The 57,671-nt window shown below is 49.1% G+C and carries 45 protein-coding genes (2 of these 45 running past the window's edge); 18 read left to right on the top strand and 27 right to left on the bottom strand.

Annotated elements, in window-relative coordinates:
- The 4 genes from R3B84_21410 to R3B84_21395 form a co-directional block, all read left to right on the top strand.
- A protein-coding gene (locus R3B84_21410) for a DUF1501 domain-containing protein (GenBank protein ID MEZ6143130.1) crosses the window boundary here: on the top strand, window positions 1–1,371 show its 3' portion. The gene continues 51 nt to the left of window position 1, outside the view; 1,371 of the gene's 1,422 nt are visible here — the last part of the coding sequence; its start codon lies beyond the left edge, outside the window; it ends in the stop codon at window positions 1,369–1,371.
- A gap of 39 nt (window positions 1,372–1,410) precedes the next feature.
- The gene (locus R3B84_21405; protein MEZ6143129.1) at window positions 1,411–2,490 is read left to right on the top strand and encodes an aromatic ring-hydroxylating dioxygenase subunit alpha; all 1,080 of its coding nucleotides are present in this window, start codon (window positions 1,411–1,413) and stop codon (window positions 2,488–2,490) included.
- Between the two features lie 63 nt (window positions 2,491–2,553).
- On the top strand, window positions 2,554–3,066 hold the full coding sequence (locus R3B84_21400) for a hypothetical protein (GenBank protein MEZ6143128.1): 513 nt from the start codon (window positions 2,554–2,556) through the stop codon (window positions 3,064–3,066).
- Between the two features lie 190 nt (window positions 3,067–3,256).
- A complete protein-coding gene (locus tag R3B84_21395; GenBank protein MEZ6143127.1) occupies window positions 3,257–4,804 on the top strand; it encodes a hypothetical protein in 1,548 nt (515 codons plus the stop codon).
- Between the two features lie 25 nt (window positions 4,805–4,829).
- Here the strand turns inward: R3B84_21395 and fhcD are convergent, their stop codons facing one another.
- The 11 genes from fhcD to R3B84_21340 form a co-directional block, all read right to left on the bottom strand.
- Window positions 4,830–5,729, bottom strand: coding sequence for a formylmethanofuran--tetrahydromethanopterin N-formyltransferase (fhcD, locus tag R3B84_21390; protein ID MEZ6143126.1), 900 nt, complete (start codon window positions 5,727–5,729; stop codon window positions 4,830–4,832).
- Between the two features lie 34 nt (window positions 5,730–5,763).
- Window positions 5,764–7,314, bottom strand: coding sequence for an arylsulfatase (locus tag R3B84_21385; protein MEZ6143125.1), 1,551 nt, complete (start codon window positions 7,312–7,314; stop codon window positions 5,764–5,766).
- A gap of 40 nt (window positions 7,315–7,354) precedes the next feature.
- Complete coding sequence (locus R3B84_21380) at window positions 7,355–8,416, bottom strand: serine hydrolase domain-containing protein (GenBank protein ID MEZ6143124.1); 1,062 nt, start codon at window positions 8,414–8,416, stop codon at window positions 7,355–7,357.
- A 122-nt stretch (window positions 8,417–8,538) separates the two neighbouring features.
- Window positions 8,539–9,654 carry a trypsin-like peptidase domain-containing protein gene (locus R3B84_21375; protein MEZ6143123.1) on the bottom strand — a complete coding sequence of 372 codons (1,116 nt, stop codon included), beginning with the start codon at window positions 9,652–9,654 and terminating at the stop codon, window positions 8,539–8,541.
- A gap of 35 nt (window positions 9,655–9,689) precedes the next feature.
- Window positions 9,690–10,883, bottom strand: coding sequence for a hypothetical protein (locus R3B84_21370; protein ID MEZ6143122.1), 1,194 nt, complete (start codon window positions 10,881–10,883; stop codon window positions 9,690–9,692).
- A 33-nt stretch (window positions 10,884–10,916) separates the two neighbouring features.
- The gene (locus R3B84_21365) at window positions 10,917–13,103 is read right to left on the bottom strand and encodes a hypothetical protein (GenBank protein ID MEZ6143121.1); all 2,187 of its coding nucleotides are present in this window, start codon (window positions 13,101–13,103) and stop codon (window positions 10,917–10,919) included.
- Between the two features lie 10 nt (window positions 13,104–13,113).
- Window positions 13,114–14,379: a hypothetical protein gene (locus tag R3B84_21360; GenBank protein MEZ6143120.1), complete on the bottom strand. Its 1,266-nt coding sequence runs from the start codon at window positions 14,377–14,379 to the stop codon at window positions 13,114–13,116.
- Between the two features lie 535 nt (window positions 14,380–14,914).
- On the bottom strand, window positions 14,915–15,844 hold the full coding sequence (locus R3B84_21355; protein MEZ6143119.1) for a hypothetical protein: 930 nt from the start codon (window positions 15,842–15,844) through the stop codon (window positions 14,915–14,917).
- Window positions 15,845–16,359: 515 nt separating this feature from the next.
- Window positions 16,360–16,632 carry a transposase gene (locus R3B84_21350; protein MEZ6143118.1) on the bottom strand — a complete coding sequence of 91 codons (273 nt, stop codon included), beginning with the start codon at window positions 16,630–16,632 and terminating at the stop codon, window positions 16,360–16,362.
- A gap of 34 nt (window positions 16,633–16,666) precedes the next feature.
- Window positions 16,667–17,803 (bottom strand): transposase, encoded by a 1,137-nt coding sequence (locus R3B84_21345; GenBank protein ID MEZ6143117.1) that lies wholly within the window; start codon window positions 17,801–17,803, stop codon window positions 16,667–16,669.
- 134 nt (window positions 17,804–17,937) lie between these two features.
- Window positions 17,938–18,849 (bottom strand): hypothetical protein, encoded by a 912-nt coding sequence (locus R3B84_21340; protein MEZ6143116.1) that lies wholly within the window; start codon window positions 18,847–18,849, stop codon window positions 17,938–17,940.
- A gap of 246 nt (window positions 18,850–19,095) precedes the next feature.
- On the opposite strand from R3B84_21340, the gene R3B84_21335 reads away from it, so the two are divergent.
- The gene (locus R3B84_21335; GenBank protein MEZ6143115.1) at window positions 19,096–21,102 is read left to right on the top strand and encodes a protein kinase; all 2,007 of its coding nucleotides are present in this window, start codon (window positions 19,096–19,098) and stop codon (window positions 21,100–21,102) included.
- A 38-nt stretch (window positions 21,103–21,140) separates the two neighbouring features.
- Window positions 21,141–22,691 carry an NYN domain-containing protein gene (locus tag R3B84_21330; GenBank protein MEZ6143114.1) on the top strand — a complete coding sequence of 517 codons (1,551 nt, stop codon included), beginning with the start codon at window positions 21,141–21,143 and terminating at the stop codon, window positions 22,689–22,691.
- Between the two features lie 33 nt (window positions 22,692–22,724).
- Here R3B84_21330 and R3B84_21325 read toward each other — a convergent pair whose 3' ends face one another.
- The 7 genes from R3B84_21325 to R3B84_21295 all read right to left on the bottom strand — a co-directional run bounded on the left by R3B84_21325 (window position 22,725) and on the right by R3B84_21295 (window position 32,229).
- A complete protein-coding gene (locus tag R3B84_21325; GenBank protein MEZ6143113.1) occupies window positions 22,725–23,045 on the bottom strand; it encodes a hypothetical protein in 321 nt (106 codons plus the stop codon).
- 18 nt (window positions 23,046–23,063) lie between these two features.
- Window positions 23,064–24,323: a Gfo/Idh/MocA family oxidoreductase gene (locus R3B84_21320; protein ID MEZ6143112.1), complete on the bottom strand. Its 1,260-nt coding sequence runs from the start codon at window positions 24,321–24,323 to the stop codon at window positions 23,064–23,066.
- 172 nt (window positions 24,324–24,495) lie between these two features.
- A complete protein-coding gene (locus R3B84_21315) occupies window positions 24,496–24,888 on the bottom strand; it encodes a hypothetical protein (protein MEZ6143111.1) in 393 nt (130 codons plus the stop codon).
- A gap of 235 nt (window positions 24,889–25,123) precedes the next feature.
- Window positions 25,124–26,446: a serine/threonine-protein kinase gene (locus R3B84_21310; GenBank protein MEZ6143110.1), complete on the bottom strand. Its 1,323-nt coding sequence runs from the start codon at window positions 26,444–26,446 to the stop codon at window positions 25,124–25,126.
- A gap of 30 nt (window positions 26,447–26,476) precedes the next feature.
- Window positions 26,477–29,038 (bottom strand): S41 family peptidase, encoded by a 2,562-nt coding sequence (locus R3B84_21305; protein ID MEZ6143109.1) that lies wholly within the window; start codon window positions 29,036–29,038, stop codon window positions 26,477–26,479.
- Between the two features lie 332 nt (window positions 29,039–29,370).
- Entirely contained in the window at window positions 29,371–31,080 is a 1,710-nt protein-coding gene (locus R3B84_21300) for an amidohydrolase (GenBank protein ID MEZ6143108.1), read from the bottom strand.
- 39 nt (window positions 31,081–31,119) lie between these two features.
- Window positions 31,120–32,229 carry an aminotransferase class I/II-fold pyridoxal phosphate-dependent enzyme gene (locus R3B84_21295; GenBank protein ID MEZ6143107.1) on the bottom strand — a complete coding sequence of 370 codons (1,110 nt, stop codon included), beginning with the start codon at window positions 32,227–32,229 and terminating at the stop codon, window positions 31,120–31,122.
- 458 nt (window positions 32,230–32,687) lie between these two features.
- Between R3B84_21295 and R3B84_21290 the strand changes: the two genes are divergently transcribed.
- Window positions 32,688–33,782 carry a tRNA pseudouridine(13) synthase TruD gene (locus R3B84_21290; protein MEZ6143106.1) on the top strand — a complete coding sequence of 365 codons (1,095 nt, stop codon included), beginning with the start codon at window positions 32,688–32,690 and terminating at the stop codon, window positions 33,780–33,782.
- Between the two features lie 9 nt (window positions 33,783–33,791).
- Here R3B84_21290 and R3B84_21285 read toward each other — a convergent pair whose 3' ends face one another.
- Both R3B84_21285 and R3B84_21280 read right to left on the bottom strand, forming a co-directional pair.
- Window positions 33,792–35,276, bottom strand: a complete 1,485-nt coding sequence (locus tag R3B84_21285) for a hypothetical protein (GenBank protein ID MEZ6143105.1) — start codon at window positions 35,274–35,276, stop codon at window positions 33,792–33,794.
- 33 nt (window positions 35,277–35,309) lie between these two features.
- A complete protein-coding gene (locus R3B84_21280; GenBank protein MEZ6143104.1) occupies window positions 35,310–36,095 on the bottom strand; it encodes an MBL fold metallo-hydrolase in 786 nt (261 codons plus the stop codon).
- A 166-nt stretch (window positions 36,096–36,261) separates the two neighbouring features.
- Between R3B84_21280 and R3B84_21275 the strand changes: the two genes are divergently transcribed.
- A complete protein-coding gene (locus R3B84_21275) occupies window positions 36,262–36,534 on the top strand; it encodes a DUF1778 domain-containing protein (GenBank protein MEZ6143103.1) in 273 nt (90 codons plus the stop codon).
- On the top strand, window positions 36,531–37,058 hold the full coding sequence (locus tag R3B84_21270; protein ID MEZ6143102.1) for a hypothetical protein: 528 nt from the start codon (window positions 36,531–36,533) through the stop codon (window positions 37,056–37,058). The genes R3B84_21275 and R3B84_21270 overlap by 4 nt, the downstream gene beginning before the upstream one ends.
- Before the next feature lie 29 nt (window positions 37,059–37,087).
- Here R3B84_21270 and R3B84_21265 read toward each other — a convergent pair whose 3' ends face one another.
- Entirely contained in the window at window positions 37,088–38,293 is a 1,206-nt protein-coding gene (locus tag R3B84_21265; GenBank protein ID MEZ6143101.1) for a 2,3-bisphosphoglycerate-independent phosphoglycerate mutase, read from the bottom strand.
- A gap of 109 nt (window positions 38,294–38,402) precedes the next feature.
- Here R3B84_21265 and R3B84_21260 point away from each other — a divergent pair, with 109 nt between their 5' ends.
- Together R3B84_21260 and R3B84_21255 are read left to right on the top strand one after the other, a co-directional pair.
- Entirely contained in the window at window positions 38,403–39,896 is a 1,494-nt protein-coding gene (locus R3B84_21260) for a glucose-6-phosphate isomerase (GenBank protein MEZ6143100.1), read from the top strand.
- A gap of 257 nt (window positions 39,897–40,153) precedes the next feature.
- Entirely contained in the window at window positions 40,154–40,807 is a 654-nt protein-coding gene (locus R3B84_21255) for a GDSL-type esterase/lipase family protein (GenBank protein ID MEZ6143099.1), read from the top strand.
- Between the two features lie 41 nt (window positions 40,808–40,848).
- Here R3B84_21255 and R3B84_21250 read toward each other — a convergent pair whose 3' ends face one another.
- Window positions 40,849–42,291: an arylsulfatase gene (locus R3B84_21250; GenBank protein MEZ6143098.1), complete on the bottom strand. Its 1,443-nt coding sequence runs from the start codon at window positions 42,289–42,291 to the stop codon at window positions 40,849–40,851.
- 96 nt (window positions 42,292–42,387) lie between these two features.
- Window positions 42,388–43,992 (bottom strand): DUF6798 domain-containing protein, encoded by a 1,605-nt coding sequence (locus tag R3B84_21245; GenBank protein MEZ6143097.1) that lies wholly within the window; start codon window positions 43,990–43,992, stop codon window positions 42,388–42,390.
- Window positions 43,993–44,231: 239 nt separating this feature from the next.
- On the opposite strand from R3B84_21245, the gene R3B84_21240 reads away from it, so the two are divergent.
- The 6 genes from R3B84_21240 (at window position 44,232) to R3B84_21215 (ending at window position 51,041) form a co-directional block, all read left to right on the top strand.
- A complete protein-coding gene (locus tag R3B84_21240; protein ID MEZ6143096.1) occupies window positions 44,232–45,524 on the top strand; it encodes a DUF1015 domain-containing protein in 1,293 nt (430 codons plus the stop codon).
- A 47-nt stretch (window positions 45,525–45,571) separates the two neighbouring features.
- Entirely contained in the window at window positions 45,572–46,531 is a 960-nt protein-coding gene (locus R3B84_21235) for a polysaccharide deacetylase family protein (protein ID MEZ6143095.1), read from the top strand.
- 97 nt (window positions 46,532–46,628) lie between these two features.
- On the top strand, window positions 46,629–47,183 hold the full coding sequence (locus tag R3B84_21230) for a hypothetical protein (GenBank protein MEZ6143094.1): 555 nt from the start codon (window positions 46,629–46,631) through the stop codon (window positions 47,181–47,183).
- A gap of 272 nt (window positions 47,184–47,455) precedes the next feature.
- Window positions 47,456–49,315 carry a WD40 repeat domain-containing protein gene (locus R3B84_21225; GenBank protein ID MEZ6143093.1) on the top strand — a complete coding sequence of 620 codons (1,860 nt, stop codon included), beginning with the start codon at window positions 47,456–47,458 and terminating at the stop codon, window positions 49,313–49,315.
- A 35-nt stretch (window positions 49,316–49,350) separates the two neighbouring features.
- The gene (locus R3B84_21220; protein ID MEZ6143092.1) at window positions 49,351–49,959 is read left to right on the top strand and encodes a MarC family protein; all 609 of its coding nucleotides are present in this window, start codon (window positions 49,351–49,353) and stop codon (window positions 49,957–49,959) included.
- A 128-nt stretch (window positions 49,960–50,087) separates the two neighbouring features.
- Window positions 50,088–51,041 (top strand): alpha/beta hydrolase, encoded by a 954-nt coding sequence (locus tag R3B84_21215; GenBank protein MEZ6143091.1) that lies wholly within the window; start codon window positions 50,088–50,090, stop codon window positions 51,039–51,041.
- A gap of 130 nt (window positions 51,042–51,171) precedes the next feature.
- Here R3B84_21215 and R3B84_21210 read toward each other — a convergent pair whose 3' ends face one another.
- Window positions 51,172–53,889, bottom strand: coding sequence for a protein kinase (locus R3B84_21210; GenBank protein MEZ6143090.1), 2,718 nt, complete (start codon window positions 53,887–53,889; stop codon window positions 51,172–51,174).
- Window positions 53,890–53,911: 22 nt separating this feature from the next.
- Window positions 53,912–54,877 carry a DUF1559 domain-containing protein gene (locus R3B84_21205; GenBank protein ID MEZ6143089.1) on the bottom strand — a complete coding sequence of 322 codons (966 nt, stop codon included), beginning with the start codon at window positions 54,875–54,877 and terminating at the stop codon, window positions 53,912–53,914.
- Between the two features lie 116 nt (window positions 54,878–54,993).
- On the opposite strand from R3B84_21205, the gene R3B84_21200 reads away from it, so the two are divergent.
- A complete protein-coding gene (locus R3B84_21200) occupies window positions 54,994–55,572 on the top strand; it encodes a sigma-70 family RNA polymerase sigma factor (protein ID MEZ6143088.1) in 579 nt (192 codons plus the stop codon).
- Window positions 55,573–55,880: 308 nt separating this feature from the next.
- On the opposite strand, the gene R3B84_21195 is transcribed toward R3B84_21200, so the two are convergent.
- Entirely contained in the window at window positions 55,881–56,801 is a 921-nt protein-coding gene (locus R3B84_21195; protein ID MEZ6143087.1) for a peptidylprolyl isomerase, read from the bottom strand.
- A gap of 91 nt (window positions 56,802–56,892) precedes the next feature.
- A protein-coding gene (locus R3B84_21190; GenBank protein ID MEZ6143086.1) for an endonuclease/exonuclease/phosphatase family protein crosses the window boundary here: on the bottom strand, window positions 56,893–57,671 show its 3' end. Its footprint extends 829 nt past the window's final position; only the last 779 of its 1,608 coding nucleotides appear in the window; its start codon lies beyond the right edge, outside the window; the stop codon is at window positions 56,893–56,895.

Here is a 57,671-nt window from a genome sequence, read left to right as displayed (position 1 = left end):
GGGTTGCTGGGCCTGTCTCTGGAACATTTGTTGGCACTTCGCAGCGAAGCAGCAGCCAAACGGGAAAAATCGGTCATATTTGTCTTCCTTTCCGGTGGACTGGCTCAGCATGATAGCTTCGACATGAAACCAGATGCCCCCGATACAATCCGTGGGGAGTTTCGCCCGATTGCCACCGCCACACCGGGCACTCAAATCTGTGAACATTTGCCGAAATTGGCCTCACTCAGCAATCACTGGTCGTTGGTGCGTTCGCTGACACATTCGAGCAATGAGCATTCCGCCGGACACCACATCGTTCTTACCGGACGCAGTAAATTACCCCCGGGTTTTAATCCCAACAAGCCACTCGAAAGCGATTGGCCATCGATGGCATCGATCATCACGGGAATCTGCAAGCCCAAAAACAACCTCCCACCTGCCGTGGTGCTGCCAGAACGTCTGATCCACCGCACCGGGCGGGTGATTCCTGGCCAGACTGCGGGGATTATGGGAAAGCAGCACGATCCGTGGTTTCTGAATGCATCAGCGTTCGATTCTGCAGCGTATGGTGCATTTCCCACCTATGAGTTCAGCCACCAGGATAAAAAATATGCAGCGAAACGCCAACAATTCGAATTGCCAAACCTGTCGCTGCCTGAACAGGTGCCCGGGGCTCGATTTCAGGATCGATTAAGCCTGTTGAAAGGACTCGATGCACAGCGGGCTTCATTGGATTCCGAAGCCAGCGGGGGCAGGCTCGATCCCCACCGCGACCGTGCGTTAAGCATGATTCTGGATCCTGATGTGCGGCGGGCGTTTGATATCACCCTGCAGCCACAGGCGGTGCGAGAAAAATATGGCGATCATTCCTTTGGCTGGTCGTTATTGATGGCGGCACGGCTTGTCGAAGCGGGGGTGCGTCTGGTGCAGGTGAACCTGGGCAATAATGAAACCTGGGACACCCACGGTAATGCGTTCCCGCATTTGAAGGACAAATTATTCCCACCCACGGATCAGGCACTTGCCGCACTGCTGACTGATTTACAGGAGCGTGGACTATTGCAGGACACATTGGTGGTGGTTGCAGGGGAATTTGGCCGCACACCGAAAGTGTTTGGCCTGCCACAACATTATAAATTGCCCGGCCGCGACCACTGGGGTGCGGCACAGTCAATCCTGCTGGCAGGTGGGGGCATTCATGCAGGTCGTGTGGTGGGTTCCACCGATAAATCGGGTGCCTATCCTAAGACCAGCCCACAAACTCCGGAAAATCTGGCGGCAACTATATACCATGTGTTGGGTATTCCCAGCACGGATATGTGGCTGGATCCGTTGGATCGCCCGCACCACATTTATCATGGCGAACCCATTCAGGAATTATTGTCGTAAAATCCTAAGTAACTTTGAAATAAGTAGTTCGGAAAACAAATGCCTGTAGCGACAACGGATTTCGACCAGAATTTGCCTTTAGAGCGTGCGTCTGCACTGCCCGCACCGTGGTATACGTCGCCAGAAATCTATCAGCAGGAAATTTCACGAATTTTTCATGATTCCTGGCTGATGGTGGGCACACAGCACCAATTCGCAAATGTGGGCAGTTACCAAAGCCTGGAAATTGCTGGGGAACCGATTGCACTGATTCAGCAGGATACAGGCGAGATTACCGCACAGAGTAATGTTTGTCGCCACCGCGCTGCCGTGCTGCTTCCCAGTTCGCATGGAGAATGCAGTCGTATCCGATGTCCTTATCACGGCTGGACTTACGACTTACAAGGCAATCTCCGTGGCACGCCGGAATTCGAAGGAGTGCAGGATTTTTCCAAAGAAAGCTGTCGCCTGCCACAATTTCAGTTAACAACCACCCCGCCTTGGTTGTGGCTGCACCTGGGAACACCGCAAGTATCTGCAGACGAAGTACTTGCGCCGTTTTTGCAGTGGTGGAATGAACTACCGATCCAGCATCTTCAACACCACCGCCAGGTGGAGTATATCATTGAGTGTAACTGGAAGATTTTCATCGATAATTACCTGGATGGTGGCTACCACGTCCATGCGGTGCACCCCGCACTTGCCGATGTGCTGGATTACAGCCAGTATCGCACCGATCTCCATCCATGGTGCAACGTGCAGTCCAGCCCACTGAAACCTGGCGATGCGGCAAACCCTGCCAGCACCACACGTGCAGGTGGAACGGCCTATTACTGGTGGCTGTGGCCCAACGTAATGGTGAATTATTACCCAGGGATACTCGATACCAATACCGTTTACCCACTGGGGGTGGATCGCTGTCGGGTGGTGTTCGATTATTATTTTTCGCCAGAACATTCTGACGATTTTCGGGAACAAAGTATCGGGGTTGCGCACCAAATACAGTTAGAAGACCTGGAAATCTGCGAATCGGTGCAGCGTGGCCTGCAAAGCAGGCACTACCACGCGGGGCGATACTCGGCAAAACGGGAAGCAGGTGCCCACCACTTCCACAGATTGATGGCACAGGCCTTACAATAATATAGCAATATCACAATATTGCATCATGGAAACTATTCGCCTAACTTCTTACGGAGCAGGAACATGTGGCAAAAACTTTCTCTCTTCGCAGTGCTGTGCAGCACCATCCTGGTTGTGGGTGCAACCCGCGAAGAGGATGCGAAGAAATTTGCAGGTCAGTTGAAGCATAAAGATGCCAAAATGCGATTGGGTGCGTTGGATGAACTGAAAAAACTGGGTGCCGCACAGCGTCGATTGACGGAACCATACACCAGTGACATCGCCAATTGCCTGAAGGACAGCGATGCCCGCGTGCGGGGTGCTGCCGCAGAGACCCTGTCCCACATTGATCCGAAAGATCAAAAAGAGGCAATGACCCAACTGGTAACCGCACTGAAAGCAGAAAAAGAAGAAGCCGCCCGCATTGGCATGGTCAACGCCATTGGCGAACTGGGTGCGTTAACTTCAGATGCCGATTTGAAGAAAACCGCCCGCACCACATTGATGGAACTGCGGCAGAAATCGGAAAGCAAGCGGGAACAACGCGCCATCCAAACCGCGATGCAGATGATCATGCCCAAAAAGAAGAAAAATTAAGAGACACTCATTAGTTTGTGCTAGATGTTGTTGGCCCGTTTCAAGTTTCAACCCAGGTCTGAGAAGCACGAAGGCGAATTCCTGAATAAATTGTTGGCCAATGGTCAAATTCATATTCATTTTCCTGCACAACACCAATTCATTGCTGCTATGATGTGCACAATACAAAAATATCACAAAATTGCCTGAGATGAAGAAAATCTATCGTTACAAATGGCGGATACTGGGAATTCTGGTGATCGGTTTCCTGGTATGGATGTTCTGGCCAGCACAATTCACCCGCACTATCAGCTATGAGACCACCCGCATCACCACGCCGGTTGATGACCAGGGATTTCTGGACTACGAAACACCATTGAATGAAATGGTGAAGGGCGATATCAAACCAGAAGAAAATGCGATGGTGTTGCTGGTGCAGGCGATTGGACCAAAGCCAGAAGGCACGAAGATGCCACCAGAATACTATTCATGGCTGGAAATTGAAGAGCCAAAAGAGAATGGTAACATTCTGGCACAATTCAGTATGCCCAATCTGGAAAATCCAAATCAAAATCTGAACAGTTTGCCCGACGAATGTGGGCAACCGTGGGCTGCAGAAGTTTATCCCGAAGTTGCAGAGTATCTGAAAGCAAATCAGGCACCACTTCGAATTGTCGAAGAAGGGATCCGTCGCCCGCGATACTTTGGTCCTTTGGTGGCCAGGAAAGTACCTGGAAAGCGATCATTGCTGTTTAGCACTTTACTGCCATTCACACAGCGATTACGTAGTGTTGCATTTATATTGAAAGTTCGAGCAATGAATGCAATCTTTGAATCGCGATTTGAAGATGCCTGGAAAGATATATATTCTATTCATCGGCTTGGCAGGTTGCTTCAAAGCAATCCCAGTTGTCTTATCGAACAATTAGTGGGCATCGCTATTGAACACATTGCATTTGAAAGTTATCAAATCCTCTTGACATACACAACCTGGAATAGTGATGAAATCCGCGCGAAACTGCAACTGTTCAAACAACTACCCGTTGCAGTTTCACTAGCTGTGCCTGTAGATCGCTTTGAGAGAATGGCCGCACTCGATTCAGTGCAGGATTTCTATCTGACTGGTGAATTTAATAGTGCAATGTGGCGATCTCATGTTCTCACAATGTTTCACCGTATACTTAGTCGATCTATTGATTTTGATGTAATGCTTCGCCGAATCAATACAACGTATGACAGAATCATTGATGCAATGCAGATAACCAACTACGCATCTCGACAGAAGATACTTGCTGACATCAGTCTTGAGTTGACTTTCAGACAATATGATTCAGTTGAGTCATTCTTTTTTGGAAAAAAGAAACGAGCTGAAATCATTTCTGATATTTTACTCAATTTAATGTTGCCTGCTTGTGAAAAAGTTGATAACGCATGTCATCGCTGTAGGATGCAGTCAGGCAATATTGAAATCGCTTTTTCACTGGCTGAATATCGTGCACGAGCAGGGAATTACCCCGACAAACTAGAAGCATTGAAATTGCCTGCAGCGATGCTTGTAGATGGATATAATGGCAAGCAACTCCATTACGAACGGTGGCGAGAAGGCTACATTCTTTGTTCCCTGGGTGTCAATGAAGAGTTTCGGCGGATGCTGGAACTGGAATTAGAGGAGCCGAATCAGAATGTGCTCAATACCGAAATGAAGACTTTTCGTTCGACCTTGATCAGGCTTCCATGGCAGGCACCACGCTTTGAATAAGTGTACATCCTATCGATTCGTTTCATCAAATATCAGTTCTTGAAAGTATGTCCCACAATTTCAGGTGGATGGGGCCTAAGTTACCCCCATAATTTCCGGCGGAGATTTGCACAATACCTGGTTGACAGGCGGCATGAATCCCCGCTTGCATTGCCTGTTCCATACATTGCTGATCGATGGCATCCAACACAATTTCATACACCGCATGCACATTCGGTGGGAGAGCAGTTTTTCCGGGCGTCCTTAATATCGGGCAATATTCTTCGTTCACACTTGCCTTGAGACGGGGATATTTGCTGCCCACTTTACTGCCACTGCGAACGATGCCTCCTGGGAATGGCGTGATGACACCCTCGATCTGCTGGATCGCTGTCACGGCAGACTGGGCGGCTGAGAGGGCAGCCGACTGAGATTCACCAAGAATCAGAAAATTGCCACCTGCCACGCCACGTTGGGTGGTGAAGAAGTCTTCCACTACAAATTCCCCATCCATCGTGGGGATTCGCCAGTACCGCCGATCATCAAAAAACTTACTCTGCTGAAAACCATCACCAAAATACCGCAGGTTACCACCGACACGTATCTGCTTTTCGCCTTTGGGCAGGCCATCATAACAGGCAGTGGTGGGGCAGGTGAGAATACACTGTCCCACCCGATTAACAACTGCCTGTTCCAGTTTTTCCCTGCTGAAGGCAAAGAATAATAGTGCCACCCCCGGTCGGCCATCGGGGGTCTCGGTGGCGGGCAACAGGGATTCGATCCCAGCTTCACTGTCGCACCCGATGACACTGGTTGCATAGCCCGTGACCACCTGGGCAGCGACATTCACCCAATGAGTATCCACTGCTGTTACAATCAGCCGACACCCCACCATGGGGAACGCTTCGGCAAAAGTATCCACAATCTCTACGTGATTGATTTTCATCGGCTTCCGGTATTCTCATGTACCAGTATTGAAACTATTTCTTTTTGGGACTGAACTTGAAGATATCTACTGGCACAGTGTTTGTTGTGGGTTTCCCTGGTGTTGATCGTCCTTTGATGACTTGCATTTCCAACAGTGCAGCCATTTCAGCGACACGTTCCGTATGCTCTTCGACCAGGTTTGTACGTTCTGCCAGATCTCGGGAGAGATCGAAAAGCTGCATATCTGGCAGAATGGTCGCTTTTTTCCCAGGCCGTGGAGCACTCCAACCACCTGAATCGGGGCATAATGCCAACTTCCACTTGCCATCTCGGATCGCAAATGAACCATTGATGCTGTGCACAATCGTGGTGGTGCGTGGTTTGCCATCGGAAGTTATTCCCAATGCTGGTAGCAGTGAGACACTATCCACTGCGGCCGTTGCTGGGAGTGGTTGATCGATTATTTCTGCGCATGTGGCAAAGAGGTCAACCAGATTGACCAGTTCACTTGAAGTGGTGCCAGCCTTCAACTTCTCCGGCCACCGAACCAGAAACGGGACACGGTGCCCACCTTCGAAAATATCTGCTTTGTGCCCACGCAGTGGCCCGCTGGGGTGGTGACCTTTCGCCTCCAGTGCTGCAAAATCTGCCTGTGGGGAGCAGCCATTGTCGCTGGTGCAGATCACCAGTGTGTTCTTCGCAATTCCCGATTCATCCAGTTGCTTCAGAAGCTGGCCAATACAATCATCGGTCTGCATTACAAAGTCGGCATAGGGGTTTAATTTGCTTTTCCCCTGCCACTCTTTTGTGGGGGCAATCGGTGTGTGCGGAGATGCATAAGGCAGATAGAGAAAGAAGGGCTTTTTCTCTTTCGCGCGATCCTGTACATAAGTGATTGCCTTGGAAGTCAACGTTGGAAGTACATCTTCTACCTCAAAGCCAGGTGCAGTGGGGCCTTTGCGGCACCTTCCCTGTGCTTTGCCGAACATCATCGCGAAATCTCGATCTTCCGTGGGTGATTTGACCACCTTGTTATTTTCGATGAATGTGTATGGCACCATATCCAGCGAAGCGGAAATCCCAAAATAATAGTCGAATCCGACAGCATTCGGTCCATTGCTGATTGGCTGATCGTAATCGACGTTAAAAACTTGCTCGCGGCTTTCAATTGATAGTGGATTGACACTTTTTCCAGGTTTGACAACCCAATCCATGCCCAGGTGCCACTTACCGATACAGGCGGTGTGATACCCATGGTTCTTTAAGAAACCGGCAACTGTCTGGCGATCTTTTTCTATTAGGCGTGGGCTCAATCCGCCCAGCACCCCACGCTGCAATTTACTGCGCCAGGCATATCGGCCAGTCATGATGCCATATCGCGTAGGGGAACAGACCGCACTGGGGGAGTGGGCATCGGTAAACCGCATCCCTTCTTTTGCCAAACGGTCCATATTTGGTGTGGGTATCTTTCCTTCCGGGTTGTAGCATTTGACATCGCCATAGCCAAGATCATCGCACAGGATGAAAATAATGTTTGGCTTGTCTGCCGCACGCAGGGCTGTTGATCCAAGAATCAGGACGATCGAGGAGAGGAGTATTTTCATGGTTTCATCCAAATAATATTGGTGATTTCTTCTGCTTACGTTATGGAATCGGAATGGCATCAATTGCCTGAGAAACAGTTTTTCTCAGATTCAATGTGTCTTTTTCGATGTTGGAATTCCGGCGACCATTCAACAGCACTGCAACATTCCAGCCATCGGTGCGTTGCAACACCATCGCTGTGGTTCCCGGCAGACTACCGAAAAAGGTATAGCCTGCTTTCTGCCCAGGCTTGCGAATATCGCCACTGATCCAGTATTTGTCCAGAAACTGGCATAATGCTGGGGCAGATGCAATCAGCCCACCGTGGGCATCCATCACATCCAGTGAAAACAGCGTATCTGATACGGGGTACCACACTTCTTTGGGATCTCGTTTGGAACTGCTTCCCTGGCCCAGGCGAATGCCATCTATTTTGTGCGGCTTCAGAACCAATTCCTGCACACATGCGATATAGGGTTTCTTGAACTGTTGTTCCAGCACACGCCCCAGCACACAGTACCCAAAATTGGAATAGGCAGTCTTTTCACCAGGCGCAAACTGCAGCTTTTGGGTTAACATGTATTCGACCACATTGCGTGGGGTAACCGCACCACTTAACATAAGTTCTTTCTGAATTGTCGGCATGCGAAACATGGGATCGAACGCTGTCGAACGATCCCAACCACCTTTGTGGGTCAGTAAGTGCTCTATTGTGATATCATGAATCCGTTCATCAGTAATTTTGCCCCCAGGCGGGGTAATATCCAGCAACGAAAACGCTTTATCAGACAATTGAAATTTCTTCTGTTCAATCGCATGCTTCACAGTAGCAGCGGTAATTGGCTTGCTGACACTGGCGATTCGCATGAACGTGTCAGGCTGGGTGGGAATTTTCTTGTCGGCATCGCTCCAGCCATACCCACGCGAAAAATAAAGTTTCCCTTCACGTGAAAGTGCCACAGTGGCTGCGCTGGCGTTCAACAATTTCATATTGTTCAGAATTTCTTCATTAACTTTTTCGTAGCCAGCAACCTTGGGTCCTGTTTGTGGCACTTCCTGCCCGCAAATCACCTCGGGAAGGTTAAAGTACAGCGAAAGCATCACGAGAAAATAAGGTTTCATTGATTACTCCTTTTTGAATGCGAGAAGATTGCCCAATTGTTCATGGTCTATTCTTTGAATTTCCGCATAATCGCACGAAGCAACAGGGCGGATGAGTGCAATTTGTAAAATGGTGTTTATGGCTATTCGCTTAGTATAATCCCGTGCAATCTAAGAAAAGCATGCACCTCTTTGGAATCTATGAACCAATGGACAGAGCTCGTTCCGACTTTACTTGACTTTCCTTGAGTAACACCAACAAGAACACCTTTAGAATCAATCAGAGGGCCCCCAGAATCACCTTGATTGATGGGATTTGTCGCAGTGATAATGCTACAGCTGACAACTTGGTCGCCGAAGTCATGTTCTTCATCGCCAACTGATCGAATGATGCCTTGACTGATGTTAAACATTTGCCCAACTGCATCGCCATTGCCTAATGTGTAGACAGTTTTTCCTTGTTGCACAGGCTTGTCAAATGGATGGAGACGCAGTGCACCCGCGTTTTCAGGAACTCTCTCAAGTTCGATCAGTGCCAGATCTCTTCTCTTGTCTCTGTGTAAAACATGTGCTTTAATGCCCTGCTGATACATAAATTTACTGTCGTATTGCATTTTGTCAGTAATGATTTTGTTGTCGCTGGTATACTTGGGAAAACTGACAAAAACATGTGAATTTTCTTGTACAACATGATAATTTGTTATTACTAACTTCTTCTTATAATCAATTAGAGAACCACTACCAATAAACCATGTGTTGTATTGCTTGCCATTTTCGACCTTTGTTTTCGATGGGGTCTGAATAAACACACAAGATTTGACGGCATTCTCATAGACAGTTTCAGAGTTAATATCGTTAGGAGAGTTGGTGTCAGCATTCTTACGATCGGCAACTTTATCATCCTTGTTGCGAGCAATCAGAATCACAGCCGTTGTGGCACCAGCCAGAATCAACGTCAGCACCGATCCTACAAGGATGCGGAAGCCCAGCTTACTGCTGCCTTTCTTTGGTTTCGCACTTCCACGTGGGGCGGGAGAGCTTTCATAATTATCGTCATTTCGCAGCAACTTTCTCCGTCGAACGGGTGCCGCTTCTTCTTCAACAAACTCATCAACAAATTCAATCGATTGCCACGATACTTTATCTTCAGAAATTTCGTGGTACTTCTGCACCTGGCCAGTTGCCAGCATCTGCTGCACTTCTGCCGTGGGAAATGGGCCCATTGTTTTGCCACGGATGCGGATATACCAGTTCGACATAGGAATCTCTCGTAACGCTTTCTCACAGAACTGTATTACAACACCACAAAATACACAATTGCCCCAGCGATGGCTGCAACGCCCAGGCCAATACTGCCCAAAAGCACCAACTTACGACGTTTTGCCCGGCGCTGAATACTGTAAAGCAGTTTCTTGGGCAAATCCCAGCCAAACTGGATTACCACACGGTAAAGCTCCTGCACGTAATACCATTCCATGCCGCCATCCATGGCTTCCTGCAACTGCTCTACCTGGCGGTCAAACTCTTTCCAGTGTTTCAGTACTTTCTTGGCACGCACAATCCAGTCGCTGGCATTTTCAAAATTCCGCAGCAATTCATCGCCTTCCTTCAATTCATATTTCTTGGCGATGGGAGCCGATTTAGCAATTAGCTGTGCAATCAGTGGCATCGGTTCCGGGATTAACGCAGCAATCTCAGCCGCCTCTTCGTATACTTTTACTCGCTCCAGATCTTCCACATCTGCAATAAAGTTACTCATCACATCCAGTAACTTATTGTCGTACGGTTGCAGTTCCTGTTCTGCATCGCGGTGCTGCATCCTTTTCCGGGCTGATTTAATCTGCTCTGATATTTCCAGTGGGAATGGTTCTTCCCACTTCGTTGCAGTAATTTCACGAAACAACCGATTGATGGTATCCCAGTCGTTCAAGACCCCAGGCTTATTCAATAACTGCTGCAGTTCGTTGCAGTATTGCTTTTCATAACTGATCACATCATCCTGCCAGAACCATTCGCGTGCTTCTGTTTTGCGAATCATCCGCAGCACTTCCAAACGACGTGCCAGCGGGGCTCGCTCTAAAGCCAACATGCGGTGTTGTTCCAGAAGGTCCTTATTGTCCAACTCTGTATTGAACGCTTTCTCTAATATCTTAGCAGATTCCATGTCCAGCTTTGGTGGCACTTTCAAGCGTTCTTCTTCACAGATTTCCTGCAGCCATTCTGATTTGCGGAAACGCAGATCGTTGAACATCTTTAGCGCATCTGGCTCCATTGCCACTTGCCGCAATGCTTCAGATCGCTGACCAATTTTGATCAGTCGGCAGCATTCCCGCAGCCGATCATTCACCTGGTGGGCTGCACTGGCATAAATTGCGAGTGCATTTACGATTGATTTATCCACGCGAGCTCGATCGTTGGCCACAAAGTCCGCCAGGGTATGGATGGCCTGTCGCAAGTCCTGGTGATCGAAAAGTACAAACTCATTCATCTTCAATACCACTGTTGGGTGAGCGTTTAGAACTTACTGCACGACAAACACTGCAGGCGGGTGGGATAATTCCGTGGGCCGTTTGCTACCCACGACTTCTGCCCAGGCGATACGCATTTTAGAAATCTTCTTCGATTTATCTTTCAAAGTAACAAGGATATTCTGGCCAACAATTGTCATTTCAATTTCATTCCCACCTTCGGCTGCCAGAATCAAACTACCTGCAGCGGGCTGATCTTTGTCTGGTTTCAGAATAAATGTTTGATCATCAATAATGAGGACACCTTGTCCTGCGAAGGCAAGTTGTTTTGGAAAATTATCCTTGGGATTCAGTTTTAAAGCGGAACCAATTTTACAAATATAAGCACCTGGCTCATTAGCTTTCAAACAAGTACCATCGATATACGCAGGAGATGCCAACTGAAAATACGATTTTCGTTTCTTACCTGATTGCTCATACTCCAGGGTGGCAACCATTTCGCCCAGCAATAAAAGTTGTGGTTGTTTCCATTCATTGTCAAATAAGATGCTGCCAGTTTCTGCTTCATAACGCAATTTTGCTGCTGCGATTTCGCTTTCATTAATGCTGATTGAGAACTCGTTTTCATTTTTCGTGACAGTCACCCCAGGTGGGTGGGTCAGTGTCAGCGTTGCTTTGGTGCCTGCTGGCAGCACTGGTGCCTGGCTCTTTCCTGCACGTGCCAGTGAAATTGTGCGTGCAATCAGTACTGGAGGAGGACTGCTGGATTTATCAGTTACTTGTTTCTGCAGTACTTCAATCTGTCCCTGGGCATTTTCCAGCATCGTTTGCTTATCCTTGATGTCACCTTGCAATTTCTTCCGATCTTTTTCCCACTGTTCTTTTTCTTTCTGATGGTCGCCTTTCAACGTGGCAATTGCACTTTCAATGGTGCTGAGATTTCTATTTTCTGATTTCAATTGATCGCGTAATACTTTTTCATCCTGCAACCAGGCTGCTTGCTTCTCTTCCAACTCTTTTTCCAGATCTGCTTTCGCTGTCTGAAGTTGTTTTTCATCTTTACCAACAACGCCCATCATGCGCAGCATCGATTTCCCAGCAGCCACTTCAATCAGCACGAAGACAACGGCAGTCAACAGTACTCCCAGTATCATTCCAATCAATAGCTGCTTCATTGAAATTCCTCCACTGGTGCCGGTTTCCACTTGCCTGGTCAATTCATCGACAGAATCTTCACCAGCATCCGAATCAACCTGTACACTGCGACGTGGGGTGCGTTCTGGTCGACTACGCCCAGAATCGCGTTCTTCCCGTTCTCGCAATTGTCGACGGACGCTGCCACCTGTTTTGGGCTCGTCGTCCTCTACAGCACTGCGACGTCGACGTGGGGTAATTTCCTCATCTGGTGCCACAATGTCATCTTCAACCACCACCACTTCCCGAGCAACATCTCCTGTTCGTGCTGCCTGGACCATGCTGCCACCTGGTTCCTGACGCATCGGCTGATCCAGGCGAACCACCGTGCTGCGTTTCGCAGAAAGTGCCGCAGTGGCTTCGATGGAATCGGACGTGACGCACCGAACGGTGCACTGCTCATTCCACGATTCAGTGAAGTACGTGTTGAAGGTGGCTTTCCAGCGTTGCGATGCTGGCATCAAAGCGATTGCTTCTGCCAGTAATTCCAGCACAGGCTGGCCTGGCTCGTACACCACATAGATAGGTTGCTGGCTGGCAAATGCTTCCGCAACGACACCACCCCAGCCTGCATCGCCCGTTACTTTTTCCCACAGTTTGCATCGTTTCGCTTCTGCACTGCCATCGGGAATATCTCGGTGGGTAGAAAGCCGTTTTGGTGCATCATCATAATCCCAACTGGAAGTAAAAAATCGTCGCTGAAGGCAGAGCCAGGCGGGGCCTGCTTCAGGAAGTTCGTTTGCCTGTAATGCCACATGGTGGGCGAGATAGTTCGTTCGATTTGAACGATCAAACCCATGGTCGGCGACGCGGGACACCACATGAAAACGAGAGCCACCTGCACTGAGAATGGTATGGGAGAATGCAATCGGGTTTTCATCGTGGTTGGGCACCTTCGATTTCACTCGATGACGATAGCCACACATCATTTCCAGTTTTGTGACCAGCGATTTGGGAATGCCCTGGGATTCTGCGACTGTGGTGTATCCTCCACCATCGTTGTGGAGCCCCTGGCCTGCCGAAGTATTGATGAGTTCGTGCGACATGACATCCTCTTCACATGGGAGTGGTTTTCAATCTGCCAGATGGAAACAGCCCACGCATATGCTGGTTCAAACCATACAGCAGTGGTGCTTCCAAACCTGTAGGCTTAATATCGTTGGGTCGAATGGCCCATTGACCGTCTTCATTGGTTTCGGGTTTGCTGCCAAGGGCACTGGCACCGACGTAAATGACGGTGCTGGAAAATGCCTCTGCAGCGTTCACCACTGCGGGGCATAAATCCTTCAACATGCTTTTAATTAAGTCCGATGTCTGGGAGATATAATCCAGATTGACACACGCAATTCCTGTGGGGCCGTTGAGCAGCAACTGTTGCGATTGCAGTTTGCCAAGCACCAGATGCCCCCACACATCCTGCTTAGTGACCACCACAAACAGTGGCTGATCGTGCTTCTGATCCGATGGAATGTTGTTGAACTGCCGTACGCGGTTGGCAGCTTCCGTCAGAATTGTTTGCTGTGGACGCACCTCAATGCGGGAATCAAATGGCAGTTTTCCGTGGCGTTCCACGTAATTCACACGAAAATCGTGATCCTGCGTGGGATCAAACAGAAACAGCAGCAGGCTGGCTTTTGCCAGGTGGCGTGTCACTGGTCGGACAAAGGTGTCTTTTGCTGGGAGGTAAGATTCACCCGCGTTATCGTACAGGCATAGCAGCCGTGCGGAAGACCCCACATCAGTAACGTGGGGGTGGGAAGGTTCCGGCCGCATGATAAAGGTAAACGGCTTGGGAAAAATTACTGAATCATTCCCACTGTAAACTGTGTTGTAAAGATCGCCCTGTTCCTGGGTTTTGGGGATCAGTTCCCCTAATGGAATCAGTTGATCGAACCGTTTGTTGGCAAACATTGCCTGTTCGTAAGAATTCACCAGGCGATTCAGGCTGGTATCACCATCGGTAAACGACACCTGAAAGCGGTTGGGCAGTACACGTCGCATCATGTGAATCAGCCCACCCAGGAAGAATGACTTTCCGGCTGCGGGGGCACCAATAATGGAAACGATCCACGATTCCAGTTCGGTCGCCGCACGTGGCAGTTCCAGGTGGCACGCCGGGCAGGCAATACGGTGGCATGGCTGGTCTTTTTCGTCCAGCGCCAGGGCATCGTGGCGGAAACGCGTGGGGATAAAGCGTTTTTCCACATCCGGCCCCAGCTTGGGATCGCCCACCAACGTGGGATGCTCTGCAATCCACAGTGTCTTGTGCGTTTCGAATACCGCCCAGCAGTGGGGGCATGTAACTCTTGGCAAAAGTGCCATACAGCGAGACCTCAGGAATGTGTTACAGTCAGGTTACTTGTAATCCTTGTGATGTTCAACACACAAATAAAATGAGGACACATCGCAATTAGGACACCTTTTATCTGTTGGTGCGTCGATTGTACCAAAATACTGCTTTCGGTCAGGATTTTCTGGAGATATCATCTGCTGTTCTCTCAATAACGTGTTCACGTTCATTTAGCATAAATGCTCGGATGAACACTATTAATATATCCATGTGCACTTGAATTAATACCAATTGAATAGCAGTTTGTTGGCAAAACATGCACAAATTGCCGCCGTATCTTCTTTTGAAACAAGGAGTTAAGAAATTTCTCAAAACTGACTGAAAATGGGAAAATAACGATCAAGCGATTGTCTAATTGTATTTTTTATGGCCTGAATGAAGAAATTTTCACGATTCAATATTTCTGAAGTGCAATATTGTAATGTTGCATAATTTTTATTGAGTTCTTTCCAGCTTTGCTACTCATTAACAATTCCTGTGATTTGTACGAGGATCGTTGAGTGACTGTTACTTGACTTTGATTTTGCCGTATTCTTCTGCGAGCAATTTGGCAGAGAACTTGCCATTTAAAGTCACAGTTTTGTCCTTGCGTGCAACGGTTAATTTTGCTGCGGCCCAAAGGCGAGCGCTTCGGGACGTACCGACCGTCAAGGATTCGACTTGCTCTAGGAAACCTTGTTCGATCGTCTCTGCGAGATCGCCTTCGTACTTCCCACTCAATTCGGCATCTCCTTTGAAAGAGAGCGTGACTTGAGCGGTGTCAATAATATTGCCGGCGACGACCAGATAAACTGATGTTTCGTCCGGCTTCACGCTCGCGACCGCTGTGATCAGTTTCTTGTTCATGGCTGGCATCGTTTTGCCGGAAATTATCTCAAGGATATTCTCCGCGTCTACACGTTGGAAGATCAGGAACAACCCTTTCTTAGCCAACACACCCATCAGCCCATCCACTCTTGTAATTGCAGACAGATCGAACCACTTTCGGCCGATACGATTCTCAGAATCAAGTTTCACGTTAGATTCATTTGCGAGAACTTCAAAGGCGTTGGCATATTCGTTTTCAGTAACGGACCCTTCGACGAACGTGACGATGCGGAAATCGAACAACTTTTCTTTCGGCTCCACATGCGACACAACAGTTGTCACTCGTTCGAGTTTGTTCACCACTGTTCCAACCACTTTCTTCATTTTTGCGGAAAGCATAGGCTGTTCAAGGTCGTTGGATGGCTGATACAGGGTTATGAGTTTTACCGCCGAAGTGAACTTGTCGTCCGTACCGAACACTTTTTTACCGAAGGGCGACATGACCATTTTGTTTAAATCGACACTCAACATCGCAAATGAATCTTTGGGATAGTAGGGCCCCAAATCCTGTTCGGCGGCACGAGCTGAGTCCAAAGAAACAGCGATAATCAATGCAATGATGTACCGCATAGAATCCTAAAAGTAGTAGTTAGTATTAGAACAGCATCATAACTGAACATTTTTCAATCAATTGTATCCAGGCATCTGTTTCTTAACAAATGAAAGCCTTAACTGTAGCGATAATCTTGAAGCACGTTACTCTTGGCTGCACTTAATTCGGCGCGGCTTTCAAACTGTAAATTTTTGTCCCTGGGGAGCACGGTAATTCGAAACGAATGCTGCTGAAATCATTCATTTTCGCAACTCGTACCGTGTGAAGAATTGATCCGTTGACTGACAGGCTAAATACATCTCCATCACGTTCGAGTCTGTATTTAGCGGCAGCACCCGTATGAACTACTGGGGAAACTTGTTTTTGACCGCTTTCTCCAATGGAAACAAACAGAAAATCGTGCCCACCTCCGGTGTGCCACGACTGTATGGTAATATCTTTCCCGGACTTGCCTTGAAAAATGACATTCATCTTTGTTAGGTTGGTGCCGTTGGATGCTTCCCACTCCGCAAAAAAGTTCGTAACCGTTCACTTATGTTGTTGCAAGTTTCGGTGCAGGTTTGCCTTTCCGGTGTGCGTTGATCGCTTCTTCCAGATAATCTAATACGTTTCTCCCCTGTAGTTTCAATGTTTCACATACCGTCAGGATTCGCTCTGCGAACCGACAGCCACGAGCACTTTGAGAACCAAAGCTGCGTCGACGCCACAACACCGCTCGACGTTGTACACGCTCCGCATCATTATTCGTTGGCGGAACGTGCTCATGGTCGACAAACAGCCATAAACGCATCTCTACTTTGGCCACCCGCTCGCAAAACCGCGCAAGTTTTTTGTCTTTGCTACCCTGCCCCTGTTTCAGCAGTGTGCGCGCGTTCCTGCAACGGTTTCATCCGCTGTTGCAATGTTTGGCGAGTTATCTGATGATCTCTCGTAAAAATATGCCATAGCTCAAATATTTCCTTGTGTAATTCAAGCCAGTGATCCACGAGTTTTGTCGCTCGCTTACTTCGTTTGGACAATGCCTCCCAGTTGCGTTTCAAATGTGCCCAACATAATTGATGGCTATCTTCAGGAAGGTTCTTCACATATACCTTCCAGCGATCCGTACTGACAAATCCAGGGAGTGCTTCACCCATAAACGCTTTCAATGCATCAATATTGCGACGTGCATGAATGAGAAATACTACGATATGAATCTTTGCCGCAATCGCTGTCCATAACCAGCGTTTGTGGCCCGCCTCTTTCCAGCCCGTTTCATCAAACCCCTTTACATCAGCGTTTTTAACTTTCTCACGAGCTTCCTCATAAGGTGCGTCCAATGCCGGAATTGCCTCGGCTTCCAGATTGCTGATGGTTCCCAAGGATATGTCTATGCCAAAAATCGTTTTGCAAGTTCGTTCGATTGACCGTTTACTCAATCCATCCTGACCCACCATACATAGCAGAGCAGCTGTCAATCGAGGACCGGTGCAATGGTTGCGGTACTCGGCAGGAATGGTCATCGCCGTTGTGTGTCCACAATCAGCACATTTCCGGGAATGACCTTCATATTGTGTTACGATTAAAGGCTGCTGTGGCAGTTCAACTTGCTGATGAATCCTGGGTTCAGGTAGATTCGGACAGCCAACAAGTGATTTGTGGCAGCGAGAACAGGTTTCTGGCACGAACTTGATAAAGGAGTCCACACTTTCAGGAGGCAAGGTTTTTCGCAGATTTGCCTTGTGACCATGTTGTGCCCCGCGTTTGCGACCAGTCGGCTTTTGGGAAGCTAATTTTTCTTTTTCTGCAGGTTCTTGCTTGTTAGGCGGTTTCAGCTTGTCTTCCAGATCACGAATGCGAGCTTCCAGCGCCAGTATTGTCTTTTGTTGTTGCTGAATTATTTGTTGCTGATCCATCAGCTGTTGTTGCAGCAAATGAACCTGCTTGAGCAATTGCTGGCACCCAGGACATTCGGAATTGAACGACTCGATTTCCATCACCGGATTATAGAAAATGGCTGAAATTTGCGAAAGGCCAATTCCCGAACCGGTGAACGGTTACCGAAAACTTAATTAAGAGTTTATGTTGAGTTGGCCAGTTTTCAATCTCTTAGACTCGCATTTCAAGCTTCCTACTTCAGATTTTCCAGCAATTGCATCAATTTCTGGGCTTGTTCGGCAGATTCCACTGCTTTTTTGGGCACGCGGGCGTGTTTGGTGGGGTCGTATCGCTCAAAAGTTCCTTCAAACACTCTGCTGGCCTGCAGTGCGGCATAAATCATTAAACCTTCTTCACCCATCAGTGCGAACAGATTGGTGGGCAGGCCATATACCAGACATTTCATGTCTGAGATAACCATTGTGTTATCAAAGTACCGTGAGCGGTGGCTGAAAGGCAAATCCAGCGCCACATCGTTGAAAAAAGGCTCCACCAGCTTCAGTGCGTCCTTAAACTTCGAAAATTCCAGCAGAGCCGGGTGTGGGGGCAATTGCAGGTCAACAATTTCGGTCTTGGTGATGACGCCGTACACCACACCCTGTTGAGAAGCGCTGTTTTCCCCGACCAGGTTCACATCAAGCACTCCACCACCAATTTCGGCAAAAATGTTCGCTTTGAAGTTGTTTTCCTTGTATGCGATTGTTACTGTCACTTGACCATACTCTTTGAAATCGAACTTTTTCACCCAAGTTTTTCGATATTCTGTAAGTTCCGGTGCAATCGGATAACTTCGATCAACAATTGGGATCGTTGGTGACAGTTGCCGGGGGTTTGGCTGCACCATTGGCAATTCAATTCTCAACGGAGGTAGGCGATTCGGTACTGCAACTTCAGGTGGATTTGGCAGATCTGCAGAAAATCTTCGTGCCGGTGCCGTTTTTGACCCACCTTGGCGGGTAATTGCCATTGTGGCCGTTTTCGGAGGTGCAGCAACTGCCACTTCTGGTTCGGGTGCAGGGGCTGTTGAGCGGTAGAAAAGCACTGCAGTGGTAAGGCACCCCACGCTGAAAGCCACCAGTACGGTGGCAAGCATTTTCGTTTTCATGAAAATCATCCTGAAATTTGCCCGCCAGTGGGCTGATTTTTCTGGCGATACTATTCGAATCGATCTGAAAATTTTGGTCAATACCAGTTTCCGGCTCGCGGTAATCTGAATAAAGTGGCAGTTTTCTGTTTGGGCTGGCGCACAAGTTGGTGTTATCAATTTGGCCAGTTTTGGATTATTTTGCGAAAGGTTGGTAACATTCTGTGCCATATGATACTGTTGACTTAACGGAACACGGAATCAATCATGGTGCAGGTTCACCCCACGTCCGAACAATTGGAAGCCTTTCTTTTAGGAAAGCTAGGTGCGGGTGAGCAACAGGAACTCGAAGCACATATCGAATCGTGCGAGCAGTGCTGCGATTATCTGAAATCAGTAGATAACGACACGTTTATTGACCGTACGCGGGAAGCCCACGATTCGGTGGTGGATGAAAATACTCCCCTGGCCACGCCGCTGATTGGTGCGACTGATATTCCTGAAGAACTGGCGAATCACGCACGGTACCGGATTATCAAGCAGATTGGAGCAGGTGGTATGGGGCGGGTTTTTCAGGCAGAACACCGCCTGATGGAACGTGCGGTCGCCCTCAAAGTAATCAATCAGCGTTATTTGGCCGACCAGCAGGCAATTGAGCGTTTTCATCGCGAGGTGCGAACGGCAGCCCGCCTGAATCATCCCAATATTGTGGCTGCGTTTGATGCAGAACAGGCAGGAAATCTCAATTTTCTGGTGATGGAATACATTTCCGGACTGAGTTTAGCCCAATTGGTGCAGCTGAAAGGACCACTTTCTGTGGGCTATGCCGCGAATTTTATTGCTCAGGCGGCGAAAGGTTTGCAGCACGCCCACGATAAGGGGATGGTGCACCGCGATATCAAACCACAGAATCTGATGGTGACCAGAACCGGCCTGGTAAAGATACTGGACTTTGGCCTGGCACGCATTGGCGAAGACCACACGCTTGTGGAACCAGTAACACAACAGAATACTGTTGTGGGCACGCCCGATTACCTGGCACCCGAGCAGGCAAAAGATTCCCGCAGTGTCGATGCACGTGCGGATATTTACGCGTTAGGATGCACACTCTATTTTCTGTTGACTGGCAAACCGCCTTTTCCCGAAGGCAGTGCTATCGAAAAACTGTTCCAGCATGTGGAATGTGAACCCGCACCGATCAGCGATTTTCGCAGTGATGTGCCACCTGAAATGCTGGGAATTCTGAACAAAATGATGGCCAAGTTACCTGCCCAGCGTTTTCAGAGACCCGTAGAAATCGCAGAAGCATTGCTACCATTGATGAGCAATTCTTCATCTTTGGCATTAGGCTTGAAGAAGAAACTGCCTGCTCGCTCTGAAAAAAGTAAATCAGTGCCCCCACCGTTACCAGAAAGTCGAGAAGACCGCACACAACTCGTAGAACGTGGGTCGTCATCGAAATCAGATGTGCAGACAACACGCATCGACACGAAGCCCAATACCAACTTCGAGTGGGATTCGCCCAGCACCCAGCGTAAAAAACCGGCACCAGCGAAAAGTCGCAAGTCGATGCCAAAAAAGAAGTTACGTCGTAAACCGTGGCTGATTGCTATTCCATTGGTGGTATTGCTACTTACCGCCCTGGGGATTTACCTTGCCACTCGTTCCGGTTCAGAAAATAATGACAATCAGGCAAGCGTTGGATCAAATAAACCTGTTTTCCCCACGAAGAATATTCAGCCGGTGCTTTTTGTGCTGCCTTCCAGCAATTTGTGGAACCCCGATTTCGAACCGGTGCGGGATTATTTGAAAGAACGTGGCATTCCCGGGGTGGTGGTCAGCCCCCACGGGTATTCGGATAGCCATTGGTCACTCTATCAACAGGGTAAAGGACGTAAGATCTTTACTGATAAGAAGTTAAGTGATATCAAGTCGGCGGACGGCTATTCCGCAATTGTATTTGTGGGAGAGAATGTCAGTGAGTTTCTGCCCGAAGCAGAACATTACGATCACTTGAAGCAGTTAACGCTGCAATTTGTGAAAAAACAAAAAATTGTTGCAGCACTGTGCGTGGGGCAGAAGATCCCACTGAGCATGGGGCTTTTGGATGGCCGCATGGTGGCAAAGAATAACGATGTGTACGAATATCTGCCAAACCGACCGGTTACGTACAAAAACGCACCAGTCTGGCAGGATGGGAACATTATTACCGGTTCCCACCCAGACCATGCCAAAGAATTTGCAGAAAAATTATGTCTACAACTCAATGATTAAGTGCTTATAAAAATGTTTGAACATTTCGAGGCACTGCGATGGAAAGCACTCAGGACAGCACCACTAATGGCTCGTACACTTCGTTCGACTCTGTAAAAGAGCTGAATATGGCGATTTTTGTCGATTTTGAATCAATCAATGCTAACCGCTTACGTGCGTGGTTGAACCAGTTTCGGCTGGAAGGCCGGGTGTGCATCTGTCGGGCCTATGCCGACTGGACCACCCACCCACACGAGACCGTTCAGAAATTGATGAAAATGTCGATCGACCTGGTTCAGGTAAACAACTACGTTGACCGAGGGAAAAACGGTGTCGATATTCGGCTGGCCGTTGATGCGATGGAAATTGTTTTTTCTAATCGGCGGATCGACAAATTCATCTTTGTGGCCAGCGACAGCGACTACATTGCCCTGGTGGTCAAGCTGAAGGAATACAACAAAGTGGTGCATATGGTTGGTAACAAGAAGAGTACCAGCCAGTCTCTTATTGGTTATTGCGATCAATTCGATTACCTCTCCGACATTGAAAAAGAGCCCCAGCGTGGCACCGACAATCGGGTGGAGAACATTCAGGATAAATCGGAAGCGTTTGAATTGATGGATGAGGCTTTGCAGTTATTGAGCCTGAATAAACCAGGTCAGGAATATCGCGATTCCAGCATCAATGACACAATGATCCGCTTAAACCCATCCTTTGATTACCGCCGGATTGGTTACAAAACACTGCGGGATTTTCTGACCGATGCGGAGGCAATGGAAAGGATTGTTTATGTTGAAGGAGACGACAAAAAGGGCTACGTCCGATTGTACAACGACAAATCAAAAGTGCCTGCATCCGCACCGAGTCGCCCGGAAGCCCCACCTGCACAGATCAATCCGCAATATACCCGCGAAGTTCTGATGCTCTTCAAATCGATTACTGAAAACCCACCGCGGGATGCAGTGGCGTATTCTGAATTGATCCAGTATGGTGGGATGTATTTGAAAGACGCCCCACCGCAGCAACTGCGAAATACGATCAAGGCGATGATCGCCAATCGGATGTTGCTAGAGTTCTATCACCCTGATAAGGAATCCCACCTGCTGATTCGTTTGAGCGATGAGGCAGCCGCACGTATTAGGGCATTTACCATTGCCGATTACCCACAATGGTACTGGACTTTACGATACGCCAAGATGATGGCGACTTCGCGAATTCCGACAAATATGGGCCATACAGTGAATTGCTGGAAGCACTGTCGAGAGATGCAGCAGAACCCTGCTGCCACCGGCAGAAGCCTGCAGGATTTCCTTAACTATGTGGTTTCCCTGGGGTACATTCGGGAAGATCGTATCCGCGAGCACTTTGATATTATGATCCGCTCCGGAATCCTGGTGCTTGATGACCAGCACCAGGTCAGCATCCCACTGGAAAACGAACAGGATGTCTGGAAGCAACTGGCATCGTGGATGCTGGAAACACTGGCAAAAGATCAGGATGTCCAGCGCGATCCGAAAGCCTTAAGAGAAGTAGTGCTGAATATCCGCGACCTCTCCGATGGCAGCCGGGAAATGATCGACAAAGTATTTGCAGAACTCGAAAAACAATAAATAACGGCGATTCAGAAAAAATAACGATACTGCTCACGAAGAGAAGAATCTGTCCCAGCCATTTGTGCGTTGCAAGTAAATCCCAAGTGCAATAAATGGCATCAGATAACCAATCAGCAATGAGATTCCAACACTCTGCTTCCCAAAAAGTAGCCACCCGATAAACATCGTGCCGAACAGGCTTGAAACGAAAATCAAGGCGAACATTGCGGCTTGGAAAATGTTTGATCGTTTCGTGGGTGATTGATCGTGGTGCGAATGTCGCTTCTGATTTGCACTGAAGGCAATCCAGATGTAAACGAAAATACTCAGCAAAATGCCATAGCTGGCACCGAGAGCAATATCGCTGATCATTCGCCTGGTCACAGTTTCCTAGATGAACTTGGTAACGCCTGGGATAGCAGGTGGGGCGTATTCCAGTTCTGCCCAATCGTAGGACTTCGGCGACAGATCTTCTTTCGAATTCATCGCCATGTCCCACGTGATCCGTTGGCCGGTATAGGTAGCCATCCGCCCCATGATTGACATCAGCGTGCTGCGGGCACCTTCTTCACCATTGTTAATTGGTTTGCCTGCACGGATCGATTCAAAGAACTCCAGGTGTTCCTGATCATACATCGAAGGTGCGTCACCATCCCAGTTCCATTTCTTCGGCCCGAAGATGGTGTGCGTCATCAGTTGGGCGGAACCATTGCTGCCAAAAACATGGTCCTGAACACTTGACGGGGTTCCGTTCATCTGCCGACAGACCGAGAACACCTTCACTCCGCTCTTGTATTCATAAACAACACTGTGGTGGTCGAAAATATTGCCATACTTGGGATCGGTTCGTTTCTGTCGCCCACCAACGCCGGTGCAGGCGATTGGCATTTCACCTTTCAACACCCAGGTGGCTTTGTCGTGGTTGTGGCAGTGCTGTTCGACAATATGGTCGCCGGACAGCCAGTTAAAGTAATACCAGTTCAGCATCTGGTATTCCATGGTATTGAACTTTGCCTGAGTGGGGCGATACCACAGTTCGCCCGTGTTGAACGACACATGCAGTGCCAGCACATCGCCAATAGCACCATCGTGGATACGTTTGATGGTTTCCCGTTTGGCGAGGTCCCAGCGGTAGCAGAAGCCCACCAGCAGACCGAGATTTTTTTCTTTTGCCTTCTTGGCAGTGGCAATCACACTTCGCACACCTGGGGCATCAACTGCCAGTGGTTTTTCTGCAAAAACGTGTTTGCCCGCTTCGACCGCGGCTGCCAGGTGCATCGGGCGGAAATGAGGTGTAGTGGTTAACAGCACCACATCGGAAGCTTCAATTACTTTCTTGTAGGCATCCATCCCAATGAACTGCATTTCCTTGGGAACCTGAATCTGATCCTTCACGCGGGAACGCTTTAAGGTTTCCAGCGACCCGGTCAACTTTTCCGGGAATACATCCCCCATCGCAACTAGTTTCGCATAAGGTTCTGCTTTCAGTGCGTTTGCAGCAGCACCGGTGCCACGGCCACCACACCCGATCAGGCCCACTTTCACTTCGTTGCGTTCTGCGGCGTAAACACCACCTTGATCCAGTGCCAGTGCGGCACCAGCCAGTGTGCTGGTCGCCAGAAAGTTACGACGATTTTGATTCGTTTCCAAGAGAAGATCTCCGTTAAGGGTTTTTCATCAGGTGGGTTTCAGGACATTCGTTATTTTGACAACTTTTGGGCAATTGTCACACAAATAGTGGGAAGGATTTCTCGAATGACTTACCGTTGAACGCACCGAAGTATCAAGAAAATCCTGTTAAGAGACGATTTTCCGGCTGTTCTTATTTCATACCCAGCCAATTTTTTGACAGCCAATAGCAGGCGAATGACGCCAGCATCAGAGTTGCTGCTTCTGCTGCAAGCCAGTTCCACCAGACCAGTGGGGTGCCATCGGCGATCATCACAATCCCAGCGATAAAGCCACCAATGGTCAGCAGGGCAACCAGAATTACAAAGGCTCCACCCGACAGGGAGTTGTTGCCACCTGATAGTGCAAAAATACTGAACATGCCTGCTACAGAATAGGACAAGGCACCGATCAGGATTCTTCCAGCGAGGCCAGCATAATAGCCAAAAAGTGGCACGAGAATACCTGCAAGCAGGGCACCCACGACCGTCCAGAAGATTGCCGTTTGGTGCAGTGCAACCAGTTGTGAGTCTGCTTTCTTGTCCATATTTCCATAATTCTCACCACATATTCTGTGATTCTATTTCATTTCAGGATGGCATCATAAACTCTCCGCAAATATAAACACCCACCAGAAGTGGAATTATTTTCACTTATACTTTAACAATTTGTCCAGTGGTTTGTTGGCGGTTTTTTCCTTTTTTGAAAAAAAATTGCACCTGTTTGTGAAAGTGGTTTGAAATCAAGAACTTACGGAGAGATTGTTAATTGATGAGATTAATTCATGAAAGCTCGGCAAAATCTGACTGTACCTCGGTCATTTTCTGATATCGGTGCTGGCAATCGCGTTCGAAACATTTATGGATGACCTGTTGAACAACAGCTGGCATCGAGTCCGGAAATGCTGGGAAATAGTCGCTGCAAATCAATTGGCGCAGTTTTGGCACACTCTTTTCCTGAAATGGCCGTTCGCCAGCAAACATTTCAAACAAGATCACCCCCACTGCCCAGATATCTGTCTGTTCGGAACGTTGGCCCGCCCAGGCTTCTGGTGCCATATAAGCGGGGGTGCCTGCAACGCTGTATGATTGATCAATGCTGGCAAGCACCCGTGCCAGACCAAAATCGGCGATCTTGGGGATGTTACCCTGGATCAGAATGTTGTTTGGCTTCAGATCCCGATGCACCAACCCACATTCGTGCAGGTGGGCCAGGCCGGCAATGATCCCTTTCCCCCATGTGTGCAACTGTTGTGCAGTACTTTTTGATTGCTGGTGCGTTGCCAGCCATTCTGCCAGAGAGCCATTCGCGGCGTATTCACTGACAATCACCACATGACCACCAAATCGGTCTGCTTCAATCACTGGCACGATATTGGGGTGGCCGGAAACCATCGACCACACCAACGCTTCGTGGCGGATTGCGTCCAGGTTTAATTCAGGTGAATTAGGAAACTTTAACGCAAATTGCGTAGTGAGAAATGCGGTGCGTTTTTCCGCCAACCAAACCGTTCCATAAGTGCCCGATCCAAGCAGTTTCACCAACGTATAAGGCCCAACCACCGCATTGGGTGCCAGTGCCACGGGTGTGGACAATGTCTGCGTGTGGGATGTTGTCAGTGGCTCCGGCTTCACCACAGGCGGTTTGTCCTGCCATGGTTCGAAAAGGTTGGCACCGTGGTCGCGAAATAATTTCAGCACCCGATCAATCGATTTGATTTCATAAATTTTGATGGGGCACACGCGATCCACGTGTTGCAACATAAATGGCAGGTGTTTCCGATCAAAAACAAAATACACTGCTTTCTTTTCCTGGGCAATGGCCATCCCCGCTTCAACCAGCACACTCGAAACTATTCGGGATGGATAAAAAAGTAGAAAGTAACGGGAATTGTTGAGTGCTTCACGATCCTGAATGAATGAAAAATCGGGCTCGTCGAAGCTGTCTTTGCTGTCAACATTGTCTCCAGCAAAGTACACTGTTAAGCCACATTCTTCCTGCAGGCATTGCTTGATGGCAAGTGCCTGAGACCGCACATCCTGATACTGGGCCTGGCTGCGAACACTTGCCATTGGGCAAGAGAGAAAAACATCGTATTTGTTCACCAGGCACCGTGGGGGATGGAAATTGTCGGCTTACTTGCGAGTCAAATTAATCTGATCACGCAGGTACTTCAAGCCCAGGTCCAATTGCTTATCTTCAAACTTCTCGGTGGGTTCTTTCGCTGGCAGATCACGACGAGGAATAATACCCCAATCGTTTAAACGTTCGTACAGTTTATCACTTTCTGCACGTTCCAGTTTCAGTTCGTAACCTTTGTCTGGCATCACGCCCCATACATCTTCTGGCTTGCCTGGTGTGCTGGCTTTGTTCAGGTTCCGAGCACTTGGCGGCCAGAAAGTTGCCGTCGTAATCTTGATCCGGCCATCGGTTAAAGCAAATCGTTCCACGTTCTGCACGCTGCCTTTGCCAAAGCTTCGTTCTCCAACAATTATTGCACGGTTGTGGTCTTGCAGGCAGGCAGAAAGAATTTCGCTACCACTGGCAGATCCACCGTTAATCAGACAGACCATCGGGAAGTCGAGGAAGCTGCCACGTGATTGGCCACGGATCACACGTTGGCCCACCAGCGAGTTGCGTGGGCGAACAGAAACAATCACCCCATCATCGATGAACATATCACAGATATCGACAGCAGTGCTGAGGTAACCACCTGGATTAAATCGCAGATCCAGTACCACCCCTTTCACGCCTTGTTCCTGCATGGCGGTTAATGCTTTACGCATTTCCACACCACTGGTGGCCGAGAACTGGGTAAGGTGCACGTAGCCAATTTTCTTCTCTTCATCAATGAAGTAATTCCACGAATCGTCCTTATTCCGCTTGTAGCCATAGACTGATTCTGATTCCACCAGTCCACGCACAATTTCAATAATTACCGGTTCCTTGCTGCCTTCGCGGTCAATCTTCAGCTTGACGCGGGTGCCTGGTTCGCCCAGGATCAGTTTCACAGCATCGGTAACATCCAGCCCTTTGGTGCTGTGCACTTTGGGCTCATCAAGCTTTTTGCCTTTGGGATCTTCTTCCCAGATCACTTCGGTCACCAGGTCGCCAGTTTTGATCCCAGCACGGTAAGCGGGACTGCCACGGATCGGTGTGACAACCAGCAGGCCATCGCGGGCAATATCGCGACGAATCTGCACGCCAATTCCAGTGAATCGGCCCATTTCGCGATCCATATCCTGCGATTTTTCCTGGTTGAAATACACGGTGTAATCATCCACGTATTTTCGCATACCCAGGTTGAAGGCAATTTCCACATCCAGATTGTCAGCAAGGTCTTCCCGCTTGCCCAATGCTTTGCGAGCATCGGCCAAAAGATCAACCAGGTCGTCGTATTCCAGGTCTGCCGATTTATCCAGGCGGGCACGAAGTTGCTCGCTGATCGGCACTTCCATCCGCTCGAACATCCCTTCGATGCCGTCTTTCACCATCGCTGGCATTTCCAGCGGCTTAATGTAATTCGCTTTAACGAATCGCAACCCTTCGCTGACTTTTCTTGCGAATAGTTGGGCATCCTCATCGCTGATCTTCATCCCTTCAATGATCCGGGTGCGGCCAGCCAGCAACTCTTCTTTGGTAATTTTGCCATCAATGAACTGCTGATAGACTTTTCGCAAATCCTGTAAAGCCAGCAGTCGCGGCATCCGATCCAGCACCGATTGTCCATCAATTGCCACTTCCTTGCTGAATTCGCCTTTCATTTTTGCAAACTTGGCAAGGCGTTCTTCGGCAACTTTGGCTGGTTCGGGATTGCGGGTTAAAGTCAGGTGCAATGGTTTGCCGGAATAACTAACACGCTGATTGCGTTCTTCCGCGGTGTTTGCCACTTTGCGAATGTAATCGAGCAGTTTTTTGTTGTAAAACGTGGTCAGTTCGTCTGTGGTTACCTGACCATCTGCCTCAAAACCATCGGTATCCGCTTCACCTTTCAATGCATCCAGGGTGGCAGCGGTAAACAGGCCATGTTTTTCAATTACCAGCACCGGCTGCAAGCCACTTTGGGCAAGATAGATCCCCCGCCCGGAAGCTGGTTTGCCACTTTCATCGTCTTCAGGAATTGCCATTGCCACGCGGACAAAATCAAAGATACGTGGGGCAACCACTGCTTCTTTGGAATCAAAGCCTTTCAGGTTGAAATCAATGAAAAAACAGACTTTCTCTGATTTGAGATCTTTGATTTTTGCTTCGATATCGGCAGGAAACAGTGCGTTCTTTGCACGCTCTTTGAAGTTGGAATCTGCTGCGAAGACGCACGGTTTGCCACTGAAGCCTGCACCCTGCATCACCATATAGATCAGCACGGTGTCTTCTTTTTTGGCTTTCGCTGTAATTGCTTCAAACGCTGCCAGAATATTGGCTTTCGTAGCAGTTTTTGCTGCGTTGTTCAATTTGGTGTCAGCAAGCAATAAGGTGGCTTTATCTGCAGAAACACGACCACGTGCCGGATCGACCAATACATCGTAAATGGCACTGGCATCAGCATCTGCGGTAGCACGGGCTTTAATCTGTGGGTCAGTGAATTTACCCGCCCCCACGATCAGGGCGTAGGTTGTTTTCTCGTCCGCTTGAAGACCATATCCGGAAAACATCGTCAGGAGCACCAGAAATGCTCCCAGAATTCGACACCGGGTCATTATTGTAATCCTTTGTTAAGTACAATCACTTCGCCTAAAACCTGTAGTTCCGACGAAGCATTGTACCAGTTTACCAAACTCCACAAAAACTTCATAGTACTCTATTTTACGTATTTACAAAGACGAATTGTCAAGCGTTATTGAACAGCCAGCTCTTTTAAAACAGCAATTCCTCTGGACAATGTTTCATCGTCTGCGGCAAAACGGACCCGAAGGTGTGACGACGGGAACATAATTTTCGCCACTTTCACAAGAGTTTTTACAAATATATTTCATTTCACTTATAAATTCATGTACATTAGCATGTGTATTTTCGCTAGCAGTATACAAAATTATTGTGCTTTGAAAATAGTTTTTCCCTCTTTGATGGTTTCGAGAACCTTGAGTTCACTGAGGTAAAGAATCGGTACTTTATGAGGGTTTTTATCCAGGATCACAAAATCTGCCAACTTTCCTACTTCGATTGACCCTCGATTCGCTTCCTCAAAATGATGGTAAGCTGCCCACAGTGTAAGAGATTTCAGGGCATTTTCTACTGAGATACACTGACTTGCTCCCAGAATATCTCCACTTCGAGTGCGTCGGGTGACTACCGATGACAAGATTCTAATCGCGTTCGGTAATGCGACGGGCGCATCGTGATGTTGGGAGAAAATCATGCCTCTCTTCAAGGCGGATCGTGCTGGGCTGATCCGTTCTGCACGTTCTGCACCCAGCACAGAATCGCGATGCCAGTCGCCCCAATAAAAGCAATGCATCCCAAACAAGGATGGAATAATTCCCAACTCTTTCATCAGATCCAACTGATCTTCACGCACTGTCTGGCAATGAATCATCACATCGCGTCTTTTTTTCCAGTCTGGGAATTTTTTCTGTGCATCTTTTACTGCTCCCAACATCATGTCGGCGGCGGCATCCCCATTACAATGGACCAGAAACTGCCAGCCTTTCTGATAACAAAGCGAAATCTTTTTATTTGCTTCTTCCACTGGCATTGCAGGATAGCCTCGATAATTCGATGGCTTTCCGTGGGGTGGGATCAGATATGGCTGTGACAAATAAGCTGTCTTTCCTTGTGGAGAACCATCCAGGCTGAGTTTGACACCTCCAATCCTATACCCGTTGATGAGTTTGGATGTATGCCATTTGCTGTCTATACCGAAAGGACTATCTGTAAAAGACAGGTCAGGGTAACTGATGACATCGATGAGCATGTTTTTACCTTCTGCTAACCGAATCCAGGATTTGTCGATCGACTCCATTGATCGCCCTTCCTGTGCCATCGTGTATCCGTTAGCAGCATAAATTTTCATCCCGGCAACAGCAATTGCGTCAGACTCTTTGTCCCCGATACGTGGCATCAGTTTTAATAGCGCTGCCATAAATGCAGTTTCTTCCAACACCCCATCGGGTGTTTCCCCATCTTTTTCCCGGCGAATGATCCCACCAGTGGGATTTTTTGACGTTTTGGTGATTTCAGCCAGTTGCAGTGCTTTGGTATTCAGTGCACAAAGATGGCCAGATTGGTGGATCGCGATCACAGGGAGTTCTGTGGAGACAGCATCAAGATCTTGTCTTGTGGGATGTCGTTGTTCCTTAAGTTGAGCATCATCGTATCCGAAACCAACAATCAACTTGTATTTTTTAGACGTTTCTGTTGAAGACCACTTTTTTAACTCATCTTGAAGTTTACGAATGTCCCTGATGGTGTGGTCGGGTGGGGCAAGAAGATTTGCACACACTGCCTGAATGCCTGTGTTATAACAATGCCCGTGTCCATCCACAAAGCCTGGTAACATACAATGGCCTTGTAAATCGATCATGGCCGTCTTTTCACCTTTGTGCTTCACAACATCGGCAAATTTCCCAACTTCAACGATTCTACCATTCCGAATCGCAACGGCTTCCGTGCTTGGGTTTCTATCGTCAATTGTTAGAACTTCGCCACCATGATAGATGACTTCGGCTGGTTCGTTGCCCAAACCAGCGCGAATACCGCAAACCAGTAGCAAAAATGTGATAAACAGATGTATTCGCTTCACGTCATATACCTCCGATGAAATTCCTGTCAGGCATTGCTGCTAACCTGCTGCAAGCTCTTTTAAAACAGCAATTCCTCTGGACAATGTTTCATCGTCTGCGGCAAAACTGACCCGAAAGTGGGTGTTTCGTTTACTGAATGCCCCACCTGGAATGATGAGCAGATTTTTTTCCAATGCCGCTTCAAAAAACCTGTTCGCGTCTCCACCTGGTGCTTCGGCGAACAGGTAAAACGCACCCTGGGAGCGATTGAACTTGTAACAGTCTGCCAGTTCGTCGCATATCCGAACCCGCTTCTTGCGGTAGTCATCGACAATCGATGTAACATCATAGTCCAGCATGGCTTCGGCAGCCAATTGAAATGGTTGTGGGGCACAGACAAATGTAAACTGCTGGGCGGTGGCCATCTTATCGATCAATTTTGCTGGTCCGTGGGCAAAACCCAATCGCCAGCCAGTAACGGCGTACGTTTTCCCAAAGCCATCAACCACGAGCACATTTTCATCGAATTCGGACGCACTGCAGAAAGGTCCATCGTACCAGAACGCCCGATAGATTTCGTCGGAAACCAGCAATATCTGATGTTCCTTGGCCAATTCGACCAGTGCCTGCAATGTTTCCCGTGGGGTGGTGATCCCTGTGGGGTTGGCGGGGCTGGAGAAAATGATCATCTTGGTGCGTGGCGTAATGGCAGCACGCACCTTTTCGACGTCGATCTGAAAGTCAGGGTAAGTGTCAATGATCACAGGAACCCCACCTGCAATGGCAATCAGGTTGGGATAGGCCACGAAGTAAGGGTCGAAAATAATGACTTCATCGCCAGGATTCACCGAACTGATCATTGCCAGCACCAACGCACCCGAAGTGCCTGATGTTACAAGTAACTCGCGTTTTTGACCTGGTAAACGTGTCTGGGTTTGAAGCTTTAATTTTTGCAGCAGGGATGCCACACCCTGCGTGACGGAGTAACCGTTTCCCCCATGCTGAATGGCAGAAATTGCCGCTTGTTGCACCACATCCGGTACTGGAAAGTGGGGCTGACCAATACTGAGATTGATTGGGTTGGTTAATTTCTTGCCTAAATCAAAAACTCTGCGAATGCCAGAAGTTTCAATGCGAGACATCCGCTCCGCGATCCAATGGTCGTGCATGTTATCACTCAATGACTGGGGAACTGGAATTATAAAAGGAACCACAGGAGGTGCGTGGAAATCGCTCCAGAAATACCGTTTTCCAAAGCCACTTTTGTAGGAAACTGGTGGAACGCCCCATCAATTGGTGGGATTCTCTAAGGCTGAAAAGTGTTTTCATTCTCCGTACCTCGTATCACATCACGTACAGAGAAAAAGTGGCTGTTCGTGGGAAGATAAACAGCGAAAACGATCTGATTGATCATTTGTACACAATATTAATATATGCTTGATCACTTAGAATTGATATGAAGATTCTGTGAAGATATCAGGGGAATTTTCTTGAATCGACGTAAGTGCTTATAAGAAAAGTAGTTGTGTTGATCGAAATTTTTTCAAAATTTTCAGCGAAAGCGTGTGCGGCAGCACCAAAAGTGAATTTGTTCTCATAAATACTGGCTCATTAGGAATTGATTGGTATGTTGCAGCACGCACAGTTGCCCTATTTAACGAATCCCACCTTGAAGGTGGCTGGAATCATCAAATCAATTCCAGAACATTTTCATGTGGAAGAGATCCCCGCCTACGTCCCATCTGGAAGTGGGGAACATCTCTACTTGTGGATTGAAAAAACGGATATTTCTACCGACTACCTGGTGCGGCAGCTCAGTTATCAGTTGCACATCCCACGTGAGGCGGTGGGCTACGCTGGAATGAAAGATCGGCGGGCAGTCACGCGGCAGTGGATTTCACTACCCAGGCAATGTGAAGCAAAGTTGGACCAGTTTCAACTGCCCGGCTTTACCATTCTGGAAACGAACTGGCACCAGAATAAGCTGAAAACGGGCCATCTGGAAGGGAATCGCTTTCGGATTACCATTTCAGAATGTGATCCCACCCAGGATTCCGTGGTGGCACAATTACTGAACCAAATCCGGCAATCTGGCATGTTAAACGCCTACGGTGACCAGCGATTCGGTCTGGAAGATGAAACCTTGCAACTGGGCCACGACCTTCTGACAGGAAAGGTCCGGCGTGCCCGCACCCCATTTCTGAAAAAACTATCACTTTCAGCAGTACAATCGTGGTTATTCAACCATTACCTGACCAGAAGGCACTCCCGAGGCGAGTTATTTACTGTACTGCCGGGCGATGTAATGGGGAAATGGCCCCACGGTGGGATATTTGTGTCCGAAGATCCCGCAGTAGAACAGCAGCGATTCGAAGCACGTGAAATCATGTTTCGTGGGCCAATTTACGGCACGAAAATGTTCCCTGCAAAAAATGTTGCATTAATGCGTGAATTGGAATTGTTGGATCAACTGGGAATTGCCACCGCACAATTTGTGCCTTTTGAAAAGATCATGCAGGGAACCAGGCGACCTAACCTGGTATATCTGAACGACTTACGGCACGAGTGGGTGGATGGCCTGCTGGTGTTGGATTTCAGCCTGCCCAGTGGCAGTTACGCAACGATTTTGTTGCGGGAGCTGCTGAAAACTGATCAATTGACGGAACCAACGCCAGCGATCGGTGAAGTGGGTGAAGTAGCAGCTTCCGAAAACGATCAGTAACAACAGGTGCTATTGGAAGAGCAGAAAGTTTCTGTCCACCGGAGCATTAATTCGGGTGGGATCGTAGCGAATACCATCCGATTCCATCCACAACCGCTTGAACACTTTCTGGTTACCAGTGGGAGTGATCATAAAGGTTTCCCCCGACGTAAATCCGGTAGTAGGCTGATCCACTGCCAGCAAACTGCAGGTGGTATTCCGGCCATCGCTGTAAAGGTAAAACATTCTGCCAGTTAAGGAGAAATTCACCACGAATTCCGTCTGATTTACCCCACTGCCGGGCACCATTACCTGTCGTGCGATATTCTGGATCGGAATGTTATAAATGACCGCATTTTGTCGGGAACCAAAACCAATGATGTTATCATCGCCCCACCATGCCAGGTGGGAGACGTTCTGCATCCGCACGACCGTGGGGTCTTCACGGGCAATAATCGTTCCTGCCTGCCAGTCCAAGGCAATGAACTTTCCTGGATTGTTTAATCCGATTAAGAGATTCTTTCCATTTGGGCTGAAAGCCAATGCCCTGCCATCGGTGACTTCCTGATTTTCGAAGTGTGCTACCGATGCAATGGGCATTCCAGGCTCGTTTTCACCGGATTTCACCAGTGTGTAGATCACTGTACCCACACTTTTCTGGCCATGATAGATTGCTACTTTTTCCAGTTTCGGATCGATCGCAACAGAGTATTTGGGCAGCCAGCCAGTCTGGCGGCCAAAACCACCAAAACGCCCACGGACACCTGAAAGTGGGATTGCCTGATCAGCAATCACATTTTCCTGAATCACCAACTGGTTATTCACTTCTGACATTTGCCAGAGGCGGAAACGCCCGTTCTTCAGCACTATGAGCAATTGATTGTTCGCAACAAATTCTGCCAGATAGATCTCTTCTCGCCCATACGGGACCCAGTTCTGCACCTGCTGTCTGGAATCGGCTACCGACCAGATTTGTAACGACGTGCCCGATCCAGGGATATTTTCTGCCAGCAGCACATACTTCCCATCCGAACTGATGGTAATCTGAAAGTCTGTACTGAACTGTCTCATGGTGCAGCGAATCGCCCCCTTTTTTGCCCCACCGTCGACGGCGTATACGTGCAGATCGCCGATGTTTCGCTGGGCTTTCTCTGCAACAAAAACGGCACCAAATTTGCCATTGGCAGAAACAAAGGGTCCCTGGCATTCATTGGCCAGACCATCAGTACCAACATTCAGAACAGGCTTACTTGCCAGATCGGCACCAGATGGCCCATCGGAATTGTTTGATGATTTCCCACGAAAGATCAGGAAGAGTACGATGGCAAGTGCCAGCACCCCTACCCCACTGGCAATGCCAATGATGAGAATTTTCTTAGATTTTGCTGGTTCCGCATCAAAGTCTTTGCGGCGTGATCGTGGGCGATCATCGTCATCTTCAACAAGCCGTTTTTTGGCTCGCCGCGATCTGGGCAGATCGTCATCATCGTCATCGTCGATGTACTTTCTTGGCATCAGGAAAGTCTCCAACAAGAGGTTTGAAGGGGTTTAGAAAGAGGGTAGTCTCCCCGCAATCACATCTGCTTCCCATTCGTGCATCAGGGGCCAATCAATGGCACAGGTACCGAAATCGGACATATACTGGTACTGCGTAAGCCGGTCGATTGCTTTCTGAATGATCGTTTGATCACGCTTAAACACTGGTCCGTGGCTGGGAAGTAAGAATTCGGAATCATCGTTCAGAATTCGCTTCAACGACTTCACAAAATCGGGCAAATTCGAGCCATGGTGGGCGTCGATCACACCCACGCAGCTGTCTTTGTAGATGTTGTCGCCTGAAAAAAGCAGGTTTTTCATCTTCAGAGCAAGCTGCCCGGGGGTATGCCCAGGAGTGTGCCACACTTGTAACTGGAGATCACCTACTGTCAACACGTCGCCCTCATTGATCAGAGTGTCGATTTTGCAGGCCGGCATCGGAATATCAATCCCTTGAGCCGGAATACTGGCATAAGTGGCCAGTGCATCGCCCGCTTCAATCGGAATTTGCGACAGTGGGTGGGTCAGGACAGGCGTTTTCAGCTTCTCTTTGGCTTTTGCCAACCCCTGAATATGGTCGCTGTCAGCATGGGTAGCAATAATCCCTTTGCATTTCGCCAGGCTGAAGTCCATTTCGCGGATTAATTCGACGATTTCATCCACGGAATCTTCAAAACCGATATCGATTAAAAAGTACTCACCAGCGCTCTCCACCAGGTAGACATTCACACCGATGCAGTGTCCCGCCTGGTAATTCAATTCAATTACGTTGGGAAAGATGTACTTCCGCTTTTTCATCCAACAATACCTTACATTTGCTAATGGGGATATTCTATAAGCCCAACCGCCGGAATGGGGAATGAAAAACAGGGAGTAATTGTGGCATCTGTACCAGTTTAGAACAATGGACTGTAAGCATGGCGAGGGAATATGCAGTACAATAATTTGAAAAGGGGTGTCGATTATGGAAAAATCCCAGTCCTCGCTGATGGTACAACTCGACGAAGAGAGTAAGGCAGTCTTAGTGAAAGCTGCAGAACTGAGGCGGATCAGTGTCAGCGACTATGTTCGCCAGGTAATGATTTCTCAAGCACGAAAGGAAATTGAAGCTGCAGCAGCACAGACAATATTGCTGACACCTGAGGAACAACTTGCATTTTGGCAAGCATTGAACGCACCAGTCAAGCTGACTCAAGCACAAGTTCAACTTGGCAAGTTAATGCGTGGAGAAGCATGAGCCGGGTGCAATTCCCTCCTGGTTTTCGATTGGAGCGTTTGGAAAAAGGGCATGACCGCAAAAAATTTACTTGTGGGCAGCCATTAGTTGATGATTGGCTGACAACCAAAGCCCTGCAAAACCAAGCTAAACACCTATCTGTGACCAAGGTATTACTTGATGAAGATAGCAATGTTGCAGGCTTTTATTCACTTGCACTTGGCCAAGTACATTTTGGAGATCTTCCAAACGAAATTGTTAGAAAATTACCCCGTCGTATGTTACCTGTAGCGATATTGGCTTGGTTAGGCGTTACCACAGTGAATCAGGGTATGGGATTGGGTGATCGGCTTTTTGCGAATGCCTTGTGTGATTGCTACGAAGCTGGTCAAACCTTTGCATTCATCGCTATTGTAGTTGATTGCATTGACGAGAACTCCAAAAAGTTCTACCAACGTTTTGACTTTCATGAATTGCCTGGTTGCCCATTAAGACTGTTTTTGAGTTTTGCACAATTGGAACGGATAATAACTTCAGAAAACTGACTTTCTTCTCATCATAACCTTTCGCAAATCTAAGCTCCGTATTTCCCTAGCCGGTTGGCGTGGGCCATGGCCAGCAGCATCAGGTCTTTGGCATAAAATTCCCCCAGACCGCCACGCAGGCAGGCTGATTCGCTGAATTCAGTCACCGCATCGGTGCGTGCGTTGTTCGCCAGCAATAAGGTGGGTACCGAATGCCATGAGTGGGATTTCATCTTGCTTGGTGTACTGTGGTCGCCGGTGACGATGAACACGGTCGGTTTGAGGCCCAGAATCTGTGGCACAATGGCATCCAGTTCTTCGATTTTGTCTACTTTTTCAGTGAAATTGCCATCTTCACCTGTGCTGTCGGTGTATTTGTAGTGCATGAAGAAGAAATCGTACTTTTCCCAGTGGGCCTTCATGGTATCCACCTGAGTTTGCAGACTGTCTCCCGCATCAAGAATATCCATTCCCACCAGGCGTGCCAGGCCCTTGTACATGGGGTAAACGGCAATTGCGGCAGAGCGGAGGCCGTAAATCTCTTCCATCGTGGCAATATTCGGGTAACGGGCGAAACCTCGCATCGTCGCACCGTTGGTGGGGAGATCGTTTTTCAGCAGATCCTGTACTTTGGCGATAAATTCATTCACCGCAGCGGCAGTTTTTTCCGAAGCGGGATCAGCGCCCTTCGCCAGTAATGGTGGGACACCTACTGCCTGCGGATCGGTATCGTTAATCGCATCGCCCAGGCCATCCCCACGGAAAACAGCCACAAATCGGTGTTCTTTCACCGGTTCGACAAAGATTTCGACACCTGGCACGGTAATTTGTCGCATTTTGGCGACCATCGCCTTACAGACATCGGTGGATGGCCGGCCTGCACGTCGATCGGAGATGTTGCCTGCGGCATCCAGAGTTACGAAATTGCCACGCACGGCCACATCGCGGGAGCCCACCTGGAAATTAATGCCCAGTGCCTCCAGAATGCCACGCCCAATGCGATATTCCAATGGGTCGTAACCAAACAGCCCCAGGTGGCCTGGTCCACTGCCAGGTGTAATACCACGTAATACTGGAATGCTCAGCCCGCATACCCCATCGCGGACACAATCGTCCAGGTTGGGCGTAGAGGCGCGTTCCAGTTCTGTTTTCCCACCTGGCTGCATGGGTAGTCCACCCAGACCATCAGCTACCAGCAGGACAATTTTGGAATCATTAGATTCCTTTAATTCGCGGATCAAATCGTGTGTCTTCATTTCGTGGAGTTTACGGACACAACAATAGGACGTACAGTATGCTGTAGGCAGGTTGTGCCGAATTCCGGTGAAAGTTCTCATCATTCTCTAATGTGGGATGTAAGCGTTTATGCAGTTGCCTGATGAATCGATCGCGTTTGACTATTCCGGTGCGATCAGCCCACGTGCGGAAGCCTGGACACCACTGGCAGAACTTCAGAGCCAGAATTTCTTAAAAGTTTCTCAGATTGACGGATTGCGTCAGGAATTGATGCAAATTCGCCAGAAAGTGGCAAGCGAACGGCAGTTACAGGAAATCCCACCTGAATTGCAGCCACTGGACAATGGCTTTATTGATTACCCCGGGAAGCTGCTGGACCAATACCGCAGGAAAGGTGAAAATTCAGAGCTGGGCAGAATATTAAAGCTTTCTCATGCAATGGCCCGCGATGTTGATCGCGTGGTAGTGCTGGGCATTGGCGGTTCGTATCTCGGTGCAAAGGCGTTGTTCGACGCACTGACCCACACTTATCACAATGAACTGCCACCGAAAATGCGGCTGGGCAAGCCCCGCCTGTATTTTGAAGGGAACAATGTCGACAACGATACCCTGCGGGACCTGATTGAACTGCTGGAAAATACCTGCGTCGATCCTGATCTGCCCGAAGAACGCTGGGGCACCGTGGTCATCAGCAAATCGGGTGGCACCATTGAAACCGCGGCCGCCTACCGAGTGGTGCGAGACGAACTCAGCCGATATTACGGTGGGGATGGCAAAACCTGGCGAAGCAAAATCATTCCGGTTACCGGCCCACAAGGGAAATTACGCAATCTCTGCCACGCAGATGGCTTTGAAGATCCGTCGATTCTGAACATTCCAGATGGCATCGGCGGGCGTTTTTCCGTGTTTACTGCGGTGGGCCTGGTTCCCGCAGCCATTCTGGGGCTGGATGTCCAGGCTCTGCTACTCGGTGCTGCCAGCATGACGCAGCGATTTCTGGAAGAACCTTTCGAGCGCAATCCCGTCCTGCAATTCGTTGCGGTCAATCATCTGATGAGTGCGAAACTGGAAAAGAACACCCGCATTATGGCTGTGTGGACCAAAAAGCTGGAAGCACTGGGCATGTGGTACGACCAGTTACTGGCAGAATCGCTGGGCAAGGAATCGATTGGCCCCACCCCATTGACAGCAGTTCAGACTCGCGACCTGCATTCCCGTGGGCAACAGTTTCAGGAAGGCAGCCGCGATAAATTCATTAACAATCTGATGGTGAAATCGACCCGCCACGCACCAATCGCGGTGGGGATGAACGATCGCAATGAAGATGACCTGAACCAGTTCAGCCGCCGCACCCTGCCGGAGATTTTAACTGCTGCTGCCGCCGGTACGAATCAGGCGTATTGGGAAGCAGCCCGTCCCACCGCCACGATAACATTACCAGTGCTCTCCGAACACACGATCGGCCAGTTAATGCAGATGCTGATGCTGGCCACGGTAGTTGAAGGGAAAATGCTTGGCATTAATCCTTATGGCCAGCCTGGGGTAGAAGCCTACAAGAAAAACATGATCCGACTGTTAAAAGAAACTGGCAACGCCCCATCGGCAGAAATTAATGGGAATTGACCAGATCGAATAAGAACCTGCCCACAACGCTTTTCATAGATGAATGGGCTTAAGATAGTTTCGAAGTGCCAACTGAAATTTCCGAGCCTGATAGGTTGTTATTCAATTGTGGCTGGTCAAAAATCACTACTTGTTCACCTTTTCCGTTTCTTGCTTGATTCTGGTCACTTTCTGCGGTTCAATACCATTGCGTATGGGGTGGAATCTGCAAAGAATCCATTCTGTGCTTCTTGCGTAACCTCTTATGGAGTAATCACTTGTATCGAATTCTGTTACTGACTTTGCTGTTTGCAATCCCCCACATCGGTGGGGCACAGGAACCCGCAAAAAAATTGCCCACCGTGGTGCTGATTGGTGATTCCATCCGCATGGGTTACGCACCGGAAGTGATCAAGGCACTACAAGGCAAAGTGACCATCATTTCTCCCAAACCGAACGGTGGAGATAGTTCCAACGTGCTGAAAAACCTCAAAGCATGGGCAATTGACCCCCAGCCTGATCTGGTACACATCAATTGTGGGCTGCACGACCTGAAAAAAATGAAAAATGGCTCATTTCAGGTTAGTCTGGCTGATTATGAGAAAAATCTGAATGAAATCATTACCCAGTTGAAAACCAGCACGAAGGCGAAACTGGTGTATGCACTGACCACGCCCATTATTGATGAGCGGCACGCAGGCAGGAAAGCCAATTTCGACCGTTTTGATGCGGATGTGAAGAAATTCAATGAGGTGGCGACCAAAATAATGAAAAAACATGGCGTGCCGCTGAACGATCTGTATCAGGTGGTCCAACAGAACGATCCGGCGAAGTGCCTCGGAAAAGATGGCACGCACTATACGCCAGCCGGGAATGCCTTCCTGGTGAAAGCTGTCACCGCGAAAATTACGGAAATGCTTGAACTGAAGTAACTTACGGAAACTTCATGAAAATACTTCCCCGCACAATGGGGTTATTGTTTTTTCGCTTTGGGCTTGGGATTCACTTTCTTCTTCGGCACAAAATCGATGCTTTGCAGTGGGAAGATTTTTGATGGGGTGTGTTCCTGCACCATGATCGCTTCCATTTTTTTCACCACATCGGGGTGCTGGCTGGCGACATCCGTTGCTTCGTAAGGGTCATTCTGCAGATTGTAAAGTTCCGTTTTGACCACGCCGGTGCCTAATTTTTGCCGCACCGCTTTCCATGGGCCAGCCTGCACTGCCTGCTGACCTCCATAACCGGGAAACTCCCAATACAGAAACTCATGTTGTTTCTGTTCCTTACCCAGCAAGGTGGGCAAAAAGCTGATGCCATCAATTCCCTGCGGTGCAGGAGCGCCTGCTACTTCTGCCAACGTGGGAAGGACGTCCCAGTGGGCGAATGGACTGGTAGATTCGGAACCGGGGGCTATTTTTCCGGGCCAATAGGCCACTGTAGGCACACGAATTCCACCTTCATAAAGGCTGCCCTTCAGGCCACGAAGCTTACCTGCCGATTCAAAAAATGTGGAATCCGCCCCACCAACATTGTGGGTGGGTCCGTTATCGCTGGTAAAAATCACCAGTGTGTTCTCATCAAGTTTTAATTCTTTCAGCTTTGCCATTAACCGCCCCACGGTGCGGTCCATCCGAGTGACCATTGCCGCATAACCAGCGTGTGGTGCAGGGTGTTTGCGATAACCCTTCGAGCCATCGTAGGCAGGATCGTCGCCCAGTTTGCCAAGGTATTCCGCCAGCGAATCATCCGGCACCTGTACCGCCACGTGGGGCACGGTAAATGGCAGGTAGAGGAAAAAGGGCTTCTGTTGATTTTTCTCAACGAATTCCAAAGCCTCTTTTTCAAACATGTCCTGTGTATAGGTATCGCCGGTCTGACCATTGTTTCCGGGAAGGTCAATTCGTTTGTCGTTCCGATAAATGTGGGTCGGATAGTGCGTGTGGGCGTGTGCCTGGCAGTTGTAGCCATAAAAGTAGTCGAAACCCTGTTTCAACGGACTGCCTTCCGTATCAAACATGCCCAGGCCCCATTTCCCCATGGCGCCGGTGGCATAGCCATGCTTTTTCAGCACTTCTGCCACAGTGATTTCCCCATCCGCCATGGGAAACTGGCCTTCCATTTTGGGCACAAACTGGCGGTTATCTCGCACGAAGGCGTGCCCTGGGTGCTTGCCAGTCATCAGATTACACCGCGAAGGTGCGCAGACGGCATTGCCGGAGTAAAATCGGGTCAGTTTCATCCCACCTTTTGCTAATGCATCCACTGCTGGTGTTCGGATCATTTTCTGTCCGAAACAGCCCAGTTCTTCATATCCCAGATCGTCTGCCATAATGAAAACAATGTTCGGTGGGCGATCTTTTGCAAAACTGAAACTGGCACTACAGACAATCAGCGCCAATGCAAATCCAATTCTCATGAGAGGTTTCTCCTCGGTTGAAAGCGTTAGTTTACCGAATAGAGATCTTAACCGAAAGAAACAATTTGATTCGATGGGAAGAAAATGAGAGGAAACTCATTTTAGCTGATAGACGCGGTAGGTCCCACCTTCAAACTTCAACTCCAGGTGGGATGAGGTAATCGGTGTCTGGGTGGGCACCACCACGTGGGTAATTCCTTCCTGTTTCATTTCTGCAATCAGCTCTTCATTCCAGCTCGATTGGCCAAACCACCTCACGCACCGCTCAACCCGTCGTTTCCATTCGATAATATCGTCTGCGTAATATGGGATCGATTTGAAATCAACAAACAGGCGGGCACCCGTGGTTAAGCGAAAGCGGGCCATTTCGAAATAGACGATTGCATCGCGTTTGGGCCCACGGGAAAAGGTGGATGAGAATACCCCGCGTTTCGTCGTGGGCTTGGCAAATCGAGCGGGCACGAGATAGAGATCTTCGGCAGTTGCAGTGCTGGCAACATAATCCATCGCGGCGTTTTCCCCTTCCGGTTCGCGATAGGCCAGTTTGTTGTAATACAGGTAGAAGGCCCCACCAGTGGTGAACAGTAAGATCACAATACCAATTCCCTGGCACCAAGTGGGGGCACAACGAATCTTACTAAAAAGAAATCCCAGATTGATTGCTGTGGCAATAGGCACCAATACTGCAGAAATTCGCCATGGAAACATCAGTGCCAGTGTGGCGTGGTGGGTCTGCAGTACCATCAGCGTGCCCACGGCTGCAAGAATGCAGGTTGTCAGCAGAGGAACAAATAGCCTCGTGCGGTATAAAAACGCCACCGCCAGCAGAATCCAGCCCACCTGCACGGCGGCAATCCAGTCAAACCAGCGTGACAACAAGGTATGATGGGGAATTCGATCCCACGCAATGATTGCCTGCGACTGCCGAAACAGTTCTGCATCTGCTGGCCCGAATTTCAGCCAGTTGAAAATCACAATCGGAGACACGGTCAACAGAGCCAGCCCACCGCATTTCAGGGCAGTTTTCCAGTCGCGACGTAAGAGATGATCCAGGATGAAACCGGCAGTCAGCATCGCTGCCGCCAGCAGATAGGTGGAATGTACCAAGTTGGCTGCAGCCACCAGAAATACTGCCAGTAAAGTTCTGCCACTGGAGTAGGCAACAATTCCCGCCAGAACCACCACCCCAAACACGGAAGGCTGTAAACCTGGCCCCAGAATATACTGGCTCGCCAGCCCACAATGGAAAAACCAGGGATAATCCACGCCAATCAGCCGATCGGAAGCAAAACGCAGTATTCCAGCATGCAACAGAATGAAGACACACGCCCAGCCGAAATGCCATTTCAGGGAAAATACCACACGCACCAGGTGGGAAAGAAGCAGAAAATAGCCCATCAGTGCCAGAAAATAGATTACTTGAAATGACCAGACGCCCACCGTTTTCCAGAGAATGGTGGCACCACCGGAAAAAACGGGTGTGGGGTCGCGTGTATTTGCCAGCCAATCCTGAGACAAATGCCCCCACGGTACCTTACCCGCAGCATGCAGCAAATACTGATTCTGATTGGAGTAAAACAACGGTGATTGCGTATGACTCCAGGCAAAGATCATCGCAAGCAGGATGGAAAGTAGCCAGTAGTAGCGCATTTCTAAACCGTGGGCAAATAGTTCCTTGTATGCCGTTGTATGAAACCGCATTCAAAATGACGGATGCGGAACACGATTATCGATGCTGTGATCAGTTTGCCCACGTGATCCTAGACTTTCTTCCCCTGAGACCGTGAAGATCTTGTTTGTACTTCATCCACAAGGTTGATTACCAATACAATCCACCTTACTGAAATGAGTGGTTTTTTGGCACCCGAATGGGTTTTATGTTCCATCCAGTTCTGCAGGGTGATGTCCGGGACTGGTGATCGCAGCGAGGAAGTTGTTTCATGGCGGATATTCGAGCCTTTCGTGGCTTTCGGTACGATTTAGGCAAGGCGGGTACGTTAAGCGAGGTAATTGCACCACCCTACGATGTGATTGGGCCGGAATTGCAGCAGCAGTTGTACGATCAGAATCCGTATAACGCGATCCGTCTGGAATTAAACCGCGATGAACCGGGCGATACCCCCACCAACAACAAGTATTCGCGTGCGGCACAAACCCTGAACGGTTGGTTGCAGGATCACGTGCTGCAACAGGATACGTTGCGAAATCTGTATGTGCTGGAGCAGGAATACACTGTTGATGGCACCAGTTATCGTCGGCGTGGCTTTTTTGCCCGCGTGCGGCTGGAACCATTCGGAACAGGCAAAATTTTCCCACATGAAGAGACGATGTCTGGCCCGAAAGAAGATCGCCTGAAACTCTACCGCGCCACCGGTTTCAATATCAGCCCGATTTTTGGGCTGTATCCAGACGATCAGAACTCTGTTTTCCAGTACCTGGAACCGCTGTTGCACCGACAGTTGCCGTTAGCAGCCCACGACCACCTGGGGGTGCAGTCGAAATTGTGGATGATTACGGATGAAGCCATTATCAATGCTGTGGTAGCTGCGATGCAGGCGAAACCAGTATTTATTGCTGATGGTCACCATCGCTACGAAACAGGCCTGAAATATCTCGAAGAGGTAGCCAGCACGCTGCCCAACAACGAATCACCGGCACATTTTACGCTGATGATGCTGGTTTCGATGAGCGATCCCGGTCTGTCGATTCTGCCCACCCACCGGCTTGTGCGTGGGCTGCCGGGTCTTACTTCCGCCCAGTTGCGTGAGGCACTGGAGCCGCACTTTGCCTTTGAGCCAGTTGCCGATGCCACTTCTGCGTGGGAAGCAATTGAAATGGATGGTGGGCAGGCGTTGCTGGCATTTCACACGCAAGCAGACAAAATCTGGCAATTAGCCCGCTTTCAGGCACCAAAATTGATGGCCTCGCTGGTGCCAGATCGTAGTGATGAGTGGCGTGGGCTGGGGGTCAGCATTCTGCACATCGCAGCCATTAACCATCTGTTGAAAGGTTTTGCACAGCCTGCAGCGACCTGCCAGTACGTGCATCTCACTTCGGAAGTGGATGATGCCATCAAGGCAGGAACGTGTGACGTGGCGGCACTGGTGGCACCCGCTTCCATGCTGCATGTGGAAGAGATTGCGGGGAATCTGGAAAAAATGCCACCCAAATCGACCTATTTTTACCCTAAGTTGCCCACCGGGCTGGTGTTTAATTCACTGAAAAGTCATTAATTTATTTTAATGAATTAATCATCATTTTCTGCACGGGGTAACAATCTGTGGCACCGGACGTACGGCCAACCGCCTACTTCAGTTTCGATATTGAAGAACATCACCGCATCGAAGCTGCGGTGGGGTTGGAATTTTCAGAAAATACCAAAACTGCCTACGCCCAGCGGATGGTTCGGTGCACCAAATGGATTCTGCACGCGCTGGCAGAGTTTCAGGCAAAAGCCACCTTCTTTGTGGTGGGGGAAATTGCCCAGTCCTATCCCCACCTGATTCGGTTAATTGTGAAGAACGGGCACGAGTTAGCCAGCCATTCCCACCAGCACTTTCGTGTGCATCGCTTTACACCACAAGAGTTTAAGGACGATCTGCTCCGTTCGAAACATGCCCTGGAAGATGCTGGTGGCGTTGAAGTAGTAGGCTTTCGGGCTCCCACCTTCAGTGTGGTGTCACAGACCGCGTGGGCGATCGATGTGCTCCACGAGTGCGGTTTTCAATACGATTCGTCAATCTTTCCCGTGAAGCATGATCGCTATGGAGTGCCTGATGCCCCACGTCACCCATTCTGGGTGCTCGGAAAGTCGGCGAAGATGCTGGAATTACCTCCGGTAACCTTGAAAGTGGGCAATTACAACCTGCCCGCAGCAGGTGGGGGATATTTTCGCCTCTTCCCACCTGCTATTATGCGTTCCGCGATTCGACAGTGCCTGAAAGACCCACACGGTTTGCCCGTGCTCTATTTTCATCCGTGGGAATTCGATCTCGATCAACCGAAACTGCCACTGAAAACGCTCTCCCGCTTCCGCACATATGTGGGGATTTCACGGAGTCGTAGCCGGCTGCGACAATTATTAAAAGAATTTCATGGCGCACGGATGATCGATGCTGCCCGCACCATTCTGGAAAATCCTGCACATCAGGCACAATTGCCAGAATATATCCTCGGTGCCACACCCGGTGCATCTGGCACAAATGATTCAACTACAGCAACAGATGTAACTGCACATTAATCCGCATCATTTCCTGTAATCGTTTCCAATCCCACACAAGCTGAATTGGCAACCAGTCGAAGCAAATAGCATTAGGAAACTGAACAGGAAGTTTGCAATGAAATTAAAGAATTTTCACATTTTGTCACTTGGCCTGATGGTGGCACTGACTGGCCTGGCCCATGGTCAAACGTACCCACGTGGGGTGGCTCCCGCACGGATGCCGGTTCTGGATGTCCCAGTCAGCACGGTACCTGCCGGGGAAGCCAAACCAATTCCACGATATATTCAACCGACCCAGATGCAACTTCCAGTGGATTCCGCCCCCGTACCTTCCGTGACGATTCCGCACATGGGCAGTGCTCCCACAGTGCTGCAGACTTACCCTGCCGCAACATACCCTGCCGCATCAGCACCGCTGAGTGCACCAGGATATTGTGCTGACTGTGAAAAAGGCCATGGGCATGGTAGTCGCGTGGGCCCCACCTCGACATACGGCGAACGCCTGCGTGCGGCCTGGTATGTGCATATTTGTGCCCCGGATGGCTGCCCCACTCCACTGGGCTGTGGCAACTTCTGGACAGAAAAGAAATTTATCTTTGGCAGCTGTCGTCAGTTCTTCGGCACCGCAGGTGCTTCGGAAGGCCACCACAAGAATACGTACATCCCATAATGGTGGGAAACCAGTCAGAAATCCAATTCTCGTCTCTCAGTTGAATAATCAGATCATTGCCTTCAGAATTTGCTAACCTGTCCAACCGTTTTCCCACGTGGGGAAAAAATCGACCTATACTTGGTTTTATTCTTCCAGAAACTGCTGTTCCGTTGTAATTTAACACTATTGCAATGTTGGCGGTCGATCTGGTAGCAGACCCGCCACTGAATTACTTTGCGGTTGCTTGGATAACTTTCCAACGGACATCACCAACAGGTTTTGCTGTGACTATGAACTCTCAGGCAATTTTGATCAGCTCCATTGTCGCGGATTACTCTGCACCACCTTCGTTTGTCGAACGTAGTTTTGGTGAACCGTTATTTCATGCTGAAAGCGAAGTAATTGACTTGGTCTTTCATGCGGATGGCACGCTCTGGAGTATGGAAGAAGCGGGCATTCTGCGTCAGTGGAATACGGAAGGTCATTTACTGGCTCGAGTATATCTGAGCGATTTAGAAGATATCTGGCGATTTTCGCCCACGGCTACCTACGTGGCTTCGGGTGCGAATGAAATTGCCCTCTGGTCTGTGGCAGAAGGTCGCGAACTGACCCGTATTCCCACAGAACAGTGGGTTACCGCCTTTGCCTTTCATCCCACCGACAAAGTGCTGGCCACAGGCCACGATGATGGGTCCATTTGCCTGTTTCAACTGCCCGAATTGAAACTGGTGAAAAAAATCCCCGCCCACAGTGGGCAGATTTCGGCCATGGCATTCAATGCAGATGGCTCGCAACTGGCCAGTAGTGGCGATGATAAGCGAATTTATGTTTGGCATGGCGAAACATTAGAAAAAAATCATGAATTCAGCGGTCATACTGATCGGATTCCTGCTTTGACATGGCACCCCACGGAAAACTATCTGGTCAGCGTGGGCTGGGACACTACGGCACGTGTGTGGGAAACCACTCAGGTAGAACCAAGTATTCTCCTGAATACCCACTCCGATCAGGTAACTGCCGCAAGGTTTAATGCTGGTGGGCAATTTCTGGCGTGTGCTGATTCTGATATGGCCATCCATGTGTGGGGGAATCCACGGCAAGCACAGGAAAAATTTGTATTACGTGGTCATACCGATCTCATTAACTGCCTCGCCTTCCAAAAGTCTGGCTTGTTGATGGCATCTGCAGGTGCCGACTGCGTTATTCATATCTGGAATCTGGAAACTGGGAAGTTGGCTGCTGGCCCCACATTAAACAGTATTAATAATGTGGCTTTCCGGGCATCTTCCGGCACTCTTTATTCCACGGCAGGTGGGGTATTACGTGCCTACGATGCCACCACCACTCAATTAGTGCCTGCCAGCACCACCCAGCCACTGATTGCAGCAGATAATGTCGCCATCAGTCCCGATCAGCAATTACTTGTAGTGTGCGGCAAGACGGAACGACTGCAAGTCCTTGATCCGCAGAATCTTACGCCGATTCGCACCTACGATCATACCAAGGGACCGATTGCGAATCCGGTATTCAGCCGTGATTCGCAAACCCTGGCCACCTGCAGTCAGAGTGATGGCCTGGTGTGGGTCTGGAAAAGGGATCAGGAAGAGGCAGTCCTGGTGATTCCCGAGGCGGCAGATGGTTGTACTCTCGAAGCACTTTCTTTTTCTCCCGATGGCCGATTTATTGCCGTTGGCGGGATCGATTTTCTGGCAACCAGCGGCACCGACGGCAGCCTGTGTGTCTGGGATCTCGAAGAAAAAGATAAAAAATGGAGTGCCACGTACGGTGTCACGGCTCTGGATATCGATTCCACCGGCAAATATATCGCTATAGGCACTCATTCACACAACGATCAGAATAAGGTTTATGTGCTGGATTTTGCCACTTCGGATGTGGTATTTGAACTTTCCGGCCATCACGACCGCCTGAATGCGGTGCGATTCAGTCCGGATGGCAGTTACCTGATCAGTGCAGGTGATGATGGCACGATCCGGGTCTGGAATGTTCTTTCTGGACGGATTGTGGTGGCACGCCAGTCGGAAACAGTAGTCCAATCGCTGGTCTTTTCACCCGATGGCAAATCACTCTACGTGGGGAATGCCAATACCACTTCGTATCAGATTTCCATGCAGAAACTGCTGGAAGATTAGTCCCATTTCACCTTGATGCGAATCAGGCTTCCTGAATGATTGATTTTGTCGCCACGTTCATTATCCTGTTTGCCATTATTGATCCGATTGGCACGATACCGGTATTTATTGCGGTTACTGCCAAATACACCCGCCAGCAAAAGAAAAAGATTGCCATCAAAGCAATTACTGCCTCAGCAGGCATCCTGATCTTCTTTGTGATCGCGGGAGAATGGTTGCTGCGTGCGATGGAAATCCCGATTCCTGCTTTTCAGATTGCGGGTGGCATCGTGCTGTTTCTGTTCGCACTTTCGATGATTTTTGGCGAAAGTAAGCCAGAACAGGAAATCAAATTGCCCCACACTGATAACGAAACGGCCATTTACCCACTGGCTGTGCCATCGATTGCCGGCCCAGGGGCAATGCTGACGGCAGTGTTGCTGACCGAAAACTCCCGCTATACCATCTGGCAGCAGGCACAAACCGTGTTTGTCATGCTGGTGGTGTTGGCGATTGCCCTGGTGGGGATGTTGTTAGCCAGTTATGTGCACAGGATCATTGGTAATAGCGGTGCGAGTGTCATCAGTCGGGTGATGGGCCTGATTCTCGCTTCGGCTGCGATGTCGAACACTTTGAATGGTATCAAGCAATTCTTTCAATTGTAGCTGGGCTGTATCTCATCAAGTGCCTCCTGGACATTCATGAGAACCGATTCAGAATTCGTACTGGCATTTTGTTTTCTCCCACGGTACGATACGTGCATTCAAACCTCTTCAGGAGTTGCACCGTGCGAATGTTCCGTTTGCTGCTGGGTGTCATGGTAGCCATGCTGGCGATCAACCACCCCACATACAGCCAGGAAAAGAAAGATCCACCGAAAAAGGCGGATCCGAAACCCAAACCAAAACCAAACGTGAAGCCGACCGAGGCCAACGTTCCCTATGGTAAGCACCCCCGTCAGGTGATTGATTTTTATCAGGCACAGGCGAACGCACCCACCCCACTGGTCCTCTATATCCACGGTGGGGGCTGGCGTGCTGGCGACAAAGCCTCCGTAGGTAATGTCAAAGTATATCTGGATGCAGGTATTTCAGTCGCAGCAATTAACTATCGTTACGTGCAGAACGGTGTGGAAGAAAAAGTATCCCCACCTGTGAAGGCACCACTGGAAGACGCCGCACGTGCTTTGCAATTCATTCGTTCAAAGTCAAAGGAATGGAACATCGACAAGACCCGGATTGGTGCCACCGGTGGCTCTGCAGGTGCCTGTTCTTCACTGTGGCTGGCATTTCATGATGACATGGCCATTTCCAAGAGCGAAGACCCGATTGCCCGCGAATCAACCCGATTGTTCTGTGCTGCAGTCAATGGTGCCCAGACAACACTGGATCCTGAACCGTTGAAGAAATGGTTGCCGAATTACACCTATGGTGCCCACGCATTTGGCCTGGCGAATTTCAAAGAACTGTACGATTCCCGCGAAAAAGTGCTGCCATGGATTAAAGAATATTCACCAATGGAACATGTCAGCAAAGATGATCCACCGATTGCCATGTACTATGGTGGCACCAAAGGGGCCAAAGTAGGTGAAGAGCACCCCGATCCCACCCACTCTCCGATTATGGGGATGATGCTGGCGGAAAAATTGAAGGAAACCGGCATTCCTGTGGAACTGCAATACAACGGCATGCCCAACGAAAAGCATCCATCGATTTCTGCTTACCTGATTGCCACATTGAAGAAGTAACGATCTTGTCGTTCAGTCTTCCGGTGGCCTGGCTGGCCGGATCATGTTAAAGTCTTTAGCAAACTACGCCTGATTTTTTGCTTGAGTTTGTTGAATCACCAAATATCGGTGGTTCGACAATCAAATTCTCTTATTTCTCCTTCCCTAATTGCTTAATGGCGGGACCCATTTGCTGCATCGCCTCGTTTTGCAGCAAATACAGATCAGCAGGTGGATCGACCTTGTTTGCCTTCATCGCTGCGAATAGTTTTTGAATGGACACGTTTGCCTGGAGAGTCTCACCAGCATCATTCCTGGCTAATTCCAGACGCAGGCGACAGATTTCCTGGGCATCCGTAAAGCGTTTCGCTTCGATGAGGGCATTGGTGAAGTTTTTTAGTGTAGATCTTGCCTGACGAAGGTGAGCGTGTTCTTTTGTCTCCTGATGCAATTGCAAACTGAGTTCGGCTGACTGCTTGTTGAAGACAATCGCTTCGTCCCAATCCTGCAACCTGAAGCAAACGCTGGCATAATTGTCCATCAGTGCGGCAATCAACTCCCGATTCAGGTGGGGGTTCGCTTTGGCGGATCGGATTGCCTTCCCCAGCCACGTTTTCGCTTCCTGATAGGTAGGGCGGGATGGTTTATCGCCTGCAAGGAAGCTATCGGCAAGATGCTGATAACTCCAACCCAGGCGGATTGCAAGGTCGATCGAATCGGGGTATTGTTGGGCCAGTTCATAATACAAACGAGTCGAAATCAGATACATCTCTTCCCGCTCTGGCAATCGCTTTTTGTCATCCTCCAGCAGATCACCATAGAGGTAATGCATGCGGGCAGCCGTATTCCTAGTGGTGGCATCCATCATCCCCTGAAAGTGGATGTTGGTTTTCAACAATCCCAGACCCGTATCCAGTTTGGCAAAGATTTCTGGCTTTTGAAATGCCTTCGTGGCAAGCATCACTTCCGCTTCCCCCAGGATAGCGCGTAATTGAATAGATGCCTCGGGTGCGGTCAATTCCTTGCCCGCAAGCTGGTGCAGCACAATCTGATACTGATTGATTGCCTTGCTGTATTCCCCTGCTTTGAAGGATACTGCTGCCAGCTCCAGCAGTATGTCGGTGCTGTCCCGCATCGCAGGCTGCTGTGGGTGAACTTTTTCCAGTGCGATTGCTGAAAGATCATACTTGCCCTGCAGTTTGCGAATGAATGCCAGACAGCGATACAGTTGCACCAATTCTTCTCGCATGCGGGCGGGATTTGCATACTGCAGAGTTTTATCAATGTTGCTGGCCAGCTTTTCCAATGTTGAATCAGGAATCGTCGTCAGGCGAATTGGTTCAATTCCATCCAGAACCTGATTATTCAGGAGGTTGTAAATCACCATCCGTAGTTCATCCGCCTGTTGTTCTCCTGAAATGTAATTTTTGAAAGCAGCTTCACTGCGATCCTGGGCCCGCTGGTTGCTTTCTTTCGCCTCAAAGTACTTGAGAGTAATCAGCACAGTAGCAATTGCCACGGTGAATATAAAGCTGATGATAAATGCAGATTCCAGACGATAACGCAGCATCAACCGTACCGTTTTTCGGATATACCCAAGGTTTCGGGCAGCAACAGGTTCATTGTTCAGAAAGCGTCTCAAATCAAGTGCAAATTCACTGGCGTGCTGATAACGCTTTTCGGGAGCTTTTGCCATTGCCTTCAGGATAATCGCATTAAGATCTTTGGGAATTGCCTTCGAATGCTTCCGTGGTTCAGGTGGGTGCTGATGGATCACCGCATGAATAACATCGGTGGGGCGACCTTGAAACGGTGTTTTCCCTGTTACCAGGTGGTAAAGCGTGGCTCCTAAACTGTAAATATCCGAACGATGATCGAGATTCCGGATTTTTCCACCTGCCTGTTCCGGGCTCATGTAGGCGGGGGTGCCAAGAACAGTTCCTTCCATCGTAGTCATCGAATCGAGCATCTGATAGCGTGCCAGGCCAAAATCGACAATCTGCACGCGGCTCTCATCATCAAACATCAAGTTCGCGGGCTTGATATCGCGGTGCAGAATATGTTTCTGGTGGGCATACTGCAAACCATCTGCCACCTGGGCAATCCCTTCGACCGTTTCGCGAATCGAAAGCCCGCTTTTAAAGCGTTCCAGTAATGTGCCCCCTGGAAGATAGGCAGACGCGATAAACCAGCGGCCATCATCGCTGCGTCCGGATTCATACACGGCCATAATATTCGGATGTCGCAATTGGGCGGCAGCCTGGGCTTCCCGAATAAATCGCTCTGCTTGATCGTGTTCAATCCTGTTGGGCAGCGCGATCTTCATCGCAACAATTCGATTCAGGGCAATATCCTTGCCGCGATAGATTGTTCCAAACCCACCCTGGCCGATCTTTTCATAAAGTTCGTAATGTCCAATCTGGTCAATCGGCTGATCAGTTACCTGCTGAAGTTGGGTGGTATTGATTTCCACCGGTGCATGTTTCAACCGTTCCGCAATCACATCGGACAGATCGGGAAACCGCTCGCGATACGATTCAATGGTGCTGCCAGACCCCGATCCAGAGCGGGCATGATATTCCGACTCGATTAAATCCAGCAGCAGTTCCGAATGATTTCTCAGCTCTGGGAATTGTTGCAGATAATCTTCCACCATTGCTGGCTTGTCGGTGCGGGCCCGATAGGCAATATCCACATGAATCAATTCAACAATCAGTTCCAGTTCGGAATCGTGCTGCTGAACGTAGCGGGCAAGTTTGGGCTGCTTTCCTGCACGCCAATCGTCTTCGAAGCGTGCGATCAGGCGTTCGCGCTGGAGCCAGATTGCCGAATCAAGCGAAGAGTAACTGGCAGAAGATAATGCATCCATGGTTGTCCTTATCAGAAGGGGATCACCAATCGCCGGGAATATCGCCACCGTTGGGTGTGCACAACGCCCACCAGGTGGCAGGCTGCAAAGAGCCGGAAAGCGTTTTCACGCTGCCATCACCGAACAGTGTACTCATCCCACCGATGTGGGCAGTTTGAGGCTTCCGTGGGTCGCAATCGGACGCGGGATAAGGATCAGGGATTAACCGCGTTCCTGGAGAGCCATAATTGCGTGGTCTCACTTGAAACATGGAGGCAGGACCAACCAATCCAAAATTGGCATACAAGTAATGTAACTGATACCCCGGACTACCTGAAGGATGGCCAAAGTTGAACGATGGGCTACTGGTGATTTCCATCCAGGTATAGAACCACAAATTGTTTGCTCGAGTACATTCAGCATACCGTTCACCCAACAATACTGTCTGGCTCGAACCATCCTGAATGCTTTCAATCTTCAAAAAGGTCACACCTGTGGCAGTAGACTGGCTGGTTGCAGGATTGCCAAATACCTGAAAATTGGCGGCATAACACATTGGCATACCAGATGGGTCCGAGTTGTATGCGTTCGGTGTGCCAAAAGTAAATGACTTTCCACTGTAGCTGGGATCAGATGGGCAGACAAACAGAGGAATTGTCTGTTTGCGAATGTTGTACACATTGCCATTCGCCTGACGATGAAGATTTTCCTGTTCGAGAAAAGGCAACAGATAATAGACCCAGTTCCCACCAAGTTGGCCAGTGAGATAAGTTTGCTCCGTACCATAATGGTCAGTGTGTGGTGGCAGGCGATTGAGATTGTCGTTATAGTTATGGATTGCCAAACCATATTGCTTCAAGTTGTTCACGCACTTGATGCGGTTGGCTGCTTCCCGCACCTTCTGAACGGCGGGCAACAGCAAGCCAATTAAGATGGCAATGATCGCAATCACCACCAGCAATTCGATTAACGTGAACGCCCACCGTGGGACTTTCTGAGGATTTTTCATCTTTCATACTCTGCGACTCTGGCAGGTTCGTTTTCTCTGCCTAAGAAATAAATCAACTTTCCCGCCGAAAATGACCACCAACACCAGAAAAAAGTTCAATGAACGATGAAGAATTCATGAAGCTGTTGGTGCGCCTGCAGAACCGCGATGATGATGCCGCACGGATTGTGGTGGAGCGGTTTCGGGATCGACTCATCCAAATTGCTGCCAATCAATTCGATACATGGCTGCGTGAACGTGCGGATCCCGAGGGGATTGTTCAGTCGGCCTTTTTCAGTTTTTTCGTGCGTGCCCGCGATTCCAAACTGATCCCCCACGGCTGGGATGAAATGGCCGCCATTCTGGTGGTAATAACCATTCGTAAGTGCAGCAACCGCCGTAAGTTCCTGCGGGCAGACAAACGCGATCTCTCCCGCGAACAATCGATCAGAAATCCAGACGAAACCAGCGATTGGCAGCCCGAATACCCCATCCTGTTTCATCCGGAAGATGAGCTGATTTTTCAGGAATTGCTCGACTGGCTGCTGCGGGGCTTCGAAACGAGAGAGCGGGAAATCGTGGAACTATCTCTGCACGGGAAAACAGCCACGGAAATCGCTGAACAACTGAATCGACCCGTACGGTCCGTTCGCAGGGTGCTGACAAAAGTTCGCGAACGGGTCGATCAACTCAAGCAGGCCGAAGGGCTTGGCTGATGCCCACCAGGCGGGGAAGAAAAACCGAGTTGTCAAAGATCAATTCCGATAATGGAATTATTTTCATATATAATATATATCCACTAGAATCTGAAACTAGAATTATTTTCATGTGAAATTAGCTGATTTCTGCAAAGATGATTGTTGTAAATACTTACATGAAAGGCACTTAAAGAATTTTGAACTTTTTTGCGATTTTTTCCAAATTCGATATCACCAATCATGGCGATAGTGTACAAAATAGCAATTCTGAAGACTGGGAGTTGCACAAATTTGGCACAGGTGCTGCTGTAATTGATGTGATGTAATCAGCGGGTGATTTCTACTTTTGCTTCCGCACGCAGTTTACGAAGAAGTGCCTGACGAAGTTCGGTTTCGTAGCACCGCCGCACATCCCGTTTTACTTCGTCGTATTTTTTCTCGGCACCTTCTTTCCTGTCAGTAACGTACACCAGGTGGTAGCCAGCTTCTGTGGTTACAACGCCGGAAATCTGGCCAACTTTCATTTGAAATGCAGTGGCGGCCAGAGCTTCATCGATCTGCCATTTTCGCACAATCCAGCCCAGATCACCCCCACTGCTGGCGGTGGGGCAATGCGAAAATCGACGTGCCGCATCGGCAAAAACAATGTTGCCTGCTGCGATTTTTTCCCGCATGCCCAGCAGGCGGGCTTGGATTTCCTGATGATCCGCCGTTGAGGCCGAATGATCCAGCCGCACCACTATGTGGCTTAGGCGCACCGTTGTGCCACGGAAAAAATCCTGGTGTTGCTGAAAATAATGCTGCAATTTTTCTTCGGTAATCAAACTATCCAGGTATTTTGCCAGTTGCACCATATAGCGATAGTTGTTTCGCAACTGTTCTTCGGTTTGCATGGTTTCTTTCAAAAATTGCGTCTGAGTCTGCCCTTGTTCTTTCAAAATCGCCTGCAGGGCATTTATCTGCTTTTCAATTTCTGTTTCGGGCACTTTCACGCCATATTTGTCCAGAAACTGCCGCACCACCTGATCATCAATCAACAAACCCAGCACATCGTTTCGAAGTGCCTGCTTCTCCACAGGAGACAGATTTTTAGTGGGGCCAGCAAGTTGAACCGCCGTTTCTAACTGCTTACTGGTAATTGGCTCGCCATTCACACGTGCCACCACCTCATCTGCCTGGGCCATCGGCAGCAGAAAGAAGCCTGTGAATATGGGTAAGAGCGCAAATCTGGTCCAGCGTGCCCACATGTTCGTATCTCCCAGCAACAATAACCACTGGGGAATACCTGAATTTGCAGGTGCTGCAAGCGAAATTTTTACAAAAAAACGAAATGCAGCCTTATTTGAATTGCAGCACTGCCAGCACAGGGTGGTGGTCGGAGGCAAGTGGTTCAAGGATGACTTTGGCATCGGTTACGGTCCACTGATCTTTGGGGCGGTAGAGGATCAGGTCGATCATTTTCGCCGCATCTGCTTCCGGATCTTTCTGCAGTGGGGCAAAATCGGTGGCGAACGACCAGCCTTCATCGTAACCTTGCAGCGGTTCACTTTTACGGGTAGTGTTGAAGTCACCTGCCAGAATGATCGGCTCTTTCACATTGGCCAGCAGTTCTGCCAGTTTCTTTGCCTGAATCACCCGCAAATCATTCCCCTGGTGGTGCCAGTGGGTGCTCACCATCCGCAGGGGTGGGGTGGTTTCGAGAAGCGTTTCCACTGCAATCCGCTGTTCTTCCTTCGCTTGCATGGGCAACAGGTGCACTTTTGCTTCTTTGATTGGGAAACGCGAAAGCACCATCTGTCCGTACGCACCACCTTGAAAGTCGATCGCTTTTTCAAAGTGGCCGTTCAGCCCGGTCAGCCGGATTAATTCTGCCGCCTGATCAACTTTCAGCGTGCGTTGCGTTACCACATCCACTTCCTGCACCGCAACCAGGTCCGGGTCGGCATTTCGGATGATGCGGGCAATTCGCACCAGATCCAGTTTTTTATCGGTCCCTTCAGCGTGGTGAATGTTGTAGGTAAGCACCCGCAGAGTTTTCGCCTTCTGTTCTGGGCGTAAAACCGCCAGCACCGCAAAATGATCGGACGGTGTGCTGCCATTTCTGTGGGTGCGATCAA

Origin of the sequence: Zavarzinella sp., from assembly GCA_041399155.1 — a bacterium.
Lineage (GTDB): Bacteria > Planctomycetota > Planctomycetia > Gemmatales > Gemmataceae > JAWKTI01.
This window is presented reverse-complemented; position numbering and strand designations above follow the sequence as displayed.

Bases quoted from the DNA above. Each gene is read 5' to 3' on its own strand.
- R3B84_21230 (MEZ6143094.1), top strand. From the start codon at position 46,629: ATGAAATTAAAGAATTTTCACATTTTGTCACTTGGCCTGATGGTGGCA.
- R3B84_21305 (MEZ6143109.1), bottom strand. From the start codon at position 29,038: ATGACCCGGTGTCGAATTCTGGGAGCATTTCTGGTGCTCCTGACGATG.
- R3B84_21240 (MEZ6143096.1), top strand. From the start codon at position 44,232: ATGGCGGATATTCGAGCCTTTCGTGGCTTTCGGTACGATTTAGGCAAG.
- R3B84_21370 (MEZ6143122.1), bottom strand. From the start codon at position 10,883: ATGAATGAGTTTGTACTTTTCGATCACCAGGACTTGCGACAGGCCATC.
- R3B84_21395 (MEZ6143127.1), top strand. From the start codon at position 3,257: ATGAAGAAAATCTATCGTTACAAATGGCGGATACTGGGAATTCTGGTG.
- R3B84_21290 (MEZ6143106.1), top strand. From the start codon at position 32,688: ATGTTGCAGCACGCACAGTTGCCCTATTTAACGAATCCCACCTTGAAG.
- R3B84_21355 (MEZ6143119.1), bottom strand. From the start codon at position 15,844: ATGCGGTACATCATTGCATTGATTATCGCTGTTTCTTTGGACTCAGCT.
- R3B84_21400 (MEZ6143128.1), top strand. From the start codon at position 2,554: ATGTGGCAAAAACTTTCTCTCTTCGCAGTGCTGTGCAGCACCATCCTG.
- R3B84_21215 (MEZ6143091.1), top strand. From the start codon at position 50,088: ATGTTCCGTTTGCTGCTGGGTGTCATGGTAGCCATGCTGGCGATCAAC.
- R3B84_21375 (MEZ6143123.1), bottom strand. From the start codon at position 9,654: ATGTCGAACTGGTATATCCGCATCCGTGGCAAAACAATGGGCCCATTT.
- R3B84_21275 (MEZ6143103.1), top strand. From the start codon at position 36,262: ATGGAAAAATCCCAGTCCTCGCTGATGGTACAACTCGACGAAGAGAGT.
- R3B84_21260 (MEZ6143100.1), top strand. From the start codon at position 38,403: ATGCAGTTGCCTGATGAATCGATCGCGTTTGACTATTCCGGTGCGATC.
- R3B84_21380 (MEZ6143124.1), bottom strand. From the start codon at position 8,416: ATGAAACCTTATTTTCTCGTGATGCTTTCGCTGTACTTTAACCTTCCC.
- R3B84_21220 (MEZ6143092.1), top strand. From the start codon at position 49,351: ATGATTGATTTTGTCGCCACGTTCATTATCCTGTTTGCCATTATTGAT.
- R3B84_21340 (MEZ6143116.1), bottom strand. From the start codon at position 18,849: ATGAAAACGAAAATGCTTGCCACCGTACTGGTGGCTTTCAGCGTGGGG.
- R3B84_21330 (MEZ6143114.1), top strand. From the start codon at position 21,141: ATGGAAAGCACTCAGGACAGCACCACTAATGGCTCGTACACTTCGTTC.
- R3B84_21335 (MEZ6143115.1), top strand. From the start codon at position 19,096: ATGGTGCAGGTTCACCCCACGTCCGAACAATTGGAAGCCTTTCTTTTA.
- R3B84_21210 (MEZ6143090.1), bottom strand. From the start codon at position 53,889: ATGGATGCATTATCTTCTGCCAGTTACTCTTCGCTTGATTCGGCAATC.
- R3B84_21280 (MEZ6143104.1), bottom strand. From the start codon at position 36,095: ATGAAAAAGCGGAAGTACATCTTTCCCAACGTAATTGAATTGAATTAC.
- R3B84_21245 (MEZ6143097.1), bottom strand. From the start codon at position 43,992: ATGCGGTTTCATACAACGGCATACAAGGAACTATTTGCCCACGGTTTA.
- R3B84_21295 (MEZ6143107.1), bottom strand. From the start codon at position 32,229: ATGCACGACCATTGGATCGCGGAGCGGATGTCTCGCATTGAAACTTCT.
- R3B84_21200 (MEZ6143088.1), top strand. From the start codon at position 54,994: ATGAAGCTGTTGGTGCGCCTGCAGAACCGCGATGATGATGCCGCACGG.
- R3B84_21315 (MEZ6143111.1), bottom strand. From the start codon at position 24,888: ATGGACAAGAAAGCAGACTCACAACTGGTTGCACTGCACCAAACGGCA.
- R3B84_21250 (MEZ6143098.1), bottom strand. From the start codon at position 42,291: ATGAGAATTGGATTTGCATTGGCGCTGATTGTCTGTAGTGCCAGTTTC.
- R3B84_21225 (MEZ6143093.1), top strand. From the start codon at position 47,456: ATGAACTCTCAGGCAATTTTGATCAGCTCCATTGTCGCGGATTACTCT.
- R3B84_21360 (MEZ6143120.1), bottom strand. From the start codon at position 14,379: ATGGCACTTTTGCCAAGAGTTACATGCCCCCACTGCTGGGCGGTATTC.
- fhcD (MEZ6143126.1), bottom strand. From the start codon at position 5,729: ATGAAAATCAATCACGTAGAGATTGTGGATACTTTTGCCGAAGCGTTC.
- R3B84_21205 (MEZ6143089.1), bottom strand. From the start codon at position 54,877: ATGAAAAATCCTCAGAAAGTCCCACGGTGGGCGTTCACGTTAATCGAA.
- R3B84_21325 (MEZ6143113.1), bottom strand. From the start codon at position 23,045: ATGATCAGCGATATTGCTCTCGGTGCCAGCTATGGCATTTTGCTGAGT.
- R3B84_21195 (MEZ6143087.1), bottom strand. From the start codon at position 56,801: ATGTGGGCACGCTGGACCAGATTTGCGCTCTTACCCATATTCACAGGC.
- R3B84_21285 (MEZ6143105.1), bottom strand. From the start codon at position 35,276: ATGCCAAGAAAGTACATCGACGATGACGATGATGACGATCTGCCCAGA.
- R3B84_21365 (MEZ6143121.1), bottom strand. From the start codon at position 13,103: ATGTCGCACGAACTCATCAATACTTCGGCAGGCCAGGGGCTCCACAAC.
- R3B84_21385 (MEZ6143125.1), bottom strand. From the start codon at position 7,314: ATGAAAATACTCCTCTCCTCGATCGTCCTGATTCTTGGATCAACAGCC.
- R3B84_21265 (MEZ6143101.1), bottom strand. From the start codon at position 38,293: ATGAAGACACACGATTTGATCCGCGAATTAAAGGAATCTAATGATTCC.
- R3B84_21345 (MEZ6143117.1), bottom strand. From the start codon at position 17,803: ATGGAAATCGAGTCGTTCAATTCCGAATGTCCTGGGTGCCAGCAATTG.
- R3B84_21270 (MEZ6143102.1), top strand. From the start codon at position 36,531: ATGAGCCGGGTGCAATTCCCTCCTGGTTTTCGATTGGAGCGTTTGGAA.
- R3B84_21405 (MEZ6143129.1), top strand. From the start codon at position 1,411: ATGCCTGTAGCGACAACGGATTTCGACCAGAATTTGCCTTTAGAGCGT.